Source organism: Pseudomonas sp. WS 5021, assembly GCF_012985535.1.
Lineage (GTDB): Bacteria > Pseudomonadota > Gammaproteobacteria > Pseudomonadales > Pseudomonadaceae > Aquipseudomonas.
Genome location: NZ_JAAQWP010000003.1, coordinates 682,252 through 739,922, shown reverse-complemented (window position 1 = coordinate 739,922; position 57,671 = coordinate 682,252). Strand labels below are relative to the sequence as shown.

At 59.2% G+C, this 57,671-nt stretch carries 49 protein-coding genes, 1 tRNA gene and 1 pseudogene (2 of these 51 only partly in view); 28 read left to right on the top strand and 23 right to left on the bottom strand.

The features are described 5' to 3' along the window. From apaG to HBO19_RS13335, 7 genes are all read left to right on the top strand, one after another. On the top strand, positions 1–4 hold the final stretch of the coding sequence (apaG, locus tag HBO19_RS13365) for a Co2+/Mg2+ efflux protein ApaG (protein ID WP_076962233.1). The gene continues 377 nt to the left of window position 1, outside the view; 4 of the gene's 381 nt are visible here — the last part of the coding sequence; its start codon lies off the left edge, out of view; the stop codon is at positions 2–4. Continuing rightward, a complete protein-coding gene (locus tag HBO19_RS13360; RefSeq protein WP_169953811.1) occupies positions 4–855 on the top strand; it encodes a symmetrical bis(5'-nucleosyl)-tetraphosphatase in 852 nt (283 codons plus the stop codon). Before apaG ends, HBO19_RS13360 begins: the two co-directional genes overlap by 1 nt. 32 nt (positions 856–887) lie before the next feature. Beyond that, positions 888–1,217, top strand: a complete 330-nt coding sequence (glpE, locus tag HBO19_RS13355) for a thiosulfate sulfurtransferase GlpE (RefSeq protein ID WP_169953808.1) — start codon at positions 888–890, stop codon at positions 1,215–1,217. Positions 1,218–1,499: 282 nt separating this feature from the next. Then, positions 1,500–3,422 (top strand): PrkA family serine protein kinase, encoded by a 1,923-nt coding sequence (locus HBO19_RS13350; RefSeq protein ID WP_017739508.1) that lies wholly within the window; start codon positions 1,500–1,502, stop codon positions 3,420–3,422. Positions 3,423–3,535: 113 nt separating this feature from the next. Continuing rightward, positions 3,536–4,807 (top strand): YeaH/YhbH family protein, encoded by a 1,272-nt coding sequence (locus HBO19_RS13345; protein WP_169953806.1) that lies wholly within the window; start codon positions 3,536–3,538, stop codon positions 4,805–4,807. Further along, positions 4,804–6,366 (top strand): SpoVR family protein, encoded by a 1,563-nt coding sequence (locus tag HBO19_RS13340; protein ID WP_169953804.1) that lies wholly within the window; start codon positions 4,804–4,806, stop codon positions 6,364–6,366. The genes HBO19_RS13345 and HBO19_RS13340 overlap by 4 nt, the downstream gene beginning before the upstream one ends. Before the next feature lie 63 nt (positions 6,367–6,429). Continuing rightward, complete coding sequence (locus tag HBO19_RS13335; RefSeq protein ID WP_170057646.1) at positions 6,430–7,659, top strand: multifunctional CCA addition/repair protein; 1,230 nt, start codon at positions 6,430–6,432, stop codon at positions 7,657–7,659. Between the two features lie 18 nt (positions 7,660–7,677). On the opposite strand, the gene folK is transcribed toward HBO19_RS13335, so the two are convergent. Together folK and folB are read right to left on the bottom strand one after the other, a co-directional pair. After that, positions 7,678–8,190 (bottom strand): 2-amino-4-hydroxy-6-hydroxymethyldihydropteridine diphosphokinase, encoded by a 513-nt coding sequence (gene folK, locus HBO19_RS13330; RefSeq protein ID WP_169953800.1) that lies wholly within the window; start codon positions 8,188–8,190, stop codon positions 7,678–7,680. After that, positions 8,181–8,534, bottom strand: a complete 354-nt coding sequence (gene folB / locus HBO19_RS13325) for a dihydroneopterin aldolase (protein WP_029296829.1) — start codon at positions 8,532–8,534, stop codon at positions 8,181–8,183. Before folB ends, folK begins: the two co-directional genes overlap by 10 nt. Before the next feature lie 74 nt (positions 8,535–8,608). Between folB and plsY the strand changes: the two genes are divergently transcribed. Next, complete coding sequence (plsY, locus tag HBO19_RS13320; protein ID WP_029296831.1) at positions 8,609–9,178, top strand: glycerol-3-phosphate 1-O-acyltransferase PlsY; 570 nt, start codon at positions 8,609–8,611, stop codon at positions 9,176–9,178. A 33-nt stretch (positions 9,179–9,211) separates the two neighbouring features. Here plsY and tsaD read toward each other — a convergent pair whose 3' ends face one another. After that, entirely contained in the window at positions 9,212–10,237 is a 1,026-nt protein-coding gene (gene tsaD / locus HBO19_RS13315) for a tRNA (adenosine(37)-N6)-threonylcarbamoyltransferase complex transferase subunit TsaD (RefSeq protein WP_170057645.1), read from the bottom strand. A gap of 203 nt (positions 10,238–10,440) precedes the next feature. On the opposite strand from tsaD, the gene rpsU reads away from it, so the two are divergent. From rpsU to HBO19_RS13290, 5 genes are all read left to right on the top strand, one after another. After that, entirely contained in the window at positions 10,441–10,656 is a 216-nt protein-coding gene (gene rpsU, locus HBO19_RS13310) for a 30S ribosomal protein S21 (protein WP_002551877.1), read from the top strand. A 446-nt stretch (positions 10,657–11,102) separates the two neighbouring features. After that, a complete protein-coding gene (dnaG, locus tag HBO19_RS13305; protein ID WP_169953796.1) occupies positions 11,103–13,073 on the top strand; it encodes a DNA primase in 1,971 nt (656 codons plus the stop codon). Positions 13,074–13,140: 67 nt separating this feature from the next. Beyond that, a complete protein-coding gene (gene rpoD, locus HBO19_RS13300; protein WP_169953793.1) occupies positions 13,141–14,991 on the top strand; it encodes an RNA polymerase sigma factor RpoD in 1,851 nt (616 codons plus the stop codon). Between the two features lie 124 nt (positions 14,992–15,115). Then, positions 15,116–18,859: a bifunctional diguanylate cyclase/phosphodiesterase gene (locus tag HBO19_RS13295; protein ID WP_170057644.1), complete on the top strand. Its 3,744-nt coding sequence runs from the start codon at positions 15,116–15,118 to the stop codon at positions 18,857–18,859. Positions 18,860–18,874: 15 nt separating this feature from the next. Next, a tRNA-Ile gene (locus tag HBO19_RS13290) sits at positions 18,875–18,951 on the top strand. Between the two features lie 46 nt (positions 18,952–18,997). On the opposite strand, the pseudogene HBO19_RS28485 reads toward HBO19_RS13290, so the two are convergent. From HBO19_RS28485 to HBO19_RS13280, 3 genes and pseudogenes are all read right to left on the bottom strand, one after another. After that, positions 18,998–19,177, bottom strand: a pseudogene (locus HBO19_RS28485) (P-type conjugative transfer protein TrbL); the annotation flags it as partial. A 365-nt stretch (positions 19,178–19,542) separates the two neighbouring features. Further along, positions 19,543–21,372: a UvrD-helicase domain-containing protein gene (locus tag HBO19_RS13285; protein WP_170057643.1), complete on the bottom strand. Its 1,830-nt coding sequence runs from the start codon at positions 21,370–21,372 to the stop codon at positions 19,543–19,545. Then, a complete protein-coding gene (locus tag HBO19_RS13280; protein WP_170057642.1) occupies positions 21,369–23,930 on the bottom strand; it encodes an ATP-dependent endonuclease in 2,562 nt (853 codons plus the stop codon). The genes HBO19_RS13285 and HBO19_RS13280 overlap by 4 nt, the downstream gene beginning before the upstream one ends. A gap of 584 nt (positions 23,931–24,514) precedes the next feature. Between HBO19_RS13280 and HBO19_RS13275 the strand changes: the two genes are divergently transcribed. The 9 genes from HBO19_RS13275 to pqqE all read left to right on the top strand — a co-directional run bounded on the left by HBO19_RS13275 (position 24,515) and on the right by pqqE (position 33,441). Beyond that, positions 24,515–24,976 (top strand): Lrp/AsnC family transcriptional regulator, encoded by a 462-nt coding sequence (locus HBO19_RS13275; RefSeq protein ID WP_170057641.1) that lies wholly within the window; start codon positions 24,515–24,517, stop codon positions 24,974–24,976. A gap of 146 nt (positions 24,977–25,122) precedes the next feature. Then, positions 25,123–26,814: an NAD(P)/FAD-dependent oxidoreductase gene (locus HBO19_RS13270; protein WP_170057640.1), complete on the top strand. Its 1,692-nt coding sequence runs from the start codon at positions 25,123–25,125 to the stop codon at positions 26,812–26,814. An 11-nt stretch (positions 26,815–26,825) separates the two neighbouring features. Continuing rightward, entirely contained in the window at positions 26,826–27,620 is a 795-nt protein-coding gene (locus HBO19_RS13265; protein WP_170057639.1) for a carbon-nitrogen hydrolase family protein, read from the top strand. Positions 27,621–27,670: 50 nt separating this feature from the next. Next, positions 27,671–30,058, top strand: coding sequence for a pyrroloquinoline quinone biosynthesis protein PqqF (gene pqqF, locus HBO19_RS13260; RefSeq protein ID WP_170057638.1), 2,388 nt, complete (start codon positions 27,671–27,673; stop codon positions 30,056–30,058). Between the two features lie 163 nt (positions 30,059–30,221). Next, complete coding sequence (gene pqqA / locus HBO19_RS13255) at positions 30,222–30,296, top strand: pyrroloquinoline quinone precursor peptide PqqA (protein ID WP_003194766.1); 75 nt, start codon at positions 30,222–30,224, stop codon at positions 30,294–30,296. A 75-nt stretch (positions 30,297–30,371) separates the two neighbouring features. Next, the gene (gene pqqB / locus HBO19_RS13250; protein ID WP_169953780.1) at positions 30,372–31,283 is read left to right on the top strand and encodes a pyrroloquinoline quinone biosynthesis protein PqqB; all 912 of its coding nucleotides are present in this window, start codon (positions 30,372–30,374) and stop codon (positions 31,281–31,283) included. 10 nt (positions 31,284–31,293) lie between these two features. Further along, on the top strand, positions 31,294–32,046 hold the full coding sequence (gene pqqC, locus HBO19_RS13245; protein WP_170057637.1) for a pyrroloquinoline-quinone synthase PqqC: 753 nt from the start codon (positions 31,294–31,296) through the stop codon (positions 32,044–32,046). Then, the gene (gene pqqD / locus HBO19_RS13240) at positions 32,043–32,318 is read left to right on the top strand and encodes a pyrroloquinoline quinone biosynthesis peptide chaperone PqqD (RefSeq protein WP_032858571.1); all 276 of its coding nucleotides are present in this window, start codon (positions 32,043–32,045) and stop codon (positions 32,316–32,318) included. The genes pqqC and pqqD overlap by 4 nt, the downstream gene beginning before the upstream one ends. Further along, positions 32,290–33,441, top strand: coding sequence for a pyrroloquinoline quinone biosynthesis protein PqqE (pqqE, locus tag HBO19_RS13235; protein ID WP_170042214.1), 1,152 nt, complete (start codon positions 32,290–32,292; stop codon positions 33,439–33,441). Before pqqD ends, pqqE begins: the two co-directional genes overlap by 29 nt. A 5-nt stretch (positions 33,442–33,446) precedes the next feature. Here the strand turns inward: pqqE and HBO19_RS13230 are convergent, their stop codons facing one another. From HBO19_RS13230 to HBO19_RS13215, 4 genes are all read right to left on the bottom strand, one after another. Next, positions 33,447–33,605, bottom strand: a complete 159-nt coding sequence (locus HBO19_RS13230; RefSeq protein ID WP_010207008.1) for a YqaE/Pmp3 family membrane protein — start codon at positions 33,603–33,605, stop codon at positions 33,447–33,449. A gap of 98 nt (positions 33,606–33,703) precedes the next feature. After that, positions 33,704–34,024, bottom strand: coding sequence for a DNA-binding transcriptional regulator (locus tag HBO19_RS13225; RefSeq protein WP_170042213.1), 321 nt, complete (start codon positions 34,022–34,024; stop codon positions 33,704–33,706). Beyond that, complete coding sequence (locus HBO19_RS13220) at positions 34,008–34,373, bottom strand: type II toxin-antitoxin system RelE/ParE family toxin (RefSeq protein ID WP_170057636.1); 366 nt, start codon at positions 34,371–34,373, stop codon at positions 34,008–34,010. Before HBO19_RS13220 ends, HBO19_RS13225 begins: the two co-directional genes overlap by 17 nt. Before the next feature lie 231 nt (positions 34,374–34,604). Continuing rightward, complete coding sequence (locus HBO19_RS13215) at positions 34,605–35,876, bottom strand: aminotransferase class III-fold pyridoxal phosphate-dependent enzyme (RefSeq protein WP_170057635.1); 1,272 nt, start codon at positions 35,874–35,876, stop codon at positions 34,605–34,607. A gap of 206 nt (positions 35,877–36,082) precedes the next feature. On the opposite strand from HBO19_RS13215, the gene HBO19_RS13210 reads away from it, so the two are divergent. After that, the gene (locus HBO19_RS13210) at positions 36,083–37,003 is read left to right on the top strand and encodes a LysR family transcriptional regulator (RefSeq protein WP_170057634.1); all 921 of its coding nucleotides are present in this window, start codon (positions 36,083–36,085) and stop codon (positions 37,001–37,003) included. Positions 37,004–37,230: 227 nt separating this feature from the next. Here HBO19_RS13210 and HBO19_RS13205 read toward each other — a convergent pair whose 3' ends face one another. From HBO19_RS13205 to bioB, 10 genes are all read right to left on the bottom strand, one after another. Next, positions 37,231–39,009, bottom strand: coding sequence for an acyl-CoA dehydrogenase C-terminal domain-containing protein (locus tag HBO19_RS13205; protein WP_169953767.1), 1,779 nt, complete (start codon positions 39,007–39,009; stop codon positions 37,231–37,233). A 155-nt stretch (positions 39,010–39,164) separates the two neighbouring features. After that, a complete protein-coding gene (locus tag HBO19_RS13200) occupies positions 39,165–40,949 on the bottom strand; it encodes an acyl-CoA dehydrogenase C-terminal domain-containing protein (RefSeq protein ID WP_169953766.1) in 1,785 nt (594 codons plus the stop codon). 90 nt (positions 40,950–41,039) lie between these two features. Beyond that, complete coding sequence (locus tag HBO19_RS13195) at positions 41,040–42,332, bottom strand: GGDEF domain-containing protein (protein WP_169953765.1); 1,293 nt, start codon at positions 42,330–42,332, stop codon at positions 41,040–41,042. Positions 42,333–42,539: 207 nt separating this feature from the next. After that, complete coding sequence (locus tag HBO19_RS13190) at positions 42,540–44,345, bottom strand: phenylacyl-CoA dehydrogenase (RefSeq protein WP_029296902.1); 1,806 nt, start codon at positions 44,343–44,345, stop codon at positions 42,540–42,542. Between the two features lie 286 nt (positions 44,346–44,631). Further along, positions 44,632–44,913, bottom strand: a complete 282-nt coding sequence (locus HBO19_RS13185) for a pyrroloquinoline quinone biosynthesis protein PqqE (RefSeq protein ID WP_169953764.1) — start codon at positions 44,911–44,913, stop codon at positions 44,632–44,634. Positions 44,914–45,020: 107 nt separating this feature from the next. Further along, positions 45,021–45,701 (bottom strand): dethiobiotin synthase, encoded by a 681-nt coding sequence (gene bioD / locus HBO19_RS13180; protein WP_170057633.1) that lies wholly within the window; start codon positions 45,699–45,701, stop codon positions 45,021–45,023. Next, the gene (bioC, locus tag HBO19_RS13175) at positions 45,698–46,510 is read right to left on the bottom strand and encodes a malonyl-ACP O-methyltransferase BioC (RefSeq protein WP_169953762.1); all 813 of its coding nucleotides are present in this window, start codon (positions 46,508–46,510) and stop codon (positions 45,698–45,700) included. Before bioC ends, bioD begins: the two co-directional genes overlap by 4 nt. Continuing rightward, positions 46,503–47,234 (bottom strand): alpha/beta fold hydrolase, encoded by a 732-nt coding sequence (locus tag HBO19_RS13170; protein ID WP_169953761.1) that lies wholly within the window; start codon positions 47,232–47,234, stop codon positions 46,503–46,505. The genes bioC and HBO19_RS13170 overlap by 8 nt, the downstream gene beginning before the upstream one ends. Then, a complete protein-coding gene (bioF, locus tag HBO19_RS13165; RefSeq protein WP_170057632.1) occupies positions 47,227–48,405 on the bottom strand; it encodes an 8-amino-7-oxononanoate synthase in 1,179 nt (392 codons plus the stop codon). Before bioF ends, HBO19_RS13170 begins: the two co-directional genes overlap by 8 nt. 156 nt (positions 48,406–48,561) lie before the next feature. Continuing rightward, on the bottom strand, positions 48,562–49,617 hold the full coding sequence (gene bioB / locus HBO19_RS13160; RefSeq protein WP_169953757.1) for a biotin synthase BioB: 1,056 nt from the start codon (positions 49,615–49,617) through the stop codon (positions 48,562–48,564). Between the two features lie 92 nt (positions 49,618–49,709). On the opposite strand from bioB, the gene HBO19_RS13155 reads away from it, so the two are divergent. From HBO19_RS13155 to rarD, 4 genes are all read left to right on the top strand, one after another. Beyond that, on the top strand, positions 49,710–50,447 hold the full coding sequence (locus tag HBO19_RS13155; RefSeq protein WP_170057631.1) for a ComF family protein: 738 nt from the start codon (positions 49,710–49,712) through the stop codon (positions 50,445–50,447). 65 nt (positions 50,448–50,512) lie between these two features. Beyond that, complete coding sequence (locus HBO19_RS13150; RefSeq protein ID WP_170042275.1) at positions 50,513–51,277, top strand: TOBE domain-containing protein; 765 nt, start codon at positions 50,513–50,515, stop codon at positions 51,275–51,277. A gap of 125 nt (positions 51,278–51,402) precedes the next feature. Then, positions 51,403–52,377, top strand: a complete 975-nt coding sequence (locus HBO19_RS13145; protein ID WP_032858595.1) for a serine/threonine protein kinase — start codon at positions 51,403–51,405, stop codon at positions 52,375–52,377. A 161-nt stretch (positions 52,378–52,538) separates the two neighbouring features. After that, positions 52,539–53,423 carry an EamA family transporter RarD gene (gene rarD / locus HBO19_RS13140; protein ID WP_128593318.1) on the top strand — a complete coding sequence of 295 codons (885 nt, stop codon included), beginning with the start codon at positions 52,539–52,541 and terminating at the stop codon, positions 53,421–53,423. A 222-nt stretch (positions 53,424–53,645) separates the two neighbouring features. On the opposite strand, the gene HBO19_RS13135 is transcribed toward rarD, so the two are convergent. Beyond that, positions 53,646–54,164, bottom strand: a complete 519-nt coding sequence (locus HBO19_RS13135; protein WP_057440288.1) for an ACT domain-containing protein — start codon at positions 54,162–54,164, stop codon at positions 53,646–53,648. A 480-nt stretch (positions 54,165–54,644) separates the two neighbouring features. Here HBO19_RS13135 and HBO19_RS13130 point away from each other — a divergent pair, with 480 nt between their 5' ends. After that, the gene (locus HBO19_RS13130; RefSeq protein ID WP_169953752.1) at positions 54,645–56,822 is read left to right on the top strand and encodes a malate synthase G; all 2,178 of its coding nucleotides are present in this window, start codon (positions 54,645–54,647) and stop codon (positions 56,820–56,822) included. A gap of 66 nt (positions 56,823–56,888) precedes the next feature. On the opposite strand, the gene HBO19_RS13125 is transcribed toward HBO19_RS13130, so the two are convergent. Next, entirely contained in the window at positions 56,889–57,278 is a 390-nt protein-coding gene (locus HBO19_RS13125; RefSeq protein ID WP_169953750.1) for a hypothetical protein, read from the bottom strand. Between the two features lie 128 nt (positions 57,279–57,406). After that, positions 57,407–57,671, bottom strand: partial view of a response regulator gene (locus HBO19_RS13120; RefSeq protein WP_169953748.1) — the 3' portion only. It continues 182 nt past the right edge of the window; the window shows 265 of its 447 coding nt (coding positions 183–447); the start codon falls outside the window, past its right edge; the stop codon is at positions 57,407–57,409.

Sequence of the window (57,671 nt, the reverse complement as noted above, 5' to 3'; positions counted from 1 at the left end):
CTGATGGCAACCTATGCTGTCGGCGACCTGCAAGGCTGCCTGGAGCCGCTCAAATGCCTGCTTGATCGCGTAGCCTTCGACCCGGCCAAGGATCGCCTGTGGCTGGTGGGTGACCTGGTCAACCGCGGCCCGCAATCCCTGGAGACCCTGCGCTTTCTTTATGGCCTGCGCGACTCCCTGGTCTGCGTGCTGGGCAACCACGACCTGCATCTGCTGGCGGCCGGCAATAACATCGAGCGTCTGAAAAAAGGCGACACCCTGCGGGAAATCCTCGAAGCCCCGGATCGCGCCGAATTGCTCGACTGGCTGCGCCGACAACCGCTCTTGCACTACGACGAGGGGCGCAATACCGCCTTGGTACATGCTGGCATTGCGCCGCAGTGGACCCTGAAAAAGGCCCTCAAGTGTGCCGCCGAGGTCGAAACCGTCCTGGCCGATGACACCCTGTTCGCCACTTATCTGGACGGCATGTACGGCAATGAGCCAGTGAAGTGGGATAACGATCTGACCGGCGTCGCCCGCCTGCGGGTCATTACCAACTACTTCACGCGCATGCGCTTCTGCACCGCCGAAGGCAAACTCGACCTCAAGAGCAAGGAAGGCGCCGACACCGCCTTGCCCGGCTACAAACCCTGGTTCGCCCACAAGGAGCGCAAGACCCGCGACACGAAGATCATCTTCGGGCACTGGGCCGCCCTCGAAGGTCACTGCGACGAACCCGGCGTATTCGCCCTCGACACCGGTTGCGTGTGGGGCGGGGCCATGACCCTGATGAACATCGACACCGGCGAGCGCCTGAGCTGCCAGTGTGAATCTCCCCTTCCCGTAACACTGCCCGCTGCCGCCAAGCGCTAGACGCCGCTTGCCGCACGCCCAAGGAGCCCGCCATGAGCGAATTCAAACGTATCCCTCCCGAACAAGCCCAGGCCCTGCGCGAGCAAGGCGCCGTAGTGGTGGATATCCGGGATCCCCAGACCTACGCCCTGAACCACATCAAGGGCGCACGGCATCTGGACAATCACAATATCGCCGACTTCATCCGCGCCGCCGACCTCGACGCACCCGTGATCGTGGCCTGCTATCACGGCAACTCCAGCCAGAGCGCGGCGGCCTACTTGGTCAGCCAGGGCTTCTCCGATGTCTACAGCCTGGACGGCGGCTTTGAGCTGTGGCGTACGACGTATCCTGCGGAAATTGCCACAGGCGATTCGCAATAATTTTTTTAAACCCCGCTACCCCGCGTGACGCTTGGGCTCGCGCCGTTTCTGACGAACGGTGCGCCCAAACTAATTAGGCATCTCGCCTTGACCTCCCGGATTCCCAACTATCATTAAGCGCAGGCCATCCAAAACAGGGGAGAGCCGGTACACCGGCGTGCGGGTCATCGGTAGCGTTTCAGGGTGTTCTGGGGGGAAATGGCCACGGCAAGCGCCACTGGCTGCCAGCATCGACTGATTGATCCGGCGTCGGCTCCACGTATCGAGCGAGGTGACGACGTCATGAGTATTTTTAGCCACTTCCAACAACGCTTCGAGTCCACACAGCAGGAAGAGCTCACGCTGCAAGAGTATCTCGAGCTGTGCAAAAAGGACCGCAGTACCTACGCGTCTGCCGCCGAGCGCCTGCTACTGGCGATTGGTGAGCCGGAGCTGGTAGACACCTCCAATAATTCGCGACTATCGCGAATATTCTCCAACAAGGTCATCCGCCGCTACCCGGCCTTTGAAGACTTCCATGGCATGGAAGAATGCATCGACCAGATCGTCTCCTACTTCCGCCATGCCGCCCAGGGCCTGGAAGAGAAGAAACAGATCCTCTACCTGCTCGGCCCTGTGGGCGGCGGTAAATCCTCCCTGGCCGAAAAACTCAAGCAACTGATCGAAAAGGTGCCTTTCTACGCGATCAAGGGTTCCCCGGTATTCGAGTCGCCCCTGGGCCTGTTCAACGCCACGGAAGATGGCGCGATCCTCGAAGAAGACTTCGGCATTCCACGGCGCTATCTCAACACCATCATGTCGCCCTGGGCCACCAAGCGCCTGGCCGAGTTCGGCGGTGATATCAGCCAGTTCCGGGTGGTGAAGCTCTATCCATCTATTCTCAACCAGATCGGCGTCGCCAAGACCGAACCGGGGGATGAGAACAACCAGGATATTTCGGCGCTGGTGGGCAAGGTCGATATTCGCAAGCTGGAGGAGTTCCCGCAGAACGACGCGGACGCCTATAGCTACTCGGGCGCACTGTGCCGGGCCAACCAGGGCCTGATGGAGTTCGTGGAGATGTTCAAGGCGCCGATCAAGGTGCTGCACCCACTGCTCACCGCGACCCAGGAAGGCAACTACAACAGTACAGAAGGCCTGGGCGCGATTCCGTTTACCGGCATCCTGCTGGCCCACTCCAACGAATCGGAATGGCACACCTTCCGCAATAACAAGAACAACGAAGCCTTCATCGACCGGATCTATATCGTCAAGGTGCCGTACTGCCTGCGGGTCAGCGATGAAATCAAGATCTACGACAAGCTGCTGTTCAACAGCTCCCTGGCCAAGGCCCATTGCGCACCCGACACCCTGAAGATGCTCGCCCAGTTCACCGTGCTGTCGCGCCTCAAGGAGCCGGAAAACTCGAATATCTATTCGAAAATGCGCGTCTACGACGGGGAAAACCTCAAGGACACCGATCCCAAGGCCAAGTCGATCCAGGAATACCGCGACACGGCAGGCGTCGATGAGGGCATGAACGGGCTGTCGACGCGCTTCGCCTTCAAGATCCTGTCCAAGGTCTTCAACTTCGACCCCCACGAGATCGCCGCCAACCCGGTGCACCTGCTCTATGTCCTGGAGCAACAGATCGAACAAGAGCAGTTCCAGGCTGAAACCCGCGAGCGCTACCTGCGTTTCCTCAAGGAGTACCTGGCGCCGCGCTATATCGAGTTCATCGGCAAGGAAATCCAGACCGCCTACCTGGAGTCCTACAGCGAATACGGCCAGAACATCTTCGACCGCTATGTGCTGTACGCAGACTTCTGGATCCAGGACCAGGAATACCGCGACCCGGAAACCGGCGAGATCCTCAATCGCGTAGCCCTCAACGAAGAACTGGAGAAGATCGAGAAACCGGCCGGCATCAGCAATCCGAAGGATTTCCGCAACGAAATCGTCAACTTCGTGTTGCGCGCCCGGGCCAACAACAATGGCAAGAACCCTACCTGGCTCAGCTACGAGAAGCTGCGGGTGGTCATCGAGAAGAAAATGTTCTCCAACACCGAGGATCTGCTGCCGGTCATCAGCTTCAACGCCAAGGCCAGCAAGGAGGATCAGCAAAAACACAACGACTTCGTCACACGAATGGTCGAGCGCGGCTACACCGACAAACAGGTACGGCTGCTCTCCGAGTGGTACCTGCGGGTTCGCAAATCGCAGTAAGGCAGCGACAGGCGTGCGCTGCCGGGCCTCTGGCCTGGCAGCTGACCGCTTGTCTCTAAGCTTCCAGCTCGCGGCTTGAAGCTTGTAACGTGAAGCTGCCCGGAGGGCTCCCTATGAGCTATGTGATCGACCGACGCCTCAATGGCAAGAACAAGAGCACGGTAAACCGCCAGCGTTTCCTGCGGCGTTACCGTGACCACATCAAAAAGGCCGTCGAAGAGGCGGTGAGTCGCCGCTCCATTACCGATATGGAGCACGGCGAGCAGATCAGCATTCCCGGACGGGATATCGATGAACCGGTGCTACATCACGGCCGCGGCGGCAAACAGACCGTGGTTCATCCGGGAAACAAGGAATTCACCTCCGGCGAACACATCCAGCGTCCTCAAGGCGGTGGCGGCGGCAAAGGCCCAGGCAAGGCCGGCAACTCCGGCGAAGGCATGGATGAGTTCGTATTCCAGATTACCCAGGAGGAGTTCCTCGAATTCATGTTCGAGGACCTGGAGCTGCCCAACCTGGTCAAACGCAACCTGACCGGCACCGACACCTTCAAGACCGTACGCGCCGGCATCAGCAACGAGGGCAACCCCTCGCGCATCAATATCATCCGTACCCTGCGTTCAGCCCATGCCCGGCGTATCGCCCTATCTGGCAGCAGCCGCGCCAAACTCAAGGAGGCCAAGGAAGAACTGGCGCGATTGAAGCGCGAAGAGCCAGACAATTTCGGCGATATCCAGGAAATCGAAGCAGAAATCGAGAAACTCAGTGCGCGCATTCACCGCGTGCCGTTTCTCGACACCTTCGACTTGAAATACAACCTGCTGGTCAAGCAACCCAACCCCAGCTCCAAGGCAGTGATGTTCTGCCTGATGGACGTTTCCGGCTCCATGACCCAGGCGACCAAGGACATCGCCAAGCGCTTCTTTATCCTGCTGTACCTGTTTCTCAAGCGTAACTACGACAAGATCGACGTGGTGTTTATCCGCCATCACACCAGTGCCCGCGAGGTCGACGAAGAAGAGTTTTTCTATTCGAGGGAGACCGGCGGCACCATCGTGTCCAGCGCGCTGAAACTGATGCAGGAAATCATGGCCGAGCGTTATCCGGCCAACGAATGGAACATCTACGCGGCCCAGGCTTCCGATGGCGACAACTGGAACGACGACTCGCCCATCTGCCGCGACATCCTGATCAACCAGATCATGCCGTTCGTGCAGTACTACACTTATGTGGAGATTACCCCCCGCGAGCACCAGGCCCTGTGGTTTGAATACGAGCGCATCGGTGAAGCCTTCGCCGACACCTTCGCCCAGCAACAACTGGTCTCGGCCGGCGATATCTATCCGGTCTTCCGTGAACTCTTCCAGCGCAGGTTAGTGACATGACCGCCAAAGAGCATAAGCGCCAACCCATTTCCACGGGGTCCGAATGGACCTTCGAACTGATCCAGGCCTATGACCGGGAAATCAGCCGTATTGCGGCCGGATATGCCCTGGATACCTATCCCAACCAGATCGAAGTGATCACCGCCGAGCAAATGATGGATGCGTATGCCTCGGTGGGCATGCCCCTGGGCTACCACCATTGGTCCTACGGCAAGCACTTCCTCAGCACGGAGAAGTCCTACACCCGTGGCCAGATGGGGCTGGCCTATGAAATAGTGATCAACTCCGACCCGTGCATTGCCTACCTGATGGAAGAAAACACCATCTGTATGCAGGCCCTGGTGGTGGCCCACGCGTGCTATGGCCACAACAGCTTTTTCAAGGGCAACTATCTGTTCCGCACCTGGACCGACGCCAGTTCGATCATCGATTACCTGGTGTTCGCCAAGCAGTACATCATGCAGTGCGAGGAGCGCCACGGGATCGATGCGGTGGAAGACCTGCTCGACTCCTGCCATGCCTTGATGAACTACGGGGTAGACCGCTACAAGCGCCCCTATCCGATTTCCGCCGAGGAGGAACGGTTACGGCAGAAGGACCGGGAAGAGCATCTGCAAAAGCAGATCAACGACCTGTGGCGCACCATCCCCAAACGCGCCGACAAGAATAGCGACAAGGACAATGCGCGCTTCCCCGTCGAGCCCCAGGAAAACATCCTGTACTTCCTGGAAAAACACGCCCCGCTGCTGGAGCCATGGCAACGGGAGATCGTGCGGATCGTGCGCAAGATCGCCCAGTACTTTTATCCACAGCGCCAGACCCAGGTGATGAACGAAGGCTGGGCAACGTTCTGGCACTACACCCTGATGAACGACCTTTACGACGAAGGCCTGGTGACCGACGGCTTCATGATGGAGTTCCTCACCTCACATACCAGCGTGGTCTTCCAGCCAGGCTTCGACAGCCCCTACTACAGCGGCATCAACCCCTATGCCCTGGGCTTCGCCATGTACCGGGATATCCGGCGCATGTGCGAACACCCCACTGAGGAAGATCGCCGCTGGTTCCCGGAGATCGCCGGCAGTGACTGGCTATCGACCATCAAGTTCGCCATGAGCAGCTTCAAGGACGAGAGCTTCATCCTGCAGTACCTGTCACCCCAGGTGATTCGTGACCTCAAGCTGTTCAGCATTCTGGACGACGACCTCAAGGACGACCTGCTGGTACCTGCCATCCACGATGAAGCCGGCTACCGCACCATCCGCGAGACCCTAGCGGCCCAATACAACCTGGGCAACCGCGAGCCCAACGTGCAGATCTACAGCATCGATATGCGCGGTGATCGCTCCCTGACCCTGCGCCACCAGCAACACGACCGCAAACCCCTGGGAGAATCCACGGACGAAGTGCTCAAGCATCTGCACCGGCTATGGGGCTTCGATATCCACCTGGAGACCCTGCAAGGCGATCAGGTCATGAAGACCCATCACGTGCCGCCGCGCAACGAACATAACGACAACGATTACGGCCGCCTGGACCTGGCCGTGGTTCACCTTTGACGCAGCAATGCCTCCATTGGCCGGCCGCAGGCGTTATCCTGTAGGGCTAATGGAGGCTTTTTCATGCAAATCTACAAAGTCGGTGGAGCGGTACGTGATCGCTTGCTCGGCATCCCCGTTACCGATATCGATCGGGTCGTAGTAGGCGCCACCACTGAAGAAATGCTCGCCCTGGGCTATCGCCCAGTGGGCTCTGACTTTCCGGTGTTCCTGGACCCAAAAAACAACGATGAGTACGCCCTCGCCCGCACCGAACGCAAAAGCGGTCGGGGTTATGGCGGCTTTGTGTTTCATGCCAGCCCCGAAGTCACCCTCGAACAAGACCTAATCCGCCGCGATCTGACTATCAACGCGATCGCCGAAGACGACGACGGCAACCTGACCGATCCGTACAACGGCCAGCGCGACCTGCAAGCAAGGGTACTGCGTCACGTTTCCCCGGCCTTCGCCGAAGATCCCCTGCGCGTACTGCGGGTCGCGCGGTTTGCCGCACGTTATGCCGGTCTCGGTTTCACTATCGCCCCCGAAACCCTGGAATTGATGCGTCAGCTCAGCGACTCCGGCGAACTGGAAGCCCTGACGCCGGAACGCAGCTGGAAGGAAATTTCCCGGGCCCTGATGGAAGATCAGCCACAGGTGTTTATCCAGGTGCTGCGCGACTGCCATGCCCTGAAAACCCTGCTACCGGAAGTGGATGCCCTGTTCGGTGTGCCCCAACCCGAAGCTCATCACCCCGAGATAGATACCGGCATCCACACCCTGAGCGTGCTGCAACAGACGGCCCTCCACGCCCAACCCTTGACCGTGCGCTGGGCCTGCCTGCTGCATGACCTGGGCAAGGGCCTGACACCTGTGGATAAGTTGCCCCGGCATATTGCCCACGAGCAGCGGGGCCTGAAGCTGATCAAAGCCGTCAATGAGCGCTTCAAAGTGCCCAAGGATTGCCAGGAATTGGCGCTACTGGTCGGCGAGTATCACACCCATGGTCATCGGGCCCTGGAGCTGAAGGCCTCGACCCTGCTGGAGTTGCTGCAGAGCTTTGACGTATTCCGTCGGCCACAGCGCTTTGAAGAATTTGTCGTCGCCTGCGAAATGGATGCACGAGGTCGCAAGGGCCTTGAGCAGCGAAGTTATCCACAGGCGGATTATTTACGTCGCGCCGCGCAGGTGGCGCGGGCCGTGGCAGTGGCGCCGCTACTGGAGAAAGGTTTCAAGGGCCCGGAGCTGGGCGAGGCGCTCAAGCGTGAACGGCTCAAGGCCCTGAAAGCCTACAAGGACCAACACTCACTGTAGGCGCTGGCGAGCCGGTTTCTACAGGTCTGGGGTGAGTGGTCTGCCACGCCATTCGAAGGCAACCGGTGCCAGTACCTGGTCGATTTGTGCATCCCGCCACAGCGCGGCAAATGTCTTGCCGACTTCAGGATGCACACGTTCCGGCGCCATCAACGACAGCGGCCACAACACAAAGGCGTTTTTCAGGATTTCTGCCCGCGGCAACACCAACCCATCAAAATTACCGCTCAGGTCGCCATACAGCAGCACATCAATATCCAGGGGCAAACCCTTGCGATCCGGCGCATAGCGGCCATTGTCGGCCTCGATGGACTTCAGCCGGCGATCCAGTTCCATCAACGGCAAATCGGTGTACGCCGATACCACCAGGTTGAAGAACGGCCCGCTCTTGATCCCCACCGGCTGACTTTCGAATACGGCAGAACAGCGCATATCGGTCAAAAAGCCATCCAACGCCTCAAGACCCGCCTGCAAACGGGCCTCGCGCTCGATATTGCTGCCAAGACCAAGGTAAACCTGAGTTAGCGACATCCGCGCTCGATCTCCACGCCCACGCCCTTGGCGGCCGGGACGGCACCGGGCTTGGTCAACTTGAGGTGCAGCCAGGGGATCTGGAATTCTTCCATCAAGACCTGCGCCAGGCGCTCGGCAAACGTTTCCACCAGCTGGAATTGCGCCTGCGCGGCAAAGGCCTGGATGCGCGTGGAAACACTGGCGTAGTCGAGGGCCAGGGTTAGGTCATCACCGGCTGCGGCCGGGCGATTGTCCCAGGCGAAACTCAGGTCCAGGCGCAGGCATTGACGGATACCTCGCTCCCAGTCGTAGGCCCCGATCACGGTGTCGACTTCCAGGCCTTCGATAAACACTCTGTCCAAGCACTCTTCTCCACAGCACGACAAGGGCGCAATGCCCCGTTAGAATCAAGGCGTCCTCGCCCGGAATAGTTAGCATGTCTTGGTTACTGGCGACCCTCGCCTACCTGCTCGGCTCGCTGTCCTTTGCCATCTTGCTCAGCCGCCTGACGGGAAATCCCGACCCGCGAATGAGTGGCTCGGGCAATGCCGGCGCCACCAATATGTTGCGCCTGGCCGGCAAAAAGCTCGCCGTACTGACGTTGTTCGGCGACGTATGCAAAGGCCTGTTGCCCGTGCTGATCGCCGACCTCGCCGGCCTCTCCCTGCAACAACAAGCCTGGATCGGCGTGTGTGCCGTGCTCGGCCATCTGTTCCCGCTGTACTTTCGCTTTCGCGGTGGCAAGGGCGTCGCGACGGCCGCCGGCATGCTACTGGGGATCTACCCTCCAGCGGCGCTGCTGGCCATTGCCGCCTGGCTGCTGACGTTCTACCTGACCCGCACCAGCTCCCTCGCCGCATTGATCGCCACCCCCCTGACCCTGCCATTGCTGGCCTGGCAGGAGCCGGCTGCCCTGCTACCGATGAGCGTACTCACCCTGCTGATTGTATGGCGCCATCGCGGCAATTTACGCGACCTGTTTGCCGGGCGCGAACGGCATTTTTAAATACGCCCAGTGAACCCGACTCATGTTCGTCGATCACAACGGCGGCAGTTGCTCCATCGGCCAACGCGCCTGCACGCTGATGGCCAGGCTCTCATGCTGGCCCGCCTGCAAGCGCTGGCAACCGGCGAAGGCGATCATCGCGCCGTTATCGGTGCAGAACTCAGGGCGCGCGTAAAACACATCGCCCTTGAGGTCGCCGAGCATTTTTTCCAGTGACAAACGCAATGCCTTGTTCGCGCTGACGCCTCCAGCGATGACCAGGCGCTTCATGCCGGCCTGCTTCAGGGCACGCTTGCACTTGATGGTCAAAGTCTCCACCACCGCCTGCTGGAACGCCAGAGAGATGTCGCAACGGGCTTGCTCGCTGTCGTCCCCGGCGCTGACGCTTTGCTGCCAGGTGTTCAAGGCGAAGGTTTTCAAGCCACTGAAGCTGAACATCAGGCCTGGGCGATCACACATCGGACGCGGGAAGGTATAGCGCCCCGCCACGCCTTTTTCCGCCAGGCGCGCGATTTCCGGACCACCGGGATAATTGAGGCTCATCATCTTGGCGGTCTTGTCGAAAGCTTCACCGGCGGCATCGTCCAGGGTCTCCCCCAGAAGCGTGTACTGGCCGATTGCATCGACCTGAACCAGCTGCGTATGGCCACCGGAAACCAACAAAGCGACGAACGGGAACCCAGGAGGGTTTTCTTCCAGCATCGGCGCCAGTAAATGGCCTTCCATATGGTGCACGCCAAGGGCTGGAATACCCCAGGCAAACGCCAGCGCCTGGGCGCAGGAAGCCCCAACCAGCAGGGCCCCGACCAATCCAGGGCCGGCGGTATAAGCGATGGCATCGATCTCGGTGGCGACGCAGTCGGCCTCGTCCAGCACCTGTCGAATCAATGGCAGCATGCGTTTGACGTGATCACGGCTAGCGAGCTCCGGCACCACCCCGCCATAGGCCCGATGCAGATCGATCTGACTGAACAGCGCATCGGCCAAAAGCCCGCGTTCACTGTCGTAAAGCGCGACGCCGGTCTCGTCGCAGGAGGTTTCTAAGCCCAGTACTAACATGGGTTTGCGCCTTGTAGAGGCTGAATTCGAAGGCGCGCATAATAGTCGCCACGTCCCCTCCCGACTAGCGGTTTTCGATCAGAGGCTTTGCATTCCGGGCAATGAGGGGTTAACATCCGCAACCCTTAAAAACCGACGACCTCAGCCGCGAATTTTTTGCGACGAGAACGTTGATTCCCGGTAATGAAAGAAGGTAGCTCTGGATGCCAGCCGTCAAAGTAAAAGAGAACGAACCCTTCGACGTAGCTCTGCGTCGTTTCAAGCGCTCCTGCGAAAAAGCCGGTGTTCTGGCTGAAGTTCGTAGCCGCGAATTTTATGAGAAGCCAACTTCTGAGCGTAAGCGTAAAGCAGCAGCCGCTGTTAAGCGTCACGCCAAGAAAGTTCAGCGCGAACAGCGCCGCGCCGTTCGTCTGTACTAATACACAGACGTTCGTAGCAAGCTTCTGCCAAGCCCGGCCCTCAGCCGGGCTGTTGGCATTTGCGGATATCGCTTGATGCTTCACCGTCGACGCCGCACATGCGACCGAGACAAAGCTTCACACGTCAGGACTGGCTCTTTTGCCAGCGGTGCACGTCTCTTCTGACGAGCCTATCAAGGCTACTGACGAGCACACCCATTTTCCAAGCAGGCGATCAATAGGTCGACTGTGCCCCACGATGAGCTTCCGAGGCCGCCATTGGCCGTGACCGGACTCCAGGGCAACGCTTTCAAACACGTCGAAGACTGATTGGAACTAACGTCAGTGAACGTTCGACAGATACACTTCCTGGCAGCCCAAGCAGACAATCGATGATCAAGCCGCCGCCATGCGCGTCTTGAGTGCGTCACGGGCCCTCATTTACACGCAGTGATGACGAGAACGCCATGGCCGGGCTAATTCCCCAGAGCTTTATTGACGACCTTCTGAACCGCACCGACATCGTCGATGTTGTCAGCTCGCGCGTGCAAATGAAAAAGGCTGGCAAGAACTACACCGCCTGCTGTCCGTTCCATAAAGAAAAGACCCCATCGTTCAGCGTCAGCCCCGACAAGCAGTTCTACTACTGCTTCGGCTGCGGCGCCGGCGGCAATGCCCTGGGCTTTATCATGGACCACGACAACCTGGACTTCCCCCAGGCCGTCGAGGAACTGGCTAAAGCCGCCGGCATGGAAATCCCCCGCGAAGAAAGTGGCCGGCCGCACAAACCGCGCCAGCCTACCGACTCGCCGCTGTACCCGCTGCTCACCGCCGCCGCCGAGTTCTACCGCCAGGCCCTGAAAAGCCACCCACAGCGCAAAGCCGCCGTGAACTACCTCAAGGGCCGCGGCCTGACCGGGGAAATCGCCCGCGACTTCGGCCTGGGCTTCGCCCCGCCGGGCTGGGACAACCTGTACAAGCACCTGAGCAGCGACACCCTGCAGCAAAAGGCCATGATCGACGCCGGCCTGCTGGTGGAAAACGCCGAGACCGGCAAGCGCTATGATCGCTTTCGCGATCGAGTGATGTTCCCGATCCGCGACAGCCGTGGCCGCATCATCGCCTTCGGCGGACGGGTACTGGGTGACGACAAGCCCAAATACCTCAACTCCCCGGAAACCCCGGTGTTTCACAAGGGCCAGGAACTCTACGGCCTGTTTGAAGCGCGCAAGAACAACCGCAACCTCGATGAAATCATCGTGGTTGAAGGCTACATGGACGTTATCGCCCTGGCCCAGCAAGGCCTGCGCAATGCCGTGGCAACCCTCGGCACCGCCACCAGCGAAGAGCACATGAAGCGCCTGTTTCGCGTAGTGCCCAGCGTGCTGTTCTGTTTCGACGGCGACCAGGCGGGACGCAATGCGGCCTGGCGCGCCCTCGAAGCCACCCTCTCGAGCCTGCAGGATGGGCGCCGCGCGCGCTTTCTGTTCCTGCCCGAAGGCGAAGACCCGGATACCCTGGTGCGCTCCGAAGGTACCGATGCGTTTCGCGCGCGCATCCACCAGCACGCACAACCGCTGGCCGATTATTTTTTCCAGCAATTGACCGAAGAAGCCGACCCGCGCTCCCTCGAAGGCAAGGCCCATATGGCTACCCTCGCGGCACCGCTGATCGACAAGGTCCCCGGCGCCAACCTCAAGGCCCTGATGCGCCAGCGCCTGCTGGAGATCACCGGCCTGAGCGGCGAGGCGGTCAGCCAGCTGGTGCACAGCGCGCCCCAGGAGGCGCCACCAGCCTACGACCCGGGCTTCGACTACGACGCCATGCCGGACTACGCTGACTTTCACCAACCTCAAGAGGCCTTTGTGCCTCAACAGGACTGGACGCCGAAGAAACCCGGCGCCGGCGGCAAGAAATGGGACAAGAAACCCTGGAGCAAAAACGGCAAGCATGGCGACCGCGACGAGGCTTACGCCCCGCGGACACCGGTGGCCGTAGAAGCGCCGACGCTGATTGCCCTGCGCACCCTGATCCACCACCCGCAATTGGCGGGTCGAGTGGAAAGCGCCGAACATTTTGCCAACGAGAGCAACACCTACGCCCAGGTGCTGATTGCCCTGATCGAGGCCGTACAAAAAAATCCTAAGCTAAACTCAATCCAGCTGATGGCCCGCTGGCATGGCACAGAGCAAGGACGTCTTTTGAAAGCACTCGCAGAAAAGGAGTGGTTAATTGACGGCGATAACCTTGAACAACAGTTTTTAGACACCATTACTAGGTTATCCGCGGGTCAGCACACGCAGACCCTCGACGAACTTATCAAGAAAGCAAGGCAGCCAGGATTGTCGGCTGAAGAGCAAATTCAGATAGCAAAGCAGATGCGCGACCTCTTAAAACAGAATGTTTCCGCATCAAACCCGACCTCAGCTGGCGTGTGAGGTCATAGCTCGGGTATAATCCTCGGCTTGTTTTTTGCCCGCCAAGACCTTCAGTGGATAGGGTGTTATGTCCGGAAAAGCGCAACAGCAGTCTCGTATCAAAGAGTTGATCGTCCTTGGTCGTGAGCAGGGTTACCTGACTTACGCGGAGGTCAACGACCACCTGCCGGAGGATATTTCAGATCCGGAACAGGTGGAAGACATCATCCGCATGATTAACGACATGGGGATCAACGTATTCGAAGCTGCGCCAGATAAGGATTCTCTTATGCTGGCGGACGCCGATACCGACGAGGCCGCCGCTGAAGAAGCTGCTGCCGCGCTGGCTGCAGTGGAGACCGATATCGGTCGCACCACCGACCCTGTGCGCATGTATATGCGTGAAATGGGTACGGTTGAGCTGCTGACACGCGAAGGCGAAATCGAAATCGCCAAGCGTATCGAAGAGGGCATCCGCGAAGTGATGGGCGCAATTGCGCACTTCCCCGGCACGGTTGACCACATTCTCTCCGAGTACACCCGCGTTACCACCGAAGGTGGCCGCCTGTCCGACGTCCTGAGCGGTTATATCGACCCGGACGATGGCATTACGCCGCCTGCTGCCGAAATACCGCCGCCTGTCGACCCGAAAGCCGTGAAAGCGGACGACGAAACCGACGACGACGAGGCTGAAGCCAGCACCGACGACGAAGAAGAAGTCGAAAGCGGCCCGGATCCAATCATCGCAGCCCAGCGCTTTGGCGCGGTCTCCGACCAGATGGAACTGGCGCGCAAGGCCCTGAAGAAGCACGGTCGTGGCAGCAAGCAGGCTACCGCCGAACTGCTGGCCCTGGCTGAGCTGTTCATGCCGATCAAACTGGTGCCGAAGCAATTCGAAGGCCTGGTTGAGCGGGTTCGTAGCGCCCTTGAGCGTCTGCGTGCACAAGAGCGGGCGATCATGCAGCTCTGTGTCCGTGATGCGCGCATGCCGCGTGCCGACTTCCTGCGCCAGTTCCCAGGCAATGAAGTTGACGAAAGCTGGACCGACGCACTGGCCAAGGGCAAAAGCAAATACGCTGAAGCCATTGGTCGCTTCCAGGCCGACATCGTTCGTTGCCAGCAGAAGCTGACTGCATTGCAGACCGAAACCGGTCTGACGATTGCCGAGATCAAGGACATCAACCGTCGCATGTCGATCGGCGAGGCCAAGGCCCGTCGCGCGAAGAAAGAGATGGTTGAAGCGAACTTGCGTCTGGTGATCTCCATCGCCAAGAAGTACACCAACCGTGGCTTGCAGTTCCTCGACCTGATCCAGGAAGGCAACATCGGCTTGATGAAGGCTGTGGACAAGTTCGAATACCGTCGCGGCTACAAGTTCTCGACTTATGCCACCTGGTGGATCCGTCAGGCGATCACTCGCTCGATCGCCGACCAGGCCCGCACCATCCGTATTCCGGTGCACATGATCGAGACCATCAACAAGCTCAACCGTATTTCCCGGCAGATGTTGCAGGAAATGGGTCGCGAACCGACCCCGGAAGAGCTGGGCGAACGCATGGAAATGCCTGAGGATAAAATCCGCAAGGTATTGAAGATCGCTAAAGAGCCGATCTCCATGGAAACCCCGATTGGTGATGACGAAGACTCCCATCTGGGTGACTTCATCGAAGACTCGACCATGCAGTCGCCAATCGATGTCGCCACCGTTGAGAGCCTTAAAGAAGCGACGCGCGACGTACTGTCCGGCCTCACTGCCCGTGAAGCCAAGGTACTGCGCATGCGTTTCGGCATCGACATGAATACCGACCACACCCTTGAGGAAGTCGGTAAGCAGTTTGACGTGACCCGCGAGCGGATCCGTCAGATCGAAGCCAAGGCGCTGCGCAAGTTGCGCCACCCGACGAGAAGCGAGCATTTGCGCTCCTTCCTCGACGAGTGATCACAAAACCCCCAGGCCCAGGCCTGGGGGTTTTGCTTTGTGCAGATTAAATCCTCCCCGCTTTACCTCCCCCCGCAATGCCCGTCTACACTCGAAATATTCCCCGTGCCATAACGAGACCGTTATGCCCAGACTGCCGACCGTGCTACTGCTGTCGCTGCTGACCTGGACCGCAACGGCTGGCGCGTTGACTCTCACTGATGAAGAGCATGGCTGGTTGGCGGACCACCCGGAGTTGCGCCTGGGCGTTGACGCATCGTGGCCGCCATTTGAATATCGCGACGAAGAAGGCCGCTATCAGGGCCTGGCCGCTGACTATGTACGACTGATCCAGGAGCGCCTGGGCATCAAGGTCAGGTTGATCGAGCCTGCCAACTGGAGCGCCCTGCTGGAGCAGGCCAAGAACAATCAGCTCGACCTGTTACCGGGCATCATGTCCACCCCGGAGCGCCAGGGTTTCCTGGCATTTTCCAGGCCTTACCTCGACTTCCCCATCGTCATTCTTGCCCACGAAGGCGGCGCCCAGCCCCGTTCCCTCAAGGACCTGTATGGACTGAAGATCGCCGTGGTGGAGAACTATGCCCCCCACGAATTGCTGCGCACCCACCACCCCGACCTGAACCTGGTGGCGATGCCCAACGTCAGCTCGACCTTGCAGGCCCTGGCCACCGATGAGGTGGACGCCGTCGTCGGCGACCTAGCCTCCAGTGTGTGGAGCCTGCGCCAGCTTAAGCTCGACGGTTTGTACGTTAGTGGCGAAACGCCTTATCGCTACCAACTGGCAATGGGCGTACCCCGCGAGAACAAAATGTTGATCGGCATCCTCGACAAGGTGCTCGCCGACCTCAGCCCCAGCGAAATCAACGAAATCCAGGAACACTGGGTCGGCAATGTCATTGATCACCGAGCCTTCTGGACCGATCTGCTGCTCTACGGCCTACCTGCCGTGCTGCTGTTGAGTACCGTGCTGGCCATCGTGATTCGGATCAATCGCCGGCTCAGCTCGGAAATTTCCCGCAGGGTGGCCCTGGAACAGGAGCTGCGCAGCAGCGAGTACCATTACCGGGGATTGGTGGAAAGCCTGTCAGCCATCGCCTGGGAAGCAGACATCAGCGATTTCACCTACAGCTACGTGTCGCCCCATGCCGAGGAGCTGCTGGGCTATCCACGGGCGCACTGGCTGATCCCCGGCTTCTGGCGCAACATCATCCACCCTGCCGACCTGACCCGTGCCGACAGCTTCTGCCAGCGGGAAACCCGCGCCAACCGCGACCACAGCATTGACTACCGGGTGATCACCGCCGATGGCCGTTGCTTGTGGGTCAGGGACATTGTCAGCCTGATCAAGCATGGGCATGAGCCGGTCATGCGCGGCCTGATGATCGATATCAGCGAGGCCAAGCGTACCGAGGAAGCGCTGCAGCTCTCGCAGGAGAAGTTCGCCTCGGTGTTCCAGCAATGTCCGGACATATTGGTGATCGCCCGCCTGTCCGATGGCTGCCTGCTGGAGGTCAACAAGGCATTCGAGGACCAGATTGGCCTGAGCGCCGCAGACGTGGTCGGTAAAACCGCCACCGAGCTGAACATCTGGGGCATCCAGGGCGTAGGCCCCAACCTGCTCAAGCGGGTGCAGACCACCAGCATCCGCAACCTGGAGATGCCGTTCCTGCGCAGCAATGGCCAGGCGTTCACCGGGCTGATCTCTGCCGAACCCTTCCAGCTCGATGCGACCGAAGCGTTGGTGGTGGTAGTGCGGGACATCACCCAACTGAAGGAAACCCAGCAACTGCTGCAAACTTCCGAAGAAAAGTTCGCCAAGGCCTTTCACGCCTCGCCCGACGGCTTACTGCTGACGCGCCAGCACGACGGCCTGCTGCTGGAGGTCAATGAAGGCTTTAGCCGCATCACCGGCTTCAACAGTGCGATGTCCCTGGACCAATCGACCCTGGACCTGGGCATCTGGGTGGACTTGAACGAGCGCAAGCACATGCTCGACCTGCTACAACGCGACGGCCTGGTGCGCGACTTCGTCTGCCATATCCGGCGCAATGATGGCCAGATTCGCCTGTGCGAGGTATCCAGCCGCCCGCTGCCCATTGGGGATGACGACTGCATGCTGACCATCGCCCGCGACATTACCGAGCGTCAGTTGATGCAGGAAAAACTGCAACAGGCCGCGACAGTTTTCGAAAGCACTGCCGAAGGCGTGTTGATCACCGATACCCGGCAGAACATCAGCGCGGTCAACCGCGCCTTCAGCGAAATCACCGGCTACAGCGAAGCCGAAGCCCTCGGCCATACCCCGCGCCTGCTCGCTTCCGGCCTGCACGACAGCGCGTTCTACGCCGCCATGTGGCATCAACTGACGGCCAACGGCCACTGGCAAGGCGAAATCTCCAACCGGCGCAAGAACGGCGAGCTGTATCCCAGTTGGCTGACGATCAACGCCGTGCGCAACCTCGAGCAATCAATCACCCACTTCGTGGCAGTATTTGCCGACATCTCCAGCCTCAAGCACGCCCAGGCGCGGCTCGATTACCAGGCGCACCACGACCCGCTCACCGGCCTGCCCAACCGCACGCTGTTTGAAAATCGCCTGCAAACCGCCCTCAACAACCAACAGGAAACCGGCAGCCAGGGCGCGGTGCTGTTTCTCGACCTCGACCGCTTCAAACACATCAACGACAGCCTCGGCCACCCGATTGGCGACCTGCTGCTCAAGGACATCGCGGTGCGCCTCAAGGAGCAACTGCGCGATATCGACACCGTAGCGCGCCTGGGCGGTGACGAATTCATCATCCTGCTGCCCGGCCTGCAACAAGCCAGCGACGCCCAGCACCTGGCCAATAAACTGCTGGCCTGCTTCACCCTGCCCTTCCAGGCGGGCGAGCACGAGTTCTTTATCAGCGCCAGCATCGGCACCAGCTTCTATCCGCAGGATGGGATCGACGTCGCCACCTTGGTAAAAAACGCCGATGCCGCTATGTACCGCTCCAAGGCCAAGGGCCGCAATCGGGTTGAACGCTACACCCAGGACCTCACCGCCCAGGCCAATGAGCGCGTCGCCCTCGAACACGAACTGCGCCGGGCCATAGAGCGCGATGAGCTGTTTCTGTACTACCAACCAAAGCTGAGCCTGGACACCCAACAACTGATCGGCGCCGAAGCCCTGATCCGCTGGCGCCATCCCACCTTTGGCGACGTACCTCCCGAACACTTCATCGCCCTGGCCGAAGAGAACGGCATGATCCTGCAAATCGGCGACTGGGTCCTGGAGCAGGCTTGCCGGCAACTGCATCAGTGGCGCAAGTGCTACGACGACTTCGGCCCCCTCTCCGTCAACCTCGCCGGGGCCCAACTGCGCCACCCCAACCTGTTAGGGCGCATCGAGCAACTGCTGCGCGACAACCGCCTGGAACCGGATTGCCTGCAACTGGAGATCACCGAAAACTTCATCATGAGCCAGGCCGAAGAAGCCCTGGAAGTACTGCATAAACTCAAGCACCTGGGCGTACAACTGGCCATCGACGACTTCGGCACGGGCTATTCATCCTTGAGCTACCTCAAGCGCCTGCCCCTGGACTTCCTGAAAATCGACCAGTCCTTCGTCCGCGGCCTACCGGACGATCCCCACGACGCCGCCATCGTGCGCGCCATCATCGCCCTGGGCCACAGCATGCAATTCACCATCATCGCCGAAGGCGTGGAAACCCCCGCCCAGCAAGCCTTCCTCGCCGACGAAGGCTGCGAACAAATGCAAGGCTACATCGTCAGCCTGCCTCTGCCTCCCGACATCTTCGCCGCGACCTTCCTTCACATGACCCATTCGGATTTTTCGGATAGCACAGTGGAGAAACCATCGTTATAATCCGCGACCTACTGAGGGCCTATAGCTCAGTTGGTTAGAGCAGGGGACTCATAATCCCTTGGTCGTAGGTTCGAGTCCTACTGGGCCCACCATCTCTGAAAGCCGCGCACTGCGCGGCTTTTGTGTGTCTGGCGGAACGGGAATGGTCTTGGTGAGGTAGGCACATACCAGAGCCAAGCCCGCCAATGTCATCAGAGAAGCTTCGTCATTGGTACATGCCGCCAAACAGGACTTAGCCGACGTGACAATAATTCCTACGATCAATTTTAAGACGAATAGCTTGCCACCTACTGCAATGACGAAGCAGAGCGGCGCAACAATTAGGCAAGTTAGTTAACTTTAATGCAAGTTAACGCGATTCAATGCGATTATGCGCGACCTCATCAAATTCACAGTCTAGCAACCTTAAATCTCATACAATCTTACTCGACAGTACGGCAAGATGTGTGTTGTGGGCCCACAAGCTTCGTTTGCTCCACCATCCACCGATCCTTACTAGCCTTCGGCTCAACGAATAGTGCTGCACTGTGGTACTGACCGTGGCTAACGCGCCTCGAAGCAGATGGGGAAAAAAGTTGGGCCTAAGCAAAGCGAAGCCAAATTAAGCCTGACAAGTTGAACGATCTACCTTTATGAATTTCTGTAGTAAAAAAGGGGGCGCCAAATTCATGACGCACACGAACTTACATAAACAACGTGATTTTAGCAGAGTCAAATAATCCACTCGATTCTATTTCTCTCTTAGCCGCCTCAGGATTGCTACTGAAAATCATTATTTTAAGATCCTTTGCAGCTCGAGAAAAACAAACATATGCAAGATTATAACTTTTTGTCTTCTGACCATCAGTAGGCTCTCTACCAGCGGTCTTAGGCGTGAACAGTTTAGAAAAGCTGTATTGATTCCAATTTGCTTCAACATCGTCAAATACTACTAGAACCTTTGGAAACTCATCTCCTTTAACGCCGTGCTGAGTGCTATAAGGAGTCATTTTATTAATAAACTTATAAAGAGGCGGCAACTCTTCACATGTGAGTTTGAAAAACTCGTCGCACAACCAATCCGCCTTGTCCAAATAGTGAATTTCATCGTCATACTCCTCCTCCCGCGGCGAACGTGAAAGGTGCTCATCTAGCCTTTGATTGCTCTTAAAAAGATCGTTATCCCTCGCAAATCGCAAAACCTGATACGTTGTACTTGATGTCCAAAGCCGGCTCAACTCTTCGATATTTTTTCTTATTTCCCGCGAAACCTCCCTAAGAGACTTGCTTTTATTTTTCCCTTCTGGATCTAACGCAGGACTTGTTTCTCTAAGCAAAGCTGATATAGCACCCCAGTCTCCGGAATAAAAATAATTAATCAAGGGAACCAGTGTATTAACAAATGGAGAAACCAAGTAGTGACTTCCCTCTTTGAAAGCATCCTCGGAGTGTTGTGAAGAATAAGTTCCGGTAAATAATTTATTTAAATTCGAAAAGCCCAGACGGACCGCTATCATCTGGCGAGTGAGGTATAGCTGTTTAACCTCGCCGTCACCTTGCCAACCAACAGCCTCTAAAGCCCGATCAAATTTCAATAGATTATTAACGAGCTGCCTACTCGAGTAAGTATTTCTCTCTCCCTCTCCACTCTCAGACCTTATTATTAATAGCTCAACACTACCCTGAGCGTTTGCGCTACCTGGGTCTTGCGGAAGGTCTGGCCTTATAGATTTGAGAATTTTTATAACCTCAATCGAACATCTATAGTTAATCTTTTTCTCAATTTTATATGACCCAGAAGGACCTTGAAAATCACCTGCGCGCTTTTCGTAGATTTGTTGGACCGGATCGCCAAAATATCCCGTAATAGGAAGACCGGGTTCACCCGAGATACTATTGAAAGCCTCAATCACATTAGGGAATGTATCTTGAGCCTCATCAATAAAAATATAAGGAAACCGCTGACCTATAATTCGACGCAGGGATTTATTATTCAATATTAAATCCGACGCTATATCTATAACATCATCGTGATCCAACTGCCCTTTTTCGAAATCGCTGTATCCGCTGTCACTATACTTAAAAACCTCGACACTATCTACGGAGATTAAAGCACTGGCCAGCCTCACAATTTGCGCTCGAGCCTTGATTGCCTCCTTGCTATTACCCTTTATTTTTTCCTTTTTCTTTTCTATTCTTTTAGGAATTATGCGCTCCCTTATAGAACTCCTAATATCACTTTGAAAGCTATTTATTTGATCCCACATAAATCTATGAATCGTACTCACTAAGAACAGTTCATTTAAATTCGTGCGTTTTTTTATGACATCTACAGCCGCATTAGTATAAGTTATGCATGCAACCTTTTGACCTGAGGCCAGCATCAGAACGCCATAGGATGTAGATATATAGTTCAAAGCCTTGACCAACGATCCTGTTTTGCCGGATCCCGCACCCGCGACTACCCAAAAACTTGTCTTCGAATCGATAAATTTTTTTATTTCCTCATCTGGATCAACAACTGCAATATTCATTTTACCTCCACGACTTCGGAATCAAACATCAGAGTGATATCTGTCGTGACGCTCAATGTAGACGACAGCCATGTTAATCCATCAGATATATATTTAGGAGACCTCCACTCCTCAAGAGTTTCAATTTGATTTAATGCAAACTCTACCTTCTTAAAACCTTTTACAACCTCATCATAAGTTTTTTGGTAGTGCTGCTCAATAGTCGCGCCCTCAGGGTACTCAATCAAAACATCGAGCTTCCCCGCCGCCACCAGATCAAAATTTGTATAAATAAATGATTCTTCAAATGTTCTCGGAATCACTTTCTTTTTTCCTGTTGCACTAGATATCTCAATAGCATCTTGAAATGTCACGTAAATCCTACTGCCTGGAACCTTTTTTTGATCTTGCTTCAAGACTAACAAATTAGATATCAGTCTGGCCTGATCATATCTGGCTTTATCCTCTCCTTTTAGCCCTTTCTTACCATTAAGCAGCAAAGCTGTAATAGAAGCATTGCTACTAACCGCATCTACAATATCAGCCCTGCATGATTTCCTATTATCATTTCGATCTACAGAATCCAAGTCTGTTATCACGAGACATGTTAAATCTAGAAATCTTATCAGGGGTAGAAACTTATGCGCAAACGCCCCTCCAAGCTGAAGAGTGGTTATATAGGCATACTCTAATATAGGATGATAATTCTTAATTATATGAGGGAGTAAAATACGCTCAACAGTTCCTTCTATGATAATCGCAGCATCTGCAAAAAATAGATCGCAGTGAGTCAGGGAAAGGTACTTTTGTAGAAAATTGAGATTCTCTTGCTCGGTACATTCGGACGCAAATTTAGCTAAATTCAGTATTTTAGTGGCCGTCGCTTTATTGATCGCTGTTTTAGGCGTACCGAAGCTGCTAACACATCTACGAAAATACCGAATCTTCTTAAAATCTGCTTCTGCAATAATATGGGATGAATGCGTGGTAATCACAAGCTGAGGGCAATGGCTCTCATGCCCTAGATTCTTCGTTGTCTTTTGAATTGCTTTACGAATTTTGCGAATAAATACTTGTTGTACTTGCGCATGCAAATGCGCTTCTGGCTCTTCAATAAATATCAGCTGGCAAAGCGGACGGTCCACCTCAGTATTAAGCCACTGAATTTGAAAGTGGGCAACCTGGATTGCCATATATATCAGATTCTTATACCCCAATCCATTATAAGACTCTGGAAGAGGGTGTTTTGAATCAGCATCAAAATAAGTGAGGACGGCGTTACCACTCAAAGCTTTCTCAGGATTGAGATTAGAAATAACTTTAAGCTTTCTGTCATTTGCACCGGGAAAACCCAACTCCTCGATCGTCTGAATCAGCGAATAAAACTCTTTCTCATAATGATCCGAAAGGTTATCATTACTTCTTTCAATAATCTCCAAGGACTCGCTATCATCGTTCATTTTATTGAGATTATGTTTATAAAAATCTAAGAAAACATCTGACAAACGATTGCTTTTAGATGTAGATCCATCATCAATATTACGCTGCGCATCAACAAAATCAACCCGAATAAGAGATGCCAAAGCCTTTTTACCGACTTGATAATCTAAAGGATGAAGTACTAGATCTGTATCAAGCTGCGTCTTTTCGAGAACATAATATTTCAAACCAAAATGCTTCTTCAACACCCCATCTTGGCTTAAATAGTGGCTAAGTGATTTGCGTACCCGCTTATCCCTATCATCAGTAGCGATCTTTATTGGAGGATAGGATTTGTTATAATCTAGGAGCAGCTGCTCCGGAGATGTCACAGAATATTGTAGCCGAATACCGGCCTCAACATCCTCCTTACCAATTCTTGGCAATAGGTAAGCGATACGCCCATACTCAATATCAGGATTAAACGAAAACCAAAGGTCAAGTTCTATTGTTGGAAGGACCGTTTGCGAAACCGCGTTCTCTTCGCCAAATCGGTCAAACTCGTTTATTAATTCTGTCGGAAAGTCGTGAATCCTAAACTCCAGCCGATTTGATACGAAAGCTCTAAATGCAGCGGTGGCTGAGGTTTTCCCGGCATTGTTCGCACCTACAAATATTGTTTCAGTTGATTCTAAACTAATTTCTACATTTTCCAAACGTCGATAGTTTCGGATACTGTATCGATCTAGGCGCATTTGATTACATCCTTTTAATATTTCCGTGACAGACACAGCATCCGAGTTGCTTTCGCGGCCTGATGTAAACACCACAGTGCTTCCCGTTCTAGAGCACATAACAGTTGTTTCAATACTAGTATTTACTGATAAGCTCTCGCCACGTATGCCCTGCCATTGGGCAAGATACTTCAACGATCCAATTTTTTTTATTTTTTTATCAACCGAACCTACTCCGCCCTTCCATCCTAGGACAGGTAGCTCTCCAGCTTCACACTTCAACTTTAAGTCGGGGCTACTTTCTCTAAGTTCTCTACCAACTTCCCAACACGTAATAAGTCCGCCATCAGCCCCCCCCCAATACTCATCATGAGATAACCCAATTCTAATCGGCTCGGAAATTTCGCGAAATATTTGTACGCACATAACTTTTCCTTGTTGGTCTCATCTGTCTGTCCATTGCCCGCAACGAATGAAGGCAATTTGATATTGCCAGCCAGTGAATCCATTGTATACACGCACAGTAACGCTCTTTTTTTTCGCCGCTGTTTGGCGAAGCTACTTTGCCTCCGAACTCAGGGCTGCCCGGTTGGCGTGTTGGTGTCGGTGACGTAGTCGGGAGGGATGCTATTTACGGCAAGCCACACAAATGTTCATGGACGGGCTGTCAAAAAACCTTAATGAATACACCTCCTGAGCTAATTCGCTGAAAAATCGGTACACCCCCTGTACAGCACTCAGTTTCAACAACCTTCTTTAGATTACGCTAAAGACCAGCAAACACAGGCCCCCAGCTATGCCAGCCTACGTTCACCTACGAACGACTTGTCTAGTCATACACGGACGCCCAGCAACTCATAATCCCTTGGTCGTAGGTTCGAGTCCTACTGGGCCCACCATACTCAAAGCCGCGCACTGCGCGGCTTTCGCGTTTCTGGCGGTCCCCCCAAGCACCACTGACCACGAGCCTGTAACATGCTCCCTCATTGCCGCCCACGCCGGAGCCCATCTTGTCCGCCACCCGCCCTCCCGCTCTCGATGAAATCGACCGCCAACTAATCGCCGCCTTGCAGCTCAACGCCCGTGAAAGCGTGGCGATGCTCGCCCGGCAATTGGGGATTGCCCGTACCACGGTGACCTCGCGCCTGGCGCGCCTGGAAAAGACCCAGGTGATTACCGGCTATGGCGTGCGCCTTGGCCAGCGTGTGGTGGATGGTGGGTTGCAGGCGTATGTGGGGATCACGGTGCAACCGCGCTCTGGCAAGGAAGTGCTGCGTCGACTCAGCGCCATGGCCCAGGTCCAGCAGTTGTGTGCGGTCAGTGGTGAGTTTGATTATGTGGCCTGGCTGCGCACCGATTCGCCGGAGCAACTTGATCAACTGCTGGACCAGATCGGCAGTGTCGATGGGGTAGAAAAGACCACCACCTCGATCATCCTTAGCAACAAATTGGATCGTGGGCAGCCAATCTGACCACCATTTTCGTCACTTCGACTAAAAACAATCCAAAACGACGACACTTTGCGTCTTATTAACGAGCGCTACGCTCCCTAGAATGGCTGCCATCTTTTCCTATACTCCACGGGTCGTGCCCCGTGCAGTTGCCAGCAAGGTCAGCCATGAACGCCACCAACAAGAACAATCGCCACCCTGCAGACGGTAAAAAACCCATCACCATCTTTGGCCCGGACTTCCCGTTCGCCTTCGATGACTGGATCGAACACCCGGCTGGCTTGGGCAGTATTCCTGCCGCCCACCATGGCGCTAAAGTGGCGATTGTCGGTGCGGGTATCGCCGGGCTGGTGGCCGCCTACGAGCTGATGAAGCTGGGCCTCAAGCCGGTGGTGTACGAGGCCTCGAAAATGGGCGGGCGCCTGCGTTCCCAGGCGTTTGAAGGGGCCGAAGGCATCATCGCCGAACTGGGTGGCATGCGTTTCCCGGTGTCCTCTACGGCGTTCTACCACTATGTGGATAAGTTGGGCCTGGAGACCAAGCCCTTCCCCAACCCGTTGACACCGGCCTCCGGCAGCACCGTGATCGACCTGGAAGGCCAGACCCATTACGCACAGAAACTCGCCGACCTTCCTGCGCTGTTCCAGGAAGTGGCTGACGCCTGGGCCGATGCATTGGAAGCCGGTTCGCAGTTCAGCGATATCCAGCAGGCCATCCGCGACCGCGATGTGCCACGCCTCAAAGCGCTGTGGAATACCCTGGTGCCGCTGTGGGACGACCGCACGTTCTACGATTTCGTCGCCACTTCCAAGGCGTTCGCCAAGCTGTCGTTCCATCACCGCGAAGTGTTCGGCCAGGTCGGTTTTGGCACCGGTGGCTGGGACTCGGACTTCCCCAACTCGATGCTGGAAATATTCCGCGTGGTGATGACCAACTGCGACGATCACCAGCACCTGGTGGTCGGTGGCGTGGCGCAGGTGCCCATGGGGATCTGGCGCCATGTGCCAGAGCGTTGCGCCCACTGGCCAGCCGGCACCAGCCTCAGTTCCCTGCACCACGGCGCGCCGCGGGCCGGGGTCAAGCGCATTGCCCATGCCGCCGACGGGCGCTTCACGGTGACCGACAATTATGGCGACACCAGGGAATACGCCGCCGTGCTGACCACCTGCCAGAGCTGGCTGCTGACCACCCAGATCGAATGCGACGAAAGCCTGTTCTCGCAAAAAATGTGGATGGCCCTGGACCGCACGCGCTATATGCAGTCGTCGAAAACCTTTGTCATGGTCGACCGGCCTTTCTGGAAGGACAAAGACCCGGAAACCGGCCGCGACCTGATGAGCATGACCCTCACCGACCGCTTGACCCGCGGCACCTACCTGTTCGACAACGGCGACGACAAACCGGGGGTCATTTGCCTGTCTTACTCGTGGATGAGCGACGCCCTGAAAATGCTGCCGCAGCCCATTGATAAACGGGTCAAGCTGGCCCTCGATGCGCTGAAAAAGATCTACCCGAAAGTCGATATCAAGGCGCGCATCATTGGCGACCCGATCACCGTTTCCTGGGAGGCCGACCCGCATTTCCTCGGTGCTTTCAAGGGCGCGTTGCCGGGCCACTATCGCTATAACCAGCGCATGTACGCGCACTTTATGCAAAAGGATATGCCGGCCGAGCAGCGCGGGATTTTCATCGCCGGCGACGACGTATCCTGGACCCCAGCCTGGGTCGAAGGCGCAGTGCAAACCTCGTTGAACGCGGTTTGGGGCATCATGACCCACTTCGGTGGCAGTACCCACCCGCAAAACCCGGGGCCTGGGGATGTGTTCGATGAGATCGGCCCCATCGCCCTAGCCGAATAAGGAGTCAAGCCATGCGTGTCGCCCTGTACCAATGCCCGCCATTGCCACTGGATGTAGCCGGCAATCTCAAGCGCCTGCACCACGTCGCCCATGAAGCGGGCGATGCAGACCTGTTGGTGCTGCCGGAAATGTTCCTCACCGGCTACAACATTGGTGCGGAAGCGGTGGGCGCGCTGGCCGAGACGCAGGATGGACCGGCAGCGCAAACCATTGCCGAACTGGCGCGCAATGCGGGTCTGGCGATTCTTTATGGCTACCCGGAGCGGGCCGAGGACGGGCAGATCTACAACTCTGTGCAACTGATCGATGCCACTGGCCAGCGCCGGTGCAACTACCGCAAGACGCACCTGTTCGGCGATCTCGATCACTCGATGTTCAGCGCCGGCGGCGACGAGTTCCCTATCGTCGAATTGAACGGCTGGAAGCTGGGGTTCCTCATCTGTTACGACCTGGAGTTCCCGGAAAACACCCGGCGCCTGGCCCTGGCCGGTGCCGAGTTGATCCTGGTACCGACGGCCAACATGGTGCCCTTCGACTTCGTCGCGGACGTCACCGTGCGGGCACGGGCCTTTGAAAACCAGTGCTATGTGGCCTACGCCAACTACTGTGGGCATGAAGACCAGATCCAGTATTGCGGGCAAAGCAGCATCGCCGCGCCGAATGGCCAGCGTGTCGCCCAGGCCGGCCTGGATGAAGCGCTGATCGTCGCTACCCTCGACCGTCAGCTGATACGTGACGCACAAGCGGCCAATCACTACCTCGCAGACCGGCGCCCCGAGCTTTATGCCGCGCTGCACAAGCACTGACCACTGCGCTTTGCGCTAGCATAGGCACTTCCTACGTTCTGGAAGTGCTCATGCCTGTGCCGGCCCACCCTCATCACCTGCAACTGACCCTGGCCAATGGCCTGCGCGTTTCCCTGCGTCACGCCCCACGTCTCAAGCGCTGTGCCGCGGCCCTGCGGGTAGCGGCCGGCAGCCATGATGTGCCGTTGGCCTGGCCGGGGCTGGCGCATTTTCTGGAGCACCTGCTGTTTCTCGGCACCGAGGCTTTTCCTGCACCTGACGGTTTGATGGCCTACGTGCAACGCCACGGTGGGCAGGTCAACGCCAGTACCCGCGAGCGCACCACCGACTTCTTCTTCGAAGTGCCCACCCCAGTGTTTGGCGACGCGCTGCAGCGTCTGGCCGATATGCTCGCTCACCCGCGCCTGGCGATGGACGATCAGTTGCGCGAGCGTGAGGTGTTACAGGCAGAGTTTGTCGCCTGGGCCCAGGATGCCGAGGCACAGCATCAAGTGGCGATCTTCGAAGGCCTCGCTGCCGCGCATCCACTGCGGGGTTTTCATGTGGGCAATCGCGACAGCCTGCCGGTGCCACACGAGGACTTCCAACAAGGTTTGCTGGGGTTTTATCAAGACTTCTATCACACAGGGCAAATGACCCTGAGCCTTGCCGGCCCGCAATCGCTTGAGGAGCTGCAAGCCTTGGCCCAGCACTTTGGCGATCACCTGCGCGCTGGCCCGCTGCGCCCGCAGCAGGCACCGCCGGCGTTGATGGACAGCAATAAACATCGCTATCAACACCTGGATAAACAGCATCTGCACCACCTCATCGCCTGCAACGCGCCCCGCGAAGCCTTGGACTTCCTCTGCACCTGGCTGAATGCACAGGCACCCGGTGGTTTGCTGGCCGAGCTGAAAACCCGTGGCTGGGTAAGCGCGCTGCACGCCAGGGTGCCGTACCAGTTCGCCGGGCAGGCGCTGCTGGATATCGAGTTCACCCTGGGGCCCAAGGGTTCACAACAAGTCCCGGCAATCGAAGCACTATTGAACGACTGGTTGAGCTTTTTCGCCCACAGCGACTGGGCTGCGCTGCGCGAAGAATATGCCCGGCTGATCGACCGCCAACAGCAAATCAGTGGCGCCTTGGGCCTGGCCCGTCAGGACAGTGAGAACCTTCAAGCTCAGTTGTCCGAGCCGCACTGCCAAGCCCTCAAGGCCATGCTGATTGCACTGCAACCGTCGCCCGCGCAACAGGCCTGGCAGCTCCCGCCAGGCAACCCATTCCTGCAACGGTCACCCCAGGAACACCGCCCCGGGCTGATTCGCGGGCAGACCAGCGCCCATCGGGGCTTGCGCACCTTCGCCCAGGATCGCTCCCGTGGCCGGCGCGAACTGCCAGGCCTGTCGTTCAGCCAAGCATTGCCGGCCGATAGCGACGACGGCGCCCTCTACCTGCGCTGGCAACTGGATTCGCCCGCCCATGGCTTGGGCAACAGCCTGCAAACACTGCAAACCAACGCCCGTCAGGCCGGGGTGCAAGTGTCCTGGGAAGCCGTAGGCAATGACTGGCTGCTGAAAATGAGCGGGCTGCATGAACCCATGCCCGCTATCGTCGAGCAACTGGCACGCGACCTGACCCAGCCTGACGCCGACCTTTGGCAGGACGCACTCGCCAGGCCGGCGCCGCAGATGGCCATTCGCGAGCTGCTCAAGGCATTGCCGGCCTGCTTTGCCGACATCGCTGACGTCACCGCGCCACCTGACCGTTGGGCCACCGCCCGCTGGCAAGGCTTGGGCATGGGCCTGCCGGCTGCGTGCGAAATGGCCATCAAAAGCGCGGCGGCGCGCCTACCCGGGCACTGTGCCGACAGTGAACACAAAGCCCAGCCCATCAACGGCCCGCATCGCTGGCACACCGTAGCAACCGATGGCGACGAAGACGCCTTGCTGCTGTTTTGCCCGACACCCAGCCAGTCCCTCACCGACGAGGCCGACTGGCGGTTGCTCGCTCACCTGGCGCAAACCCCGTTTTACCAACGCCTACGTGTCGAGTTACAAGTGGGCTACGCAGTATTCAGTGGCATCCGACAGTTCAATGGGCAAACCGGCCTGCTGTTTGGCGTGCAGTCACCCAGTGTCGCGCTTGCGGGCCTGTTCGAGCACATCCAGGTCTTTCTCAAGCAACTGCCAGCGTTGATCGGTGGGAGTAACGACTTGGGCAACACCCCCCTGGCCCAGCAGTTCTCGCCACAAACACTGCCCACCGCCCAAGCCGCGGAGTTGCTCTGGCAGGCGCATTTGGCGGGGCGTGGCGCGGACTATCTTGAGCAACTGCAACGGATGATCCAGGCGCGCAACCGGCAGAACCTGGTGGATGCGGCGCAGCGACTCGAGCAAGCCGCCGGCGGCTGGCACTGCCTGGCCAATGGTGCGGCGGTGAGCGATGACTGGCAGATATGATTCTGATCGTTGCCGATGCTGCAACAGGCTTTTTCCACCAAGACAGCGCTAGCTTGACGAGAAATGAGTAATATTCCGCCACGCATCTGAACATCTCCGCTTGGAGGTGGACTATATGTATTACTTGGTAGTAAACGTCCCATCCCTTCGTAGGAGTATGAATATGACTTGGTCCAAACCTGCTTACACTGATCTGCGTATCGGTTTTGAAGTCACCATGTACTTCGCCAGCCGCTGAGTGCTTTTGTATTGCAATGCAACGCCTCGGCTCGCCGGGGCGTTTTTATTTTGAGTCTTGTGTGAAGGAGCGGCGATGTTTGTCCAGATTCTAGGTTCGGCGGCCGGTGGCGGTTTCCCGCAGTGGAACTGCAACTGCGTGAACTGCGCCGGCTTTCGCGACGGCAGCCTGCGGGCCCAGGCACGAACCCAATCGTCCATCGCCCTGTCCGACGATGGCGTGAACTGGGTGTTATGCAACGCCTCGCCGGATATCCGCGCGCAACTGCAAGGTTTTGCGCCGATGCAACCGGGCCGAGCACTGCGCGATACCGGGATCAGCGCAATCATCTTGATGGACAGCCAGATCGACCACACCACCGGCCTGCTCAGCTTGCGCGAAGGCTGCCCGCACCAGGTGTGGTGCACCGACATGGTCCACGAAGACCTGAGCACCGGATTCCCGCTGTTCACCATGTTGACTCACTGGAATGGCGGCCTCGATTGGCAGCGCATCGAGCTGGATGCCAGCTTCACTATTCCCGCCTGCCCCAACCTGCGCTTCACCCCGCTGCCTCTGCGCAGTGCCGCGCCGCCCTACTCGCCCCATCGGTTCGACCCGCACCCCGGTGACAATATCGGCCTGATCGTCGAAGACCTGCGCACCGGCGGCAAACTGTTCTACGCCCCCGGCCTGGGCAAGGTAGACGCGCCGCTCTTGGAGATCATGGCCGGCAGCGACTGCCTGTTGGTGGATGGCACGATGTGGGATGACGATGAAATGCAGCGCCGTGGCGTCGGCACCCGTACCGGCCGCGAAATGGGCCACCTGGCACAGAACGGCCCCGGCGGCATGCTGGAGGTACTGGAGCAACTGCCCAAGCAGCGCAAGGTGCTTATCCACATCAACAACACCAACCCGATCCTCGACGAAGACTCTGCCGAGCGAGCCGAGTTGGCGCGGCGCAATGTAGAAGTAGCCTACGACGGCATGAGCATTGAACTGTAGGAGAGCCCCAATGACCGATACACCGCTGAACCCCGCCGACTTTGAACAGGCCTTGCGGGCCAAGGGCGCCTTCTACCATATCCATCACCCCTACCATGTGGCGATGTATGAAGGCCGGGCCACCCGCGAGCAGATCCAGGGCTGGGTCGCCAACCGGTTCTACTACCAGGTGAACATTCCGCTGAAAGACGCCGCGATCCTGGCCAACTGCCCGGACCGGGAAATCCGCCGCGAATGGATCCAGCGCCTGCTCGACCATGATGGCGCCCCCGGCGAAGACGGCGGTATCGAAGCCTGGCTGCGCCTGGGCCAGGCCGTAGGCCTGGACCCGGATCAACTGCGCTCCCAGGAACTGGTGCTGCCCGGCGTGCGGTTTGCCGTCGATGCCTACGTCAATTTCGCCCGCCGGGCCAGTTGGCAGGAAGCCGCCAGCAGTTCGCTGACCGAGCTGTTCGCCCCGCAGATCCACCAGTCGCGCCTCGACAGCTGGCCCCAGCATTACCCATGGATCGACCCTGCCGGCTACGAGTATTTCCGCACCCGCCTGGGCCAGGCCCGACGTGATGTAGAGCAGGGGCTGGCGATCACGCTTGCGCACTACACCACCCGCGCCGGCCAGGAGCGGATGCTGGAGATTCTCCAGTTCAAACTGGACATCCTTTGGAGCATGCTCGATGCCATGAGCATGGCCTACGAACTGAACCGCCCGCCTTATCACAGCGTGACCGCGCAGCGGGTCTGGCATAAAGGGATCACCCTATGAGTTTTGACCGCAGCAAAAAGCCGACGTGGCGCCAGGGCTATCGCTACCAGTACGAGCCGGCGCAGAAAGGCCATGTGTTGCTGTACCCCGAAGGCATGATCAAGCTCAACGACAGTGCTGCGTTGATTGGTGGCTTGATCGACGGTGAGCGCAGCGTGGCAGCGATCATTGGCGAGCTGGAGCAGCAATTCCCCGGCGTGCCCGAACTCGGTGAAGACATCGAGCAATTCATGGAGGTCGCACGTGCAGAGCACTGGATCGAACTTGCCTGAAAAGCCCGAGATTGGCCTGCCGCTATGGTTACTTGCCGAGCTGACCTACCGCTGCCCGCTGCAGTGCCCGTATTGCTCCAACCCGCTGGACTTCGCCGAACAAGGCAAGGAGCTGAGCACCGAACAGTGGATCAAGGTGTTTCGCGAGGCCCGGGAGATGGGTGCGGCACAACTGGGGTTTTCCGGCGGTGAGCCGCTGGTGCGCCAGGATCTTGCCGAACTGATCGGCGAAGCCCGCAAGCTGGGGTTCTATACCAACCTGATCACCTCCGGCATCGGCCTGACCGAGCAGAAGATCAGCGACTTCAAAAAGGCTGGCCTGGACCATATCCAGATCAGTTTCCAGGCCAGCGACGAGCAGGTGAACAACCTGCTGGCCGGCTCCAAAAAGGCCTTCGCACAGAAGCTGGAAATGGCCCGGGCGGTCAAAGCTCATGGTTATCCGATGGTGCTGAACTTCGTCACTCATCGACACAATATCGACAAGATCGACCGCATCATCGAACTGTGTATTGCCCTTGAGGCGGACTTTGTCGAGCTCGCCACCTGCCAGTTCTATGGCTGGGCCCAGCTTAACCGCGTCGGCTTGCTACCGACCCAGGCACAACTGACCCGCGCCGAACGCATCACCAACGAATACCGCGCCAAGCTGCAAGCCGAAGGTCACCCCTGCAAGCTGATCTTTGTCACGCCGGACTACTACGAGGAACGCCCGAAAGCCTGTATGAATGGCTGGGGCAGTATCTTTCTGACAGTCACACCAGACGGCACCGCCCTACCTTGTCACGGCGCCCGACAGATGCCGGTGCAGTTTCCCAATGTGCGCGACCACAGCATGCAGCACATCTGGTACGACTCGTTTGGTTTCAACCGCTTTCGCGGCTACGACTGGATGCCCGAGCCGTGCCGCTCGTGCGACGAGAAGGAAAAGGACTTCGGCGGCTGCCGCTGCCAGGCCTTCATGCTGACTGGCGACGCCAGCAACGCCGACCCGGTATGCAGCAAATCCGCCGATCACGGGATCATCCTCAATGCCCGGCTCGAAGCCGAGCACGCCACGCAGACTATCGAGCAACTGGCTTTTCGCAATGAGCGAAACTCCCGGCTGATCGCAAAAGGCTGAAGGTTTCAGCGCTTGGCGATGATGTATACCGCGTGAATGATGCCCGGGAAGTAACCGCACAAGGTCAGCAGGATATTCAGCCAGAACGCGCCGGCGAAGCCCACTTGCAGGAACACACCCAATGGCGGCAACAGGATGGCGATGATGATACGAATGATATCCATGGGTTCAGCTCCGAAAAATCGGCTCGTGTGAGCCGTACAGCTAATCGACCCTGGCCGCGCGTGAGGGTTCAGTGGAATCTGGCACCGGGCCATCCTCCTCAGGCGAGGATCTCCAACCCGTGCTTTTGCACGATGCTCAGCAACTTGAGCGCCATGCCGCTGGGCTGCTTCTCGCCGGATTCCCATTGCTTGATTGTCGACGCACTGGTGTTCAGGTAACGGGCGAACACCGGTTGGCTGACATGACTGCGCTCGCGCAGTTGCTTGATCTGGTCGGCAGGTATCTGCGCCGGCACAGGCGCAATGCACATCTCATCAAACTCACGAAGGGTGGTCTTGCTGATGGCGCCGATCGAATGCAGCGCGCTGGCCGATTGGTGGATGGACTCCAGTGCTTCACTTTCATATTTTTTGCTCATGATGTATCTCCACAAACTCCCTGAGATCCAGTAACTGCTGGATCTGTATTTCGTTTAAGCCCTCATAGGCCTTTGCCAATGCCCTAAACCCAGCCAATTCCTTGAGGCTGATATTGCTCTGGTCTTGTTTGGCGAACAGAAACTGATAAGCCCAGTAATGCCTGCCCTTCGCCAGGACGATCGAACGATGACGGTTGTGATTGAGGCGTTTCTTCCAAACTCCGCCGCCCAAATTATCCGCCTGCCCCCTGAGCATTTGGCCAAATGCCTCGCCCAATTCCATATCACCGATCCAGGCTTTGCGGGCAACCTCAGCAAAATGCCGGCTTTTGAACAGCCTGAGTTTCATAGGCATCCATTCCTCACAAACATACCACCCAGTGGTATAGATTAGAAAGAGCGCATACAAAAATCCTTGCGCCCTACCGGCACTCCCTGCCGGTGCCCGCTAAAAGCCATTTATTTCGATGAGGCTCAAGCCTCCTTTTCAATCCAAAAATTACACACAAAAAAACGCCCCCAACCAAAAAAATCAGGCTGGAGGCGCCGCGTATAACGCGAGACGGTTCAGGAATAAAGGTTAAACAGCAATGCCCTTGCGGCACTGCAGTTGGGTGGTATGCACACGGGAAAAAGCGCGGGCCAGACGCAGCAGCATTTCGTCAATATTGCTCTTGCTCACCGTCAGCGCCGGGGTAAAGCGCAGGCAGTCGGGTTGGGGGGCATTGAGGATAAGACCTTCATACAGTGCCGCCTTTACCACCGCATCTGCCGAATCATCTGGCAAGCCCAGGCCCAACAAAAGGCCCTGGCCCCGCAGTTCGCCCTGGCCATAGCGGTGGGCAAGGCGCGCCAGGCCTTCGCCCAGGTATTGGCCGGTATCACGCACGTGTTCGAGGAAGCCGTGACCCAGCAGGCTATCGAGCACGGCGACGCCGGCAGCGGCCATCAGGGCATTGCCGTGATGGGTACCTTCCAGCTCGCCCAGCTCAAAGCAGCAGGCCTTGCCGCGAGCCAGCAACGCCGCCAATGGCACTCCGCCGCCCAGGCCTTTGCCCAGGGTGACGATATCGGCGCGCACGCCGTAGTGTTGTTCGGCCAGCAAGGTGGCGCAACGGCCCATGCCGGTCTGCACTTCGTCGAGGATCAGCAGGATGCCCAGCTCCCGGCACAGCCGCTCCACGCCCTTGAGGTAATGCTCGGTGGCCGGAATGACGCCGGCGTCGCTCTGGATCGGCTCCAGCATGATCGCCACGGTGTGCGCATCGACTGCGGCATGCAGGGCTGGCAGGTCGTTGAACGGTACGTGGCAGAAGCCCGGCAGTTGCGGCTCGAAACGATTGTCGCCAGAGGCCGCCAGTGTAGACAGGCTGCGACCATGACAAGCGTTGCTGGCAGTGATGATGCGATAGGCGCCACTGCGATGCAGTTGGCCCCATTTGCGCGCCAACTTGATGGCCGCCTCGCAGGCTTCCGCACCGCTGTTGAGCAGGTAGGCCTGGTCGCTGCCGGTGCTGTGGCACAGGCGGTCCACCAGGTTCAGTTGGCTGCGGTTGTGCAGGCCGCTGCCAGGGTTGATCAGCGCCTGCGCCTGGTCGGCCAACGCGCGCACCAATACCGAAGGGCTGTGGCCAAGGCTGTTGGCAGCACCGCCTTGGGTAAAGTCCAGGTAGGCACGGTCTTCACTGTCCCATAGCCAGGATCCCTGGCCGCGTACGAAAACCTGTGGCGGACGGGCCACGGTGGGCATCAATGATTGGCTGGAAAGCTCATCACACAGCATCGGGGTTTTCGCGTCCAGTAACAGATCATCCAGGCTCGGTGCCGGGCGTCGCAGGTTGAACAGGTTCATGCCTGCACACCCCGCAGGTTGTTGGCAACCCTGGATTGGCGCAAGCCCGTCACGTCGTTTTTTGCCTTGCCTATGTAAACACCATCGCTGTAAACGGTATTCATCTCGCTTCTTGGCCCTGTAAGCCCTGTGAATAGGCGCTAGACTAGGCGCCTTGGGGGCGTACAGCCATTTCGATTTTCCAGCTTTTTCGATAAGCATTACTTATGGATTTCAAGCAACTGCGTTATTTCGTCGCGGTGTACGAGGAAGGCCATGTCGGCCGGGCTGCAGAGCGCCTGTCGATCTCCCAGCCGGCCTTGTCACAGCAAATCCGCCAGCTGGAGCAGAACCTCGACGTGAGCCTGTTCGAGCGCAGCAGCAAACGCCTGTTGCCGACCCTGGCTGCCCACACCTTGTACAACCACGCCCTGCCATTGCTCGATGGCATGCAGCAAGCCGTCGAGGCCCTGCGCCACTTCAAGGGCCAGGCGCTGCGTACCTTGGCCATCGGCGTACTGCAAACCGTGCATACCAGCCTGGTACCGCAGATGCTGGAACGGGTACGCAAGGCCCAGCCGCACCTGGTGGTGCAGATCTACGAGTTGACGGGCCTGGAGATCGAACGCCGCCTGCTCAACGGCTCGCTGGACATCGGCATCAGTTACTTGCCGGCACGCCAGCCCGGTTTGCACGGTGTGCTGCTGTATGAAGATGAACTGAAAGTGGTCATCCCATCCGACCATCCCTTGCGTGAATTCAAGAAGGTCTCCCTCAAGCAAGCGGCGGAACTGCCCATGCTGCTGCTGGGGGAAGAGTTCCAGGTCAGGCAGATCTGGCAGGCACAGTTGGCGAATCTGGGGCGCCGGCCACAGGTCCAAGCGGAGCTGAACACCATGGTGGGGATTCTCGACAGCCTGCCTCATACCAAACTGGCGACGGTACTGCCTGGCCGCTCCCAGGACGAACACAGCAGCCAAGCGCTCTTGTGGAAGCCCTTGAGCGAGCCACGGGTGCCGCTGAAGGTGGGGTTGGTGTGTCGGGATGTGCAACGGCAACAGGCGACGCTTGAGTTGCTGCGCACCTTGCTCGAAGACGTGATGAACGGTCCCCATGGGCCGTCGGCCACAGTAGACGGGCTGGCCTGAACTTTTTCGCAGGCAATAAGAAAACCCCGCCGAAGCGGGGCTTTGCAGACTGTTTCCCTGACATCCATTTCACTCCGCCACCCTGGCAGAATCCTACGTGTCCCTGTTGTTGCTTTGCGCTTCCTGCGCGACGTCCATGTGAAGTAGATTAGCTGTGGATCCAATCTGGCGATAGAGGACGATTAGCAGCACGTCACGTAAGAGAATGCTTACACGCCCTCCCCCGCTTAGAACTGCGCTTCGTCCAGCAAGAACAGCGATTCACTGCCGGCTTTGACCGAGGCGCTCAGGGAGTTAATGCGCGGCAGCAGGCGGGCAAAGTAGAAGCGCGCCGTCCCCAATTTGCTGGCGTAGAAGTCTTCCTGGGCCTCTTTACCCAAGGCCGCCTTGGCCATCAGCGCCCACATGTAGGCATAGGCCATGTAGCCAAAGGCGTGCAGATACTCCACCGAGGCCGCGCCGATTTCATTCGGGTTGGTCTTGGCGCGGTCCAGCACCCAGGCGGTCAAGGTGTCGAGCTCGTCCACCGCAGCGCTCAGGGGCTGGGTGAACTCAGCCAGGTCGCTGCTGGCAGTGCTGATGAAATGGCGGATCTCATCGGCAAACAGGGTGTAGAACGCCCCGCCGCTGCCAACGATCTTGCGCCCCATCAAGTCCAGCGCCTGGATACCGTTGGTGCCTTCGTAGATCTGGGTGATGCGCACATCACGCACCAGTTGCTCCTGGCCCCACTCGCGAATGTAACCATGGCCGCCGAAAATCTGCTGGCCGTGCACGGTGGTTTCCAGGCCCAGGTCGGTGAGGAACGCCTTGGAAACCGGGGTCAGCAGCGCCACCAGGTCATCCGCGCGCTTGCGGGTCGCGGCGTCTTCGCTGAACTTGGCGGTGTCCAGTTGCATCGCCACATAAGTGGAGAACGCCCGGCCACCTTCGTTTGCCGCCTTCATGGTCAGCAACATGCGACGCACGTCAGGGTGATTGATGATCGGGTCGGCGATCTTGTCCTTGGCCTTGGGGCCGGTCGGCGAACGGCTTTGCAGACGGTCACGGGCGTACTCAACAGCGTTCTGGTAAGAACGCTCGCCAGTCGCCAGCCCCTGGATGCCGACGCCCAGGCGCTCGTAGTTCATCATGGTGAACATCGCCGCCAGGCCACGGTTCGGCTCGCCGACCAGGTAGCCAACGGCTTCGTCGAAGTTCATCACACAGGTCGCAGAGGCCTGGATGCCCATCTTGTGTTCGATCGAGCCACAGGTCACTGGGTTGCGCGCGCCCAGGCTGCCATCGGCATTGACCATGAACTTGGGCACCAGGAACAACGAGATGCCCTTGGGACCGGCCGGGGCGTCCGGCAACTTGGCCAGCACCAGGTGGATGATGTTGTCGGTGAGGTCGTGTTCGCCACCGGTAATGAAGATCTTGGTGCCGCTGACCTTGTAGGAACCGTCCGCCTGAGGCTCAGCCTTGGTGCGAATAATCCCAAGATCGGTACCAGCATGCGGTTCGGTCAGGCACATGGAACCGGCCCACACCCCTGCGTACATATTCGGCAGGTAGGTGGCTTTGAGTTCGTCACTGGCGTGGGTATTGATCGACACGCAGGCGCCGGACGTCAGCATCGGGTACAGGCCAAACGCCAACCCCGAGGAGTTGATCATTTCTTCGACCTGGGCCGATACGGCCTTGGGCATGCCCATGCCACCGTAGGCTGGATCGCCACCAACGCCGACCCAGCCGCCTTCGGCGTAGGTCTTGTAGGCTTCGGGGAACCCGGCCGGGGTAGTGACCACGCCGTTGTCCCAGCGGCAACCTTCTTCGTCGCCGCTGCGGCTCAAGGGGGCGATGGTCTTGGCGGTGACTTTGCCGGCTTCCTCAAGGATCGCCTCGACGGTTTCAGCATCCACGGTCTCGGCCAGGGCCGGCAGTTGCGCCCACAGCTTGGCAACCTCGAATACTTCGTTGAGGACGAAGCGCATATCGCGCAGCGGCGCTTTGTAGTCAGCCATGGCAAACCTCGTGAGAACGTTAAAAGTGATTCGGTAGGATCGGTTTCACAGACCCAGAGTGTAACCGAACAACTTTTGTGACACATAGGGTCTGCTTGTGACCAACAAGTATTTTTCAGTCACAACGATCCCTGTAGGAGCCGGTAACCCGGCGCCTACAAGGCGAACAGTTCGGCAGGCAGGCTCATCAGGCAGTCACTGCCCGCTTCCACCGCCGCGCGATGGGCACTGGTGCGCGGTAACAGGCGCTTGAAATAAAACTCGCAGGTCGCCAGCTTGCCCCGGGCGTAATCGCCATCGCCATTGCCCGCATCCAACTGCGCCTGGGCCACCAGGGCCATGCGCAACCACAGGTAGGCGTGGATGATGTAACCGCTGTACATCAAGTAATCCAGGGCGGCGGCGCCGACTTCATCGGGGTTTTTCATCGCGGCCATGCCGACCTTGGTGGTCAATTCGCCCCATTGCTGGTTCAGCTCATTGAGCTGCGTGACCTGGGCCTTGAGTTGCGGGTGCTCGGCATGCGCCGCGCAAAACTTATGCACAATTTTGGTAAAGCCACGCAGCAACTTGCCCTGGCTGCCCAGCACCTTGCGCCCCAGCAAATCCAGGGCCTGGATACCGTTGGTGCCTTCGTAGATCGGCGCGATCCGACAATCGCGCACCAGTTGCTCCATGCCCCACTCACGGATAAAACCGTGGCCACCAAACACCTGCATGCCGTGGTTGGTCACTTCCAGGCCGGTTTCGGTCATAAAGGCTTTGCAGATCGGCGTGAGGAACGCCAGCAAATCCTCCGCTTCCTGGCGTTGCTGCGGGTCGTCGCCCAGGTGCGCGGTGTCCAGCAGTTGCGCGGTGAAGTAAGTCAGGGCGCGGTTGCCTTCGTTGAAGGCTTTCATGGTCAGCAACATGCGCCGCACATCGGGGTGCACGATGATCGGATCTGCCGGCTTATCCGGCGCCTTGGCGCCCGTCAGGGAGCGCATCTGCAAGCGGTCGTTGGCGTACTTGATCGCGCCCTGGAAGCTCGCCTCCCCCAGGCACAGCCCCTGCATGCCCGTGCCCAGGCGCGCATGGTTCATCATGGTGAACATGCAGTTCAGGCCCTTGTTGGCCTCGCCAATCAAGTAACCCTCGGCACCATCGAAATTCAGCACGCAGGTGGCCGAGGCCTTGATCCCCATCTTGTGTTCGATGGAGCCGCAACTGACCCCATTGCGCGCCCCGGAATCGGCGAGGAACTTGGGCACGATAAACAGCGAAATACCCTTGGTGCCAGCAGGCGCATCCGGCAACTTGGCCAACACCAGGTGGATGATGTTTTCGCTCATGTCGTGCTCGCCGGCGGAGATGAAGATTTTGCTGCCGGTTACCGCGTAGCTGCCATTGGCCTGGGGCACGGCGCGGGTCTTGATGATGCCCAGGTCCGTGCCGCAATGGGCTTCGGTCAGGCACATGGTGCCCGTCCACTGGCCGGCGGTGAGTTTGCTCAGGTAGGTGTCTTTTTGCTCTGCGGTGCCGTGGGCATGGATCGCCGACATGGCGCCGTGGGTCAGGCCCGGGTACATGCCCCAGGAGGTGTTGCTGGAGCCGATCATCTCGCTGAGCACCAAGCCCAGGGAAGACGGCAGGCCCTGGCCGCCGTAGGCCGGGTCCGCCGCCAGGCCGTGCCAACCGCCTTCGACGTATTGTGCGAAGGCTTCCTTGAAGCCTTTGGGGGTGGTCACCACGCCATTGTCGAAATGGCAGCCTTCTTCGTCCCCCGTACGGTTCAACGGCGCAAGCACGTTCTCGCAGAACCTGGCGCCTTCTTCGAGGATCGCGCTGACCATATCCGGGCTGGCCTCGGTGGCCCCCAGGGCAGCGTAGTGAGCTGGGAAATCAAACACGTGATCGATCAGAAAGCGCATGTCGCGCAGGGGGGCTTTATAGGCAGGCATGGTGATGTCTCCGGCGGCAGATTGTTTAAACCTACTGCCGCCAGGAGGCCCGGACAATCACTGTACAGGCGCTGAATACATCACCATCACTCAACCGGCAGCGCCCTGCATGCGCACCGCGCCACGGCGGTTCTGGCCAGCCGCCACCACGCAGTTACGCCCGGCGCCCTTGGCGTTGTACAGCGCCTGGTCGGCGCACTTGAGCACTTCTTCCGGGGTGCGCTGCTCGGCCTGGCGCTCGGCGACGCCGATGCTCACGGTGACCGAGACACTGGAATCGCCGCCGCCCGAACGGCGCTGGCGACCTTGGTGGTCGTCCTGGGGGCGACTGTCCTGATTGCGCAACTTGATGTGGTAGTTGGCAATGATCTCGCGGATTTCTTCCAGGTGCGGCAGGCATTCATCCAGGGTCTTGCCGGCAAACACCACGGCAAACTCTTCGCCGCCATACCGATAGGCCCGGCCACCGCCGCTGACTTTCGACAGTTTGCTGGCGACCAACCGCAGCACCTGGTCGCCGACGTCGTGGCCGTGGGTGTCGTTGAAGCGCTTGAAGTGGTCGACGTCGCTCATCGCCAGCACATAGTTGCGCCCCAGGCGCTGCATGCGTTCATTGAGGGCGCGGCGTCCCGGCAGGCCGGTGAGTTCATCGCGAAAGGCCATCTGATAGGCCTCATGGGACACACCCGCAGCAATCATCAACATCACCTGGCTGCACATGATGTTCAGGGTGAATGGCAGGATGAAAGTCTGCGGCAACATCCAGAACATTCCCAGCAACCCCACCAACTGCGCGGCGTGCAGCGGCCGAGGCTCGCGCCAGTACTGCGCCGCCAATGCGACAAAGCCCAGCAGGAACATCGGGTATGACAGTTGGATCAGGCTCATCCACGCGCCATGCAGCGCCGGCCAGCGAATCTCCGCCAGCCAGTTGAGCAACGGCCCCGGGTAACTCTGCTCCAGGCCCAGGGCCACGCTGCCGACGGCAAGCAGCACCGCGCAGCGTGCGACAAAGTCGCGGAACAGGTGGGTTTTCTCCTGCCACAAGGCATAGATGCTGAACAGCAGCGGCAACAGCAGGCACACCAGGTGGAACACCACGGCGGCGTCTTCGCGCACGCGGCCATGGTCACGATAGAAATCGGTCTGGGTGTCCAGCAGGAAGTAGGCGACGTACACCGTCACCATCAGGAACAGTTCACGCTGGCGACGGTACACCGCGCAATAGGCACCGCCCAGCAACAGCACCAGGGTCGGCAGGACGTTGAACAGCGAGGTGAAGAAAACGCTGAGGTCCTTGACGTAAGCAGCCGACAACCCCGCCAGCAATAACAGCAACGATGGTAGGAAATGACTGAAACGTACAGCGGACGCGCGCGACAAGGGTAAAGCTCCGACCCACAAAAAAAGATGGCATAGTGCCTTCATTGCTCACAGTTAAGCACATTCAATGTGACCTGCATCACATTGCCATCACTGTAACGGCAGCAAGGAGCAATCCCTGAGCGCGCCGCTCAGGTTTTTTCAGCCTCCCACAAAAAAGCCGCCGCTCCCGAAAGAGCGGCGGCTTGGCAGGGAACCGGCCTAGGCTTAGTAGCCCAGGTCGAAGTTCTCTTCTTTCATGTCCATCAGGTTGTTGGCGCCCGACAGCATGGTGGCTACGTGGGTGCGGGTACGCGGCAGGATGCGCTGGAAGTAGAAGCGCGCTGTCTGCAGCTTGGCGGTGTAGAAGCCTTCTTCGCTGGTGCCGGCAGCCAGTTTTTCGGCAGCCAGGCGTGCCATGTCGGCCCAGAAGTAAGCCAGGCAGGCATAACCGGAGTACATCAGGTAGTCCACGGAGGCGGCACCGACTTCTTCACGGTCCTTCATGGCCGCCATGCCGACCTTCATGGTCAACTCGCCCCATTCCTTGTTCAGTGCAGCCAGCGGTGCGACGAACTCGCTGACCGCTGCGTTGCCTTCGTTGGCCTGGCAGAACTTGTGCACGATCTTGGTGAAGCCCTTGAGCGCTTCGCCCTGGGTCATCAGCACTTTACGGCCGAGCAGGTCCAGGGCCTGGATGCCGGTGGTGCCTTCGTACAGCATCGAGATGCGGCTGTCGCGAACGTTCTGCTCCATGCCCCACTCGGCGATGAAGCCGTGGCCGCCGTAGATCTGTACGCCGTGGTTGGCGGATTCAAAACCGACTTCGGTCATGAACGCCTTGGCGATCGGGGTCATGAACGCCAGCAGGCCATCTGCCTGTTTCTTGGCTTCGTCGTCGGTGCCGTATTTGACGATGTCCACTTGCTTGGCGGTGAAGTACACCATCGCACGGTTGCCTTCGGCGAAGGCTTTCATGGTCAGCAGCATGCGGCGTACATCAGGGTGCACGATGATCGGGTCAGCGGCCTTGTCAGGCGCTTTCGGGCCAGTCAGGGAGCGCATTTGCAGGCGGTCACGGGCATATTTGAGGCCACCCTGGAAACCGATCTCGGCGTGGGACAAGCCTTGCAGCGCGGTACCCAGGCGAGCGGTGTTCATAAAGGTGAACATGCAGTTCAGGCCTTTGTTCGCCGGGCCGATCAGGTAACCGGTGGCCGCGTCGAAGTTCATCACGCAGGTGGCGTTGCCGTGGATGCCCATCTTGTGTTCCAGGGAACCACAGGACACCGCGTTGCGCTCACCCACCGAACCATCGGCGTTGGGCAGGAACTTAGGCACGATAAACAGCGAGATGCCTTTGGTGCCAGCCGGAGCATCCGGCAGGCGGGCCAGTACGATGTGGACGATGTTGTCGGCCATGTCGTGCTCACCGGCCGAGATGAAGATCTTGGTGCCGGAGACTTTGTAGGAACCGTCGGCCTGAGGTTCGGCCTTGGTGCGCAGCATGCCCAGGTCGGTGCCGCAGTGCGGTTCGGTCAGGCACATGGTGCCGGTCCACTCGCCCGAGACCAGTTTGGTCAGGTAGGCATCTTGCTGCTCGGGGGTGCCGTGCTCGGAAATGGTATTCATCGCGCCATGGGACAGGCCTGGGTACATGCCCCACGACCAGTTGGCTTCACCGACCATCTCGCTGACGGCCAGGCCCAGGGATTCCGGCAGGCCTTGGCCGCCGTGCGCGACGTCGTGGGCCAGGCTCGGCCAGCCGCCTTCGACGAATTGCTTGTAGGCTTCTTTGAAACCAGTAGGGGTTTTAACGCCTGACTCGCTCCAGGTGCACCCTTCGATGTCACCGACGCGGTTCAACGGGGCCAGCACTTGCTCACAAAACTTGGCGCCTTCTTCGAGAATGGCGTCAACCATGTCTGGGGTAGCGTCCTGGCAAGCCGGCAGACTCTGATAGTGCGCTTCGTAGCCGAGCAGTTCGTCACGAACGAAGCGAATATCACGCAAGGGGGCCTTGTAGTCAGGCATAGCGATAAACCTCTGCTGATGAATCCTGGAATGAACAACCGCGTGGATTTGTTGTAGCGGTCAAACAGTTGTTTGAAACATACGTTTACGACCAATCCTTGTCAAGCGCCCAGCGGCTGCCGTTTGTCATGACGCAGGTCAACGCCAGGCGCGACGAGGCCTGCAGCGTGATGCCGCACAGGATTTCGAGGGGGAAAAATGGCAGGAGCCGGCTGGCCGGCGATTGCGGTGTGCCAGGCAGGCCGCGATCGCCGGCCAGCCGGCTGCTACAGGAGAGTCAGGGGGATCAGGCGTAGGTGTCGATCAATGTGCCGAGCATTTCGTCGGAAGCCTTGGCGACTTTCGCGCCCAGCTCCACCTGGAACTTGCCTTCGGCCAGTTCCACCATATTGCTCGCCGAGTCGGTCGGCTGGCCGCGATTGACCGCTTGCAAACGGTCATTCTGCGCATCCGAAGGCTGGCTGGTGGCGGCACTGGCGATTTTGCCGGCGGCCTGGTCGACGCGGTTCTGCCCGGCCTGGATAGTGTTCAGGCCCGAATAAAACGCGCTACTTCCAGAGATGTCCATGGCGTGCACCTGCCTTGCAATCAATCGTGAACCCTTATTGAAGCAGACAATCTGGCAAAAGGCCCGTCAATAACACTAATGGCATAATGCCTTATCGCTAGGAAAAACTAATCAAGCAAGTCCAGTTGCAGGTACTCGGCCACCGCTTCGGCCGTGGGCTGCTTGAGGCGCGGCACCCGGCCCAGGCACGGCGCCGGCAGGCGTTCGGCCAAGGTGGCGAGGTTTTCTTCCAGACGGGAGGTCTTCGGGTCGATGATATTGGCCACCCAGCCCGCCAACGGCAGACCGTCCCGGGCGATGGCTTCGGCGCTCAACAGTGCGTGATTGATACAGCCCAGGCGCACGCCCACCACGAGGATCACCGGTATCTGCAAGGCCTTGGCCAAGTCCGACAGGTTGTCCTGGTCAGCCAGCGGCACGCGCCAGCCACCTGCACCTTCGATCAGGGTGAAATCCGCGTGTTTTTCGAGGATGTGCTGCATCGGCTTGAGCAGGGCCTGCACGGTCAACGCCACGCCAGCTTCACGGGCCGCCAGGTGCGGCGCGATGGCGGGCTCGAAGGCCAGTGGATTGACCTCGGCATAGGTAAGCGGCAACGAGCACTCGGCCAGCAAGGCCAGGGCATCGGCGTTGCGCAAGCCACGGGGCGTCACTTCACAGCCCGAGGCCACCGGCTTGCCGGCGGCGGTACTCTTGCCCGCTTGCCGCGCGGCGTGCAGCAGGCCGGCCGCAACGGTGGTCTTGCCGACATCGGTATCGGTGCCGGTAATGAAATAGGCAGCGCTCATAGTGGTTTCTCCAATACGGCGTACACGACTTGATAGGTTGCCGGCAGGCCCTGAGCCTGGCGGAACTGCTCATAGGCCTGCACCAGTGCAACAATCCGCGCGCGGCCCGTCAAGCCACCCGGGCGTCCCGGGTTCAGATTATGCGCGCCCAAGGCTTTCAATTCGTGGGTCAGGCTGCGCACATCCGGGTAATGCAGTACATGGGGGCGCTGCTCCAGGCTCACCACACGCAAGCCACTGGCCGCACACAGCTGTTGATAAGCACTGAACGGGCGGAAGCGATTGACGTGCACCATCCCGTCCGCCGCCCGCCAACTTTCGCGCAGCTCATCCAGGGTGCCGACGCACAGGCTGGCAAACGCCAGCACCCCGCCAGGCTGCAGCACGCGCCGGGCTTCGCTGAGCACCGCGGCAAAATCGGCACACCACTGCACCGCCAGGCTGGAAAAAATCAGCTCGCAGCTGCCGTCCTGTAGCGGCAAACGCTCGGCATCCCCGGCGATAAAATGCTCGGCACCGCCCAAGGGCCGTGCGTGATGGAGCATACCTTCGGCGATATCCAGCGCCAGGCCTTGGCCCTGGGCAAACGCCTGGTTCAATGCGCGGCTGAAGAACCCGGTGCCGCAGCCCAGGTCGAGCCAGCGCCGGGGCTGCAACGTCGACGGCAAGCGCCCGAGCAACTCGCCGCCCACATCACGCTGCAACGCGGCCACGCTGTCATAACTGGCCGCCGCCCTGGAAAACGACGCCGCGACCTGGCGCTTGTCGGGCAAGGCGCCCGGCAGTGGAGGATGGGACAAATCAGTCATCACCGCACTCATGCAAAAAAGCCTGGATCGCCCCCGCCACTCCGTGGGGGTTATCCAGTAGGAAAGCGTGGCCGGCCTGTTCAATCAGACCGACTTCAACATCTGGCAGTAACTTCAACAGGTCAGTGGCCGCCTCACAGGGCACCAACTCGTCCAGGCCGGCAAACAGATGCAACTGTGGGCCACGAAAAGCCTGCAAGGCCTCGCGGGTGTCCAGTTGCGCGAGCAGCTCAAGACCGCTCATCAATACACTGGACGGGGTAGCCGGCGCGCTGCTGACCAGCAAGCGCGCGATGCCCCGTGGGTCTTGCGTACCCTTGGCGCACAGCAGGCCGAAGCGTTTGAGGGTGACTTGCGAGTCGGCATGGCAGCCGGCCAGGAACCCATCGAAAGCCTGCGCCGCCATCCCATTGGGCCAGCCCTCATGCGCCACAAAACAGGGGTTGCTGGCCAAGGTCAGCAAGCCGCAGCAGCGCTCGCCGCGCCGTGCCGCCAACTCAGAGGCGAGCATCCCGCCCAACGACCAGCCGCCCAGCCAGGCGTTATCCGGCAAGGTGGCGTCGAGTTCGTCGAGCCATTCGTTCAGGTCGCCGCCCGGCAGCGCCGGCAGTGGTTCGATATCCACTCGCAGGCGCTCGTCCAGACCGCGCAACGCGGCGGCCAAGGGCTCCAGCGGCGAGACACCCAGGCCCCAGCCGGGAAGCAATATCAGTCGGTCACGCATGGTCGGACTCCCGGCCTGACAAGCGGAAACACTCATCCAATGCGTTTAACAATAGCTGCACCTGCGCCTCGCTGTGGGCCGCCGTCAGTGTCACGCGCAAGCGCGCGCTGCCGGCTGGAACCGTGGGCGGGCGGATGGCGGTGACCATAATCCCGCGCTCGCGCAGCATCTGTGACAGGCGCATCGCCCGGCCACTGTCGCCAACCATGATCGGCTGGATCGGCGTGAAGCTGTCCATCAACGCCAGGCCGATCTGTTCGGCGCCCTGGCGGAACTGGCGGATCAGCGTGCGCAGATGCTCGCGCCGCCAGTGCTCGCTGCGCAGCAGCGCCAGGCTTTTCAGGGTCGCGCAGGCCAGCGCTGGCGGTTGGCTGGTGGTGTAGATGTACGGGCGGGCGAACTGGATCAGGCTTTCGACCAGATCCTCACTGCCAGCCACAAACGCCCCGGCGGTGCCAAAGGCCTTGCCCAGGGTGCCGACCAACACCGGCACATCCTCCTGGCTCAGGCCGAAATGCTCGACGATCCCGCCGCCCGTGGCGCCCAGCGGTCCGAAGCCATGGGCGTCATCCACCATCAACCACGCGCCTTTGGCCCGGGCTTCGCGGGCCAGGGTCGGCAGGTTCGCCAGGTCGCCGTCCATGCTGAACACGCCGTCGGTCACCACCAGGGTATTGCCGCAGGCCTTTTCCAGGCGCTTGGCCAGGCTGACCGCATCGTTATGCAGATAGCGATTGAAGCGCGCACCGGACAGTAAACCCGCATCCAGCAGGGACGCGTGGTTGAGCCGGTCTTCGAGCACCGTATCGCCCTGCCCCACCAAGGCGGTGACGGCACCGAGGTTGGCCATGTAACCGGTGGTGAACAGCAGCGCACGCGGGCGCCCGGTGAACTCGGCCAGCGCTTCCTCTAACTCATGGTGCGGAGTGCTGTGGCCAACCACCAAGTGCGAGGCGCCACCGCCCACGCCCCAGCGGGCCGCGCCGGCCTGCCAGGCCTCGATGACTTGCGGGTGATTGGCCAGGCCCAGGTAGTCGTTGTTGCAAAAGGCCAATAACGGCTGGCCGTCCACCACCACCTGCGGGCCCTGGGGGCTTTGCAGCAGCGGGCGCTGGCGGTAGAGATGGTCTGTACGGCGGGCAGCGAGGCGCGCGGCGAGATCGAAAGACATGCTGGCCTCGATAAATCAGGTTGAATCCGACCCACTGTGGGAGCTGGCTTGCCTGCGATAGCGCAGGGTCAGTCGATCAATCAGGTGACTGATAGGTCGCTATCGCAGGCAAGCCAGCTCCCACATTTGGATTGCATTCCAATAGGGAGAAGGGGTTCAGACGGCAGCGTTGTAGAACTGCTCGCTGCTTTTCTGCTCGACCAACGCCTGCTCAATCGCCGCCTGGTGCACTTCATCGGCATGTTCTTCGCGGGCTTCGGGCAGGATGCCCAGGCGCGAGAACAGTTGCATGTCCTTGTCCGCCTGCGGGTTGGATGTGGTGAGCAATTTATCGCCATAGAAGATCGAGTTGGCACCGGCAAAAAACGCCAGGGCCTGCATCTGCTCGTTCATCGCTTCGCGGCCAGCGGACAGGCGCACATGGGATTGCGGCATCAGGATGCGCGCCACGGCGAGCATGCGGATAAAGTCGAACGGGTCGATATCCTCGGCATTCTCCAGCGGCGTACCGGCCACCTTGACCAGCATGTTGATGGGTACCGACTCCGGATGCTCCGGCAGGTTGGCCAGTTGGATCAGCAGGTTGGCGCGGTCGTCCAGGGACTCGCCCATGCCGAGGATGCCGCCCGAGCAGATCTTCATCCCCGAATCACGTACATACGCCAGGGTTTGCAGGCGCTCGCTGTAGGTGCGGGTGGTGATGATCGAGCCGTAGAACTCCGGCGAGGTGTCCAGGTTGTGGTTGTAGTAGTCGAGGCCGGCCTGGGCCAGGGCCTCGGTCTGGTCCTGGTCAAGACGCCCGAGGGTCATGCAGGTTTCCAGGCCCATGGCCTTCACCCCTTTGACCATCTGCAACACGTAAGGCATGTCTTTGGCCGACGGGTGCTTCCAGGCCGCGCCCATGCAGAAGCGGGTCGAACCGATGGCCTTGGCGCGCGCAGCCTCTTCGAGGACTTTCTGCACTTCCATCAGCTTTTCTTTTTCCAGGCCGGTGTTGTAGTGGCCCGACTGCGGACAATATTTGCAATCTTCCGGGCAAGCGCCGGTCTTGATCGACAGCAAGGTGGACACCTGCACGCGGTTGGCATCGAAATGCGCGCGGTGCACGGTCTGCGCCTGGAACAACAGGTCATTGAACGGCTGGACGAACAGGGCTTTGACTTCGGCCAAAGACCAGTCGTGACGCAAGGTGGCAGTGAGGCTGGCGCTCATGGGCGATTCCTTGTTTATGCTTGGGCAAGCGCTGTGGGTAGGGCAATACCCACAGGCACGACACGGATGCTCGGCATATTTAAGGAAGATTCATGCACTGTCAACCTGACTACAAACATGAGGTTTACATCTGGCTAAAAAGCAACCAGATGTGCCTGCTCTGCGATGAAGCCACACATTCAGCCGCGACCCTGTGCAATACCTGCGAAATCGACCTGCCGTGGCTGACGGACGGCTGCGAGGTGTGCGCCCTGCCCTTGCCGATCAGCGGGCTGGTCTGCGGCCAATGCCAGCGCTCGCCGCCCGCATTCAGGCAAGTGGTCGCGCCCTGGACCTATGGCTTTCCGCTGGACAGCCTGATCAGCCGCTTCAAGCACCAGGGCAGATGGCCGCTGGGGCAGATGCTGGCCAGCCTGTTACGCCAATGCCTGCAAGACCGCTTCGACAACACCGAACTGGCCCGCCCCGACCGCCTACTCCCGGTGCCGATGGCCGCTAAACGCCTGCGCCAACGCGGCTACAACCAGGCCGCCATGCTCGCCCGCTGGCTGAGCCGGGACCTGGACCTGCCCCTGGATGAACACCTGCTGTTGCGCCCCCATGACACCGTTGCCCAGCAACAACTGGACGCCAAACAGCGCCAGCGCAACCTGCTCAAGGCCTTTGCCCTGGCCCCCGGCGCGCAGGTGCAGGGCCAGCACCTGGCACTGGTGGACGATGTGCTGACCACCGGCGCCACCGCCCACAGCATGGCCCGCCTGCTGATGCAGGCCGGCGCGCGCCAGGTTGACGTGTATTGCCTGGCGCGCACGCCCAAGCCCGGCACATGACTTGACTCTGGCGGCGCGTGCCCGCAACGTCCCGGGTATTCCAAGCCAGTGTGCAGCCGTTCGCCATGCCTTTACCGTCCCTGTTGAGCCAACATATTGTCCGCCGCCCGCAGCGCATCGCCTTGCTGCAACATATCGCCGAGCAAGGCTCCATCACCCGCGCCGCAAAAAGTGCCGGCTTGAGCTACAAGGCCGCGTGGGATGCCATCGATGAGCTGAACAACCTGGCGCAAAAGCCCCTGGTCGAGCGCAGCGTCGGCGGCAAGGGCGGCGGTGGTGCGCGACTCTCGGCAGAAGGTGAGCGGGTGTTGCGCCTGTATCAGCGCCTGCAAACCCTGCAAGCCCAGGTGCTGGAAGCCGCCGAAGACGCCAGCGACCTCAACCTGCTGGGCCGCCTGATGCTGCGCACCAGCGCGCGTAATCAATTGCATGGCCAGGTGGTCGCCATCGACAGCCACGGCCGCAATGATCGAGTACGCCTGGAACTGGCCGGTGGCTTGACCCTCGATGCCCAGATCACCCATGACAGCACCCTGCGCCTGGAACTGGAAACCGGTACGCAAGTAGTGGCCTTGATCAAGGCTGGCTGGCTGGAGCTGATCGCGGCTGACCAGGCGCCGGTGCCTGGGTTTAACTGCATGGGCGGCCAGGTCGAGGCCATCCTTGATGCCGATGATGGGCCCAGTGAGGTGCGCATTGTCTTGCCCAGTGGCCTGGTGCTGTGCGCGTTGGCAGCGCCCGAGCAGCTCAAGGCGCTGGGGGCGGGTGAAGGCACGCAGGTTCAGGTGCAGTTTGCGCCGAGCAATGTGTTGTTGGGCACGCCGGTTTAGCTGATCTTCAGGGCCCATCGCGGGCAAGCCCGCTCCCACACGATGGCACACGCGCCACCTATCCACGGCCCGGTGCGCTACCATACCCGGCCGGACGCGGCGACCTGCTGCGCGCAGGAGTTCGCATGGCCCACCCGTTTGAAACATTGACCCCCGACCTGGTTCTCGACGCTGTCGAAAGCATCGGTTTTCTCAGCGACGCCCGCGTCTTGGCGCTCAACAGTTACGAGAATCGTGTCTATCAAGTCGGCATCGAAGACTCCGAGCCGCTGATCGCCAAGTTCTACCGGCCCCAGCGCTGGACCAACGAGGCAATCCTCGAAGAACACCGCTTCACCTTCGAACTGGCCGAGTGCGAAGTCCCGGTCGTGGCGCCGATGATCCACAACGGCGAAAGCCTGTTCGAACACGCGGGTTTCCGTTTCACCCTGTTCCCCCGCCGTGGTGGCCGGGCGCCGGAGCCAGGCAATCTCGATCAGTTGTACCGCCTCGGGCAGTTGCTTGGGCGCTTGCATGCTGTCGGCGCCACCCGCCCTTTCGAGCACCGCGAAGCCCTGGGCGTGAAGAACTTCGGCCATGACTCCCTGAACACCTTGCTCGAAGGCAATTTCATCCCCAAGAGCCTGTTGCCCGCCTACGAATCCGTGGCCCGCGACCTGCTCAAGCGCGTTGAGGATGTGTACAGCGCCACGCCACACAAGAACATCCGCATGCATGGCGACTGCCACCCCGGCAACATGATGTGTCGCGACGAGATGTTCCATATCGTCGACCTCGACGACTGCCGCATGGGCCCGGCGGTGCAGGATCTGTGGATGATGCTGGCCGGCGATCGGCAGGAATGCCTGGGGCAGCTGTCGGAACTGATGGACGGCTACCAGGAATTCCACGATTTCGATCCCCGCGAACTGGCGCTGATCGAACCCCTGCGCGCCCTGCGCCTGATGCACTACAGCGCCTGGTTGGCGCGGCGCTGGGATGACCCGGCGTTCCCCCACAGCTTCCCGTGGTTCGGCAGCGAACGGTACTGGGGCGACCAGGTGCTGGCGCTGCGCGAGCAACTGTCTGCACTCAACGAAGAACCCCTGAAATTGTTCTGACCCCGGTAGGAGCCGGCTTGCTGGCGATGGCATCCTCAACAGCCCCCAACCCGAGGGCGCCATCGCCGGCAAGTTTTGTGGCGATTGAGTTTTCAGCACACATTTGCTGACAAACATCCTTACAATCGCCGCATTGTTAGTTGCCTAAGCAAGGATTCTGCATGCAAGCCGCCAACCCGCGTCGCGGGTACATCCTGGGCCTGAGTGCCTACGTCATCTGGGGCCTGTTCCCGCTCTACTTCAAAGCCATCGCCAGCGTGCCGGCTGCCGAAATCATCGTCCACCGCGTACTGTGGTCGGCGCTGTTCGGCGGTTTGCTGCTGCTGGTGTGGAAACACCCCGGCTGGTGGCGCGAACTGCGGGACAACCCCAAGCGCCTGGCGATCCTGGCGTTGAGCGGCTCGTTGATCGCGGGCAACTGGCTGACCTATGTGTGGTCGGTCAACAGTGGGCGCATGCTCGAAGCCAGCCTGGGGTACTACATCAACCCGCTGGTCAACGTGCTGCTGGGCATGCTGCTGCTTGGCGAGCGCCTGCGGCGCCTGCAATGGGTGGCCGTCGGGCTGGCCGCCGTGGGTGTGGCGCAACAGGTGTGGCAGGTGGGGAGTCTGCCGTGGGTCTCGCTGGTGCTGGCGCTGACCTTTGGCTTCTACGGCTTGATCCGCAAGCAGGCGCCGGTCAAGGCGCTGCCCGGGCTGGTGGTGGAAACCTGGATGCTGGTGCCGATCGCCCTGGCGTGGCTGCTGCTCAACCCCACCGCCCATAGTGCCAACCTGGCGTTCTGGAGCACTTCCGAAGCCTGGTGGCTGGTGGCGGCAGGCCCGGTGACGTTGATCCCACTGGTGTGTTTCAACGCTGCGGCGCGGCATTTGCCCTACACCACCCTCGGCTTCCTACAGTACCTGGCACCGACCCTGGTGCTGCTGCAGGCGGTACTGCTGTTCGACGAACACATGACGCCCGCCAGCCTGGTGGCCTTTGTGTTTATCTGGGCGGGGCTGGCGGTCTACAGCGTGGATGCGTGGCTCAGCCTGCGCAAACGCTGATCAAATAACGTACAAAACCCTACAAGCCACGGCCGGTGTGGCTTGCAGGGTTTCACCCCAAGGTTATCCACAACCTGATCCCCGGCGTTTGTGCACAAGCCGTTGAAATTGCTCGTTTTTTGCTCAAGGCGCCACAAGCCACGGCCGGCGTGGCCTGGCGCCGGGTCTCTACAGCTTATCCACAGGCCCATGCAAGATTTCCATGAACAACCCTGTGGACGGTTATTCTTCGCTGCGCAGCTGCAACTCCACCATCAAATCATCGGCCAGGGTTTCCAGGGCGGCTTGCAGCGTGTCCAGCGCCAGGCTGGACGGCACGGCCAACGCAGCTTCGGCGTGAAACAACGGGTCGCTGCTCATGGGCGCCGGGCGCACGTCGGTGCTCAGGCGTTCCAGGTTGACCCCTTGCTTGCTCAACAGTGCGGTGATCTCGCGCACGATCCCCGGCCGGTCATTGCCCACCAGGGTCATCAGGATCGGCTTGCTCGCCGATGCCTGCGCGCCGCTGCTCTCGCCCACCAGCACACGGATGCCATGGGTAGACAAATCCTCCAGGGCGCTGACCAACTCGCTGCGGTTTTCCATCGGCACGCTGACCCGCAGGATCCCGGCAAATTGCCCGGCCATATGAGCCATGCGACTTTCCAGCCAGTTGCCACCGCGCTCGGCAATGCAGTGGGCAACACGTTCGACCACGCCGGGTTTGTCGGCGGCGATCACGGTGAGTACGAGATGGTCCATGGCAACAGCCCTCTTTTATGGATTAGCCAGTATAGGCAGATGTGCTCATGTAGGAGCCGGGAACCATCGCAGGCAAGCCAGCTTCCGCGTTGATCCCATGGCAGTGAAGAAAAACAAATCGTGTACCATTTTTATATTTATCTGGAACAATCCATTGGTTTTTTGAGAACATCCCATGCCCCGCTGTGACCGTACAACCAAAGTGGGTCGTTAAACGACGTATTTAGTCTAATTTTCACAACCGCAACTCATCATGTAGTATGCCTCGGCGCGCACTACATAACGTTAGGTCGATGTCTGCCCAGGCGCCGTCAGAACCCCGAACACCCCGTCAGCAAGCCTTGCGCCGTTGATTGGAACCGCCCAGCCGCCGTTGATGGCATGTACTGGTGCCTTGGGTTTGTGGTTTAAATGGCCAGAGGCTTCATTGGTAAATTGAAAAGCTGAAAAGCGAATTAGCTCCGCAGAGTGAGGCAAGCAATGACTGAACACGTTCAAGTCGGTGGCCTGCAGGTCGCCAAAGTCCTGTTCGACTTCGTGAACAACGAAGCCATTCCCGGTACCGGCCTGACCGCCGACCAGTTCTGGGCCGGTGCCGACAAGGTCATCCACGACCTGGCACCGAAGAACAAAGCCCTACTCGCCAAACGCGACGATTTCCAAGCGCGGATCGATGCCTGGCACCAGACCCACGCCGGCCAGGCCCACGACGCGGTGGCCTACAAAGCCTTCCTGCAAGATATTGGCTACCTGCTGCCAGAAGCGGCGGATTTCCAAGCGACCACCCAAAACGTCGATGACGAAATCGCCCGCATGGCCGGCCCCCAGTTGGTCGTGCCGGTGATGAATGCGCGGTTCGCCCTCAACGCCTCCAACGCCCGCTGGGGCTCGCTGTACGACGCGCTGTATGGCACCGATGCCATCAGCGAAGCCAACGGCGCCGAGAAAGGCCAGGGCTACAACAAGGTGCGCGGTGACAAGGTTATCGCCTTCGCCCGTGCGTTCCTCGACGAAGCCGCACCGCTCACCGCCGGCAGCCATGTCGACTCCACCGGCTACAAGATTGTCGATGGCAAGCTGATAGTCAGCCTCAAGGGCGGCAGCAACAGCGGCCTGCGCAGCGATGCCCAGTTGATCGGCTACCAGGGCGATGCCGCCCAGCCCATCGCAATCTTGTTGAAGCACAACGGCCTGCATTTCGAAATCCAGGTCGACGCCAGCACCCCGGTCGGCCAGACCGACGCCGCCGGCGTCAAAGACATCCTGATGGAAGCCGCGCTGACCACCATCATGGACTGCGAAGACTCGGTGGCCGCCGTCGATGCCGATGACAAAGTGGTGATCTACCGCAACTGGCTCGGCCTGATGAAGGGCGACCTGGCCGAAGAAGTGGCCAAGGGCGGCAAGACCTTCACCCGTACCATGAACGCCGACCGCACCTACACCGGTGTCGATGGCAACGCGGTGACCTTGCATGGTCGCTCGCTGTTGTTCGTGCGTAACGTTGGCCACCTGATGACCATCGACGCGATCCTCGATGCCCAGGGCAATGAAGTGCCCGAAGGCATCCTCGACGGCCTGATCACCAGCCTGGCCGCGGTCCACAGCCTCAATGGCAACAACAGCCGCAAGAACAGCCGCACCGGCTCGGTGTACATCGTCAAGCCGAAAATGCACGGCCCGGAAGAAGCGGCGTTCACCAACGAGCTGTTCGGGCGCATCGAAGACGTGCTGAACCTGCCGCGCAACACCCTGAAAGTCGGGATCATGGACGAGGAGCGCCGCACCACGGTCAACCTCAAGGCCTGTATCAAGGCGGCCAGCGAGCGCGTGGTGTTTATCAACACCGGCTTCCTCGACCGTACCGGCGACGAAATCCACACCTCCATGGAAGCTGGCGCGATGGTGCGCAAGGCCGCGATGAAGGCCGAAAAATGGATCGGCGCCTACGAAAACTGGAACGTCGATATCGGCTTGAGCACCGGCCTGCAAGGCCGTGCGCAGATCGGTAAAGGCATGTGGGCCATGCCCGACCTGATGGCCGCGATGCTCGAGCAGAAGATCGCGCACCCGCTGGCGGGCGCCAACACTGCGTGGGTACCGTCGCCGACCGCCGCTGCGCTGCACGCGCTGCATTATCACAAGGTCGACGTCTTTGCCCGCCAGGCCGAACTGGCCAAGCGCGAACGCGCTTCGGTGGACGATATCCTCACCATCCCCCTGGCGCAGAATACCGACTGGTCCGAGGAAGAAATCCGCAACGAACTGGACAACAACGCCCAGGGCATCCTCGGTTATGTGGTGCGCTGGATCGACCAGGGCGTGGGTTGCTCGAAAGTCCCGGACATCAACGATGTAGGCCTGATGGAAGACCGCGCCACCCTGCGTATCTCCAGCCAGCACATCGCCAACTGGTTGCGCCATGGCGTGGTCAGCCAGGCCCAGGTCATGGAAAGCCTCAAGCGCATGGCGCCGGTAGTGGATCGGCAGAACGCCGGGGATGCGCTGTACCGTCCGCTGGCCCCGGACTTCGACAGCAATATCGCGTTCCAGGCCGCGGTGGAGTTGGTGATTGAAGGGACCCAGCAGCCCAATGGTTATACCGAGCCGGTGTTGCATCGTCGGCGGCGGGAGTTCAAGGCCAGGAATGGTTTGTAACGGGTCACTGAAATGAAAAAGCCCTGGTCATATGGCCGGGGCTTTTTATAGGCCGTGTAGCAAGACTTAACTGACAATAATGACGTAGGTACCCGAAATTACGGCCTGCGAGCCAGCCCCAGAACCCGTTCCATCAACTGTAACGCCGGTCAACGTGCCCGAATGCACATTACCGACCACTTTCACCTGGATAGTGCCTCCAACCGAGTGAGTAAATGTGCGTCCAGCAGGATCCAGATAATCTATTTGAAATTGCGTATGCGGCAACGTATGAGTCCCCTGCCCCAGGGTCTGGCCGTAGTTAATTCCCAGGTGCGTAGTATCACTGGTCGCGACCAGCAGCACCCCAGATGACGAGCCAGAAAATTGATTCGGATAAAAAAGGTTATCGTGTCCATTTACACGCGCCGAGATATTCGCTTCGACTGTTGTGGTGCCATTACATGCATTACTCATGGTGAACTCCTGTTCGCTTCATTAGTTGGGGCACCGGTCCCAAACCAGCACCCTCTCAACGATTAAACAGGCCCCCCTCAAACACCCGATACTGTGAAATCTGACAGTGCCGACCAACGGTCCCTCGGCTACGGAGCCATCCCCAACTCGCGCTTGACCATCTTCGCCAACTTCACGCTATCAATCGGCTTGAGCAAAAAGTCCACCACACTCAAATGCATCGCATCAATAACATCCGGCGCCTCGGCATCCCCCGACATGATGATGATCGGTAACGCCGCGCGGGTGGAACCGCGCACTTTTCGGATCAACTCCAGGCCATTGCTGGGCGCCATGCGCAGATCCGTGATCAACAACCCGATGGAGGTACTGGAATTGAGCAGTTGCCATGCC

What these genes read in the sequence shown, in the direction of transcription:
- HBO19_RS13360 (WP_169953811.1), top strand. Translation starts at nt 4, where the DNA reads ATGGCAACCTATGCTGTCGGCGACCTGCAAGGCTGCCTGGAGCCGCTC.
- glpE (WP_169953808.1), top strand. Translation starts at nt 888, where the DNA reads ATGAGCGAATTCAAACGTATCCCTCCCGAACAAGCCCAGGCCCTGCGC.
- HBO19_RS13350 (WP_017739508.1), top strand. Translation starts at nt 1,500, where the DNA reads ATGAGTATTTTTAGCCACTTCCAACAACGCTTCGAGTCCACACAGCAG.
- HBO19_RS13345 (WP_169953806.1), top strand. Translation starts at nt 3,536, where the DNA reads ATGAGCTATGTGATCGACCGACGCCTCAATGGCAAGAACAAGAGCACG.
- HBO19_RS13340 (WP_169953804.1), top strand. Translation starts at nt 4,804, where the DNA reads ATGACCGCCAAAGAGCATAAGCGCCAACCCATTTCCACGGGGTCCGAA.
- HBO19_RS13335 (WP_170057646.1), top strand. Translation starts at nt 6,430, where the DNA reads ATGCAAATCTACAAAGTCGGTGGAGCGGTACGTGATCGCTTGCTCGGC.
- folK (WP_169953800.1), bottom strand. Translation starts at nt 8,190, where the DNA reads ATGTCGCTAACTCAGGTTTACCTTGGTCTTGGCAGCAATATCGAGCGC.
- plsY (WP_029296831.1), top strand. Translation starts at nt 8,609, where the DNA reads ATGTCTTGGTTACTGGCGACCCTCGCCTACCTGCTCGGCTCGCTGTCC.
- tsaD (WP_170057645.1), bottom strand. Translation starts at nt 10,237, where the DNA reads ATGTTAGTACTGGGCTTAGAAACCTCCTGCGACGAGACCGGCGTCGCG.
- rpsU (WP_002551877.1), top strand. Translation starts at nt 10,441, where the DNA reads ATGCCAGCCGTCAAAGTAAAAGAGAACGAACCCTTCGACGTAGCTCTG.
- dnaG (WP_169953796.1), top strand. Translation starts at nt 11,103, where the DNA reads ATGGCCGGGCTAATTCCCCAGAGCTTTATTGACGACCTTCTGAACCGC.
- rpoD (WP_169953793.1), top strand. Translation starts at nt 13,141, where the DNA reads ATGTCCGGAAAAGCGCAACAGCAGTCTCGTATCAAAGAGTTGATCGTC.
- HBO19_RS13295 (WP_170057644.1), top strand. Translation starts at nt 15,116, where the DNA reads ATGCCCAGACTGCCGACCGTGCTACTGCTGTCGCTGCTGACCTGGACC.
- HBO19_RS13285 (WP_170057643.1), bottom strand. Translation starts at nt 21,372, where the DNA reads ATGAATATTGCAGTTGTTGATCCAGATGAGGAAATAAAAAAATTTATC.
- HBO19_RS13280 (WP_170057642.1), bottom strand. Translation starts at nt 23,930, where the DNA reads ATGTGCGTACAAATATTTCGCGAAATTTCCGAGCCGATTAGAATTGGG.
- HBO19_RS13270 (WP_170057640.1), top strand. Translation starts at nt 25,123, where the DNA reads ATGAACGCCACCAACAAGAACAATCGCCACCCTGCAGACGGTAAAAAA.
- HBO19_RS13265 (WP_170057639.1), top strand. Translation starts at nt 26,826, where the DNA reads ATGCGTGTCGCCCTGTACCAATGCCCGCCATTGCCACTGGATGTAGCC.
- pqqF (WP_170057638.1), top strand. Translation starts at nt 27,671, where the DNA reads ATGCCTGTGCCGGCCCACCCTCATCACCTGCAACTGACCCTGGCCAAT.
- pqqB (WP_169953780.1), top strand. Translation starts at nt 30,372, where the DNA reads ATGTTTGTCCAGATTCTAGGTTCGGCGGCCGGTGGCGGTTTCCCGCAG.
- pqqC (WP_170057637.1), top strand. Translation starts at nt 31,294, where the DNA reads ATGACCGATACACCGCTGAACCCCGCCGACTTTGAACAGGCCTTGCGG.
- pqqD (WP_032858571.1), top strand. Translation starts at nt 32,043, where the DNA reads ATGAGTTTTGACCGCAGCAAAAAGCCGACGTGGCGCCAGGGCTATCGC.
- HBO19_RS13230 (WP_010207008.1), bottom strand. Translation starts at nt 33,605, where the DNA reads ATGGATATCATTCGTATCATCATCGCCATCCTGTTGCCGCCATTGGGT.
- HBO19_RS13225 (WP_170042213.1), bottom strand. Translation starts at nt 34,024, where the DNA reads ATGAGCAAAAAATATGAAAGTGAAGCACTGGAGTCCATCCACCAATCG.
- HBO19_RS13220 (WP_170057636.1), bottom strand. Translation starts at nt 34,373, where the DNA reads ATGAAACTCAGGCTGTTCAAAAGCCGGCATTTTGCTGAGGTTGCCCGC.
- HBO19_RS13215 (WP_170057635.1), bottom strand. Translation starts at nt 35,876, where the DNA reads ATGAACCTGTTCAACCTGCGACGCCCGGCACCGAGCCTGGATGATCTG.
- HBO19_RS13210 (WP_170057634.1), top strand. Translation starts at nt 36,083, where the DNA reads ATGGATTTCAAGCAACTGCGTTATTTCGTCGCGGTGTACGAGGAAGGC.
- HBO19_RS13205 (WP_169953767.1), bottom strand. Translation starts at nt 39,009, where the DNA reads ATGGCTGACTACAAAGCGCCGCTGCGCGATATGCGCTTCGTCCTCAAC.
- HBO19_RS13200 (WP_169953766.1), bottom strand. Translation starts at nt 40,949, where the DNA reads ATGCCTGCCTATAAAGCCCCCCTGCGCGACATGCGCTTTCTGATCGAT.
- HBO19_RS13190 (WP_029296902.1), bottom strand. Translation starts at nt 44,345, where the DNA reads ATGCCTGACTACAAGGCCCCCTTGCGTGATATTCGCTTCGTTCGTGAC.
- HBO19_RS13185 (WP_169953764.1), bottom strand. Translation starts at nt 44,913, where the DNA reads ATGGACATCTCTGGAAGTAGCGCGTTTTATTCGGGCCTGAACACTATC.
- bioD (WP_170057633.1), bottom strand. Translation starts at nt 45,701, where the DNA reads ATGAGCGCTGCCTATTTCATTACCGGCACCGATACCGATGTCGGCAAG.
- bioC (WP_169953762.1), bottom strand. Translation starts at nt 46,510, where the DNA reads ATGACTGATTTGTCCCATCCTCCACTGCCGGGCGCCTTGCCCGACAAG.
- HBO19_RS13170 (WP_169953761.1), bottom strand. Translation starts at nt 47,234, where the DNA reads ATGCGTGACCGACTGATATTGCTTCCCGGCTGGGGCCTGGGTGTCTCG.
- bioF (WP_170057632.1), bottom strand. Translation starts at nt 48,405, where the DNA reads ATGTCTTTCGATCTCGCCGCGCGCCTCGCTGCCCGCCGTACAGACCAT.
- bioB (WP_169953757.1), bottom strand. Translation starts at nt 49,617, where the DNA reads ATGAGCGCCAGCCTCACTGCCACCTTGCGTCACGACTGGTCTTTGGCC.
- HBO19_RS13155 (WP_170057631.1), top strand. Translation starts at nt 49,710, where the DNA reads ATGCACTGTCAACCTGACTACAAACATGAGGTTTACATCTGGCTAAAA.
- HBO19_RS13150 (WP_170042275.1), top strand. Translation starts at nt 50,513, where the DNA reads ATGCCTTTACCGTCCCTGTTGAGCCAACATATTGTCCGCCGCCCGCAG.
- HBO19_RS13145 (WP_032858595.1), top strand. Translation starts at nt 51,403, where the DNA reads ATGGCCCACCCGTTTGAAACATTGACCCCCGACCTGGTTCTCGACGCT.
- rarD (WP_128593318.1), top strand. Translation starts at nt 52,539, where the DNA reads ATGCAAGCCGCCAACCCGCGTCGCGGGTACATCCTGGGCCTGAGTGCC.
- HBO19_RS13135 (WP_057440288.1), bottom strand. Translation starts at nt 54,164, where the DNA reads ATGGACCATCTCGTACTCACCGTGATCGCCGCCGACAAACCCGGCGTG.
- HBO19_RS13130 (WP_169953752.1), top strand. Translation starts at nt 54,645, where the DNA reads ATGACTGAACACGTTCAAGTCGGTGGCCTGCAGGTCGCCAAAGTCCTG.
- HBO19_RS13125 (WP_169953750.1), bottom strand. Translation starts at nt 57,278, where the DNA reads ATGAGTAATGCATGTAATGGCACCACAACAGTCGAAGCGAATATCTCG.